45 protein-coding genes, 2 tRNA genes and 3 rRNA genes (2 of these 50 cut by a window edge) are annotated in these 57671 nt (G+C 37.0%); 23 read left to right on the forward strand and 27 right to left on the reverse strand.

Translation table 11 applies throughout. From position 1 onward, the window contains the following. The 8 genes from xylA to parE all read right to left on the reverse strand — a co-directional run. Window positions 1–122, reverse strand: partial view of a xylose isomerase gene (xylA, locus tag AC5LXI_RS02555; RefSeq protein ID WP_493443389.1) — the 5' portion only. The gene continues 1198 nt to the left of window position 1, outside the view; 122 of the gene's 1320 nt are visible here — the first part of the coding sequence; the start codon lies at window positions 120–122; its stop codon lies off the left edge, out of view. Between the two features lie 39 nt (window positions 123–161). Beyond that, on the reverse strand, window positions 162–1604 hold the full coding sequence (gene xylE, locus AC5LXI_RS02560) for a D-xylose transporter XylE (protein WP_493443390.1): 1443 nt from the start codon (window positions 1602–1604) through the stop codon (window positions 162–164). Between the two features lie 270 nt (window positions 1605–1874). Next, window positions 1875–3185, reverse strand: coding sequence for an NCS2 family permease (locus AC5LXI_RS02565; RefSeq protein ID WP_493443391.1), 1311 nt, complete (start codon window positions 3183–3185; stop codon window positions 1875–1877). Between the two features lie 205 nt (window positions 3186–3390). Beyond that, window positions 3391–4965: a TerC family protein gene (locus tag AC5LXI_RS02570; RefSeq protein WP_493443392.1), complete on the reverse strand. Its 1575-nt coding sequence runs from the start codon at window positions 4963–4965 to the stop codon at window positions 3391–3393. A 144-nt stretch (window positions 4966–5109) separates the two neighbouring features. Next, window positions 5110–6555, reverse strand: coding sequence for a TrkH family potassium uptake protein (locus AC5LXI_RS02575; protein ID WP_493444237.1), 1446 nt, complete (start codon window positions 6553–6555; stop codon window positions 5110–5112). Between the two features lie 15 nt (window positions 6556–6570). Next, entirely contained in the window at window positions 6571–7422 is an 852-nt protein-coding gene (djlA, locus tag AC5LXI_RS02580; protein ID WP_493443393.1) for a co-chaperone DjlA, read from the reverse strand. A gap of 1 nt (window position 7423) precedes the next feature. Continuing rightward, window positions 7424–9652 carry a DNA topoisomerase IV subunit A gene (gene parC, locus AC5LXI_RS02585; protein ID WP_493443394.1) on the reverse strand — a complete coding sequence of 743 codons (2229 nt, stop codon included), beginning with the start codon at window positions 9650–9652 and terminating at the stop codon, window positions 7424–7426. Window positions 9653–9679: 27 nt separating this feature from the next. Beyond that, entirely contained in the window at window positions 9680–11569 is a 1890-nt protein-coding gene (parE, locus tag AC5LXI_RS02590; protein WP_493443395.1) for a DNA topoisomerase IV subunit B, read from the reverse strand. 222 nt (window positions 11570–11791) lie between these two features. On the opposite strand from parE, the gene AC5LXI_RS02595 reads away from it, so the two are divergent. The 5 genes from AC5LXI_RS02595 to ubiA all read left to right on the forward strand — a co-directional run bounded on the left by AC5LXI_RS02595 (window position 11792) and on the right by ubiA (window position 17285). Then, window positions 11792–14242: a DMSO/selenate family reductase complex A subunit gene (locus AC5LXI_RS02595; protein ID WP_493443396.1), complete on the forward strand. Its 2451-nt coding sequence runs from the start codon at window positions 11792–11794 to the stop codon at window positions 14240–14242. Between the two features lie 14 nt (window positions 14243–14256). After that, entirely contained in the window at window positions 14257–14871 is a 615-nt protein-coding gene (locus AC5LXI_RS02600) for a DMSO/selenate family reductase complex B subunit (RefSeq protein ID WP_493443397.1), read from the forward strand. Between the two features lies 1 nt (window position 14872). Next, a complete protein-coding gene (locus tag AC5LXI_RS02605) occupies window positions 14873–15712 on the forward strand; it encodes a dimethyl sulfoxide reductase anchor subunit family protein (RefSeq protein ID WP_493443398.1) in 840 nt (279 codons plus the stop codon). Window positions 15713–15742: 30 nt separating this feature from the next. Then, the gene (locus tag AC5LXI_RS02610; RefSeq protein WP_493443399.1) at window positions 15743–16324 is read left to right on the forward strand and encodes a TorD/DmsD family molecular chaperone; all 582 of its coding nucleotides are present in this window, start codon (window positions 15743–15745) and stop codon (window positions 16322–16324) included. Window positions 16325–16454: 130 nt separating this feature from the next. Then, entirely contained in the window at window positions 16455–17285 is an 831-nt protein-coding gene (gene ubiA / locus AC5LXI_RS02615) for a 4-hydroxybenzoate octaprenyltransferase (protein ID WP_493443400.1), read from the forward strand. Between the two features lie 730 nt (window positions 17286–18015). Here the strand turns inward: ubiA and AC5LXI_RS02620 are convergent. Continuing rightward, the gene (locus AC5LXI_RS02620; protein WP_493443401.1) at window positions 18016–18909 is read right to left on the reverse strand and encodes an SIS domain-containing protein; all 894 of its coding nucleotides are present in this window, start codon (window positions 18907–18909) and stop codon (window positions 18016–18018) included. Window positions 18910–19078: 169 nt separating this feature from the next. Here AC5LXI_RS02620 and rpiB point away from each other — a divergent pair, with 169 nt between their 5' ends. The 3 genes from rpiB to AC5LXI_RS02635 all read left to right on the forward strand — a co-directional run bounded on the left by rpiB (window position 19079) and on the right by AC5LXI_RS02635 (window position 21992). Next, entirely contained in the window at window positions 19079–19531 is a 453-nt protein-coding gene (gene rpiB, locus AC5LXI_RS02625) for a ribose 5-phosphate isomerase B (RefSeq protein ID WP_493443402.1), read from the forward strand. Then, window positions 19524–20177: a ribulose-phosphate 3-epimerase gene (gene rpe / locus AC5LXI_RS02630; protein ID WP_493443403.1), complete on the forward strand. Its 654-nt coding sequence runs from the start codon at window positions 19524–19526 to the stop codon at window positions 20175–20177. The genes rpiB and rpe overlap by 8 nt, the downstream gene beginning before the upstream one ends. A 231-nt stretch (window positions 20178–20408) precedes the next feature. Beyond that, window positions 20409–21992: a PTS transporter subunit EIIC gene (locus AC5LXI_RS02635; protein ID WP_493443404.1), complete on the forward strand. Its 1584-nt coding sequence runs from the start codon at window positions 20409–20411 to the stop codon at window positions 21990–21992. A gap of 134 nt (window positions 21993–22126) precedes the next feature. Here the strand turns inward: AC5LXI_RS02635 and folP are convergent, their stop codons facing one another. The 3 genes from folP to rlmE form a co-directional block, all read right to left on the reverse strand. Then, window positions 22127–22963 (reverse strand): dihydropteroate synthase, encoded by an 837-nt coding sequence (folP, locus tag AC5LXI_RS02640; protein WP_493443405.1) that lies wholly within the window; start codon window positions 22961–22963, stop codon window positions 22127–22129. Window positions 22964–23107: 144 nt separating this feature from the next. Then, a complete protein-coding gene (gene ftsH, locus AC5LXI_RS02645; protein ID WP_493443406.1) occupies window positions 23108–24988 on the reverse strand; it encodes an ATP-dependent zinc metalloprotease FtsH in 1881 nt (626 codons plus the stop codon). A 75-nt stretch (window positions 24989–25063) separates the two neighbouring features. Beyond that, window positions 25064–25690, reverse strand: a complete 627-nt coding sequence (gene rlmE / locus AC5LXI_RS02650; RefSeq protein WP_110424375.1) for a 23S rRNA (uridine(2552)-2'-O)-methyltransferase RlmE — start codon at window positions 25688–25690, stop codon at window positions 25064–25066. Between the two features lie 98 nt (window positions 25691–25788). Between rlmE and yhbY the strand changes: the two genes are divergently transcribed. Then, entirely contained in the window at window positions 25789–26082 is a 294-nt protein-coding gene (gene yhbY, locus AC5LXI_RS02655) for a ribosome assembly RNA-binding protein YhbY (RefSeq protein ID WP_493443407.1), read from the forward strand. Between the two features lie 42 nt (window positions 26083–26124). On the opposite strand, the gene greA is transcribed toward yhbY, so the two are convergent. Next, complete coding sequence (gene greA / locus AC5LXI_RS02660; protein WP_493443408.1) at window positions 26125–26601, reverse strand: transcription elongation factor GreA; 477 nt, start codon at window positions 26599–26601, stop codon at window positions 26125–26127. Window positions 26602–26840: 239 nt separating this feature from the next. Here greA and AC5LXI_RS02665 point away from each other — a divergent pair, with 239 nt between their 5' ends. Genes AC5LXI_RS02665 through hslO form a run of 3 tightly spaced genes read left to right on the forward strand, consistent with a single transcriptional unit; the run spans window position 26841 to window position 29763 of the window. After that, a complete protein-coding gene (locus tag AC5LXI_RS02665; RefSeq protein WP_493443409.1) occupies window positions 26841–28445 on the forward strand; it encodes a hypothetical protein in 1605 nt (534 codons plus the stop codon). A 60-nt stretch (window positions 28446–28505) separates the two neighbouring features. Further along, entirely contained in the window at window positions 28506–28898 is a 393-nt protein-coding gene (gene hslR / locus AC5LXI_RS02670) for a ribosome-associated heat shock protein Hsp15 (RefSeq protein WP_493443410.1), read from the forward strand. Continuing rightward, entirely contained in the window at window positions 28876–29763 is an 888-nt protein-coding gene (hslO, locus tag AC5LXI_RS02675; RefSeq protein WP_493443411.1) for an Hsp33 family molecular chaperone HslO, read from the forward strand. The genes hslR and hslO overlap by 23 nt, the downstream gene beginning before the upstream one ends. Before the next feature lie 206 nt (window positions 29764–29969). Here hslO and tsaA read toward each other — a convergent pair whose 3' ends face one another. The 4 genes from tsaA to metN all read right to left on the reverse strand — a co-directional run bounded on the left by tsaA (window position 29970) and on the right by metN (window position 33467). Next, window positions 29970–30680 carry a tRNA (N6-threonylcarbamoyladenosine(37)-N6)-methyltransferase TrmO gene (gene tsaA / locus AC5LXI_RS02680; RefSeq protein ID WP_493444238.1) on the reverse strand — a complete coding sequence of 237 codons (711 nt, stop codon included), beginning with the start codon at window positions 30678–30680 and terminating at the stop codon, window positions 29970–29972. Window positions 30681–30749: 69 nt separating this feature from the next. Continuing rightward, window positions 30750–31649: a MetQ/NlpA family lipoprotein gene (locus AC5LXI_RS02685; RefSeq protein WP_493443412.1), complete on the reverse strand. Its 900-nt coding sequence runs from the start codon at window positions 31647–31649 to the stop codon at window positions 30750–30752. 14 nt (window positions 31650–31663) lie between these two features. Continuing rightward, window positions 31664–32323, reverse strand: a complete 660-nt coding sequence (locus AC5LXI_RS02690; protein ID WP_493444239.1) for a methionine ABC transporter permease — start codon at window positions 32321–32323, stop codon at window positions 31664–31666. 112 nt (window positions 32324–32435) lie between these two features. Then, the gene (gene metN, locus AC5LXI_RS02695; RefSeq protein ID WP_493443413.1) at window positions 32436–33467 is read right to left on the reverse strand and encodes a methionine ABC transporter ATP-binding protein MetN; all 1032 of its coding nucleotides are present in this window, start codon (window positions 33465–33467) and stop codon (window positions 32436–32438) included. 117 nt (window positions 33468–33584) lie between these two features. On the opposite strand from metN, the gene gmhB reads away from it, so the two are divergent. The 7 genes from gmhB (at window position 33585) to ybiA (ending at window position 40626) form a co-directional block, all read left to right on the forward strand. Then, window positions 33585–34121: a D-glycero-beta-D-manno-heptose 1,7-bisphosphate 7-phosphatase gene (gene gmhB, locus AC5LXI_RS02700; protein WP_493443414.1), complete on the forward strand. Its 537-nt coding sequence runs from the start codon at window positions 33585–33587 to the stop codon at window positions 34119–34121. A 508-nt stretch (window positions 34122–34629) separates the two neighbouring features. Next, a 16S ribosomal RNA gene (locus AC5LXI_RS02705) occupies window positions 34630–36167 on the forward strand. Between the two features lie 55 nt (window positions 36168–36222). Further along, a tRNA-Ile gene (locus AC5LXI_RS02710) sits at window positions 36223–36299 on the forward strand. 53 nt (window positions 36300–36352) lie between these two features. Next, a tRNA-Ala gene (locus AC5LXI_RS02715) sits at window positions 36353–36428 on the forward strand. Window positions 36429–36636: 208 nt separating this feature from the next. Beyond that, a 23S ribosomal RNA gene (locus tag AC5LXI_RS02720) occupies window positions 36637–39534 on the forward strand. Window positions 39535–39668: 134 nt separating this feature from the next. After that, window positions 39669–39784: ribosomal RNA gene (rrf, locus tag AC5LXI_RS02725) — 5S ribosomal RNA — on the forward strand. The 16S, 23S and 5S rRNA genes sit together here with 2 tRNA genes alongside, the layout of an rRNA operon. Window positions 39785–40134: 350 nt before the next feature. Then, the gene (gene ybiA, locus AC5LXI_RS02730) at window positions 40135–40626 is read left to right on the forward strand and encodes a riboflavin biosynthesis intermediates N-glycosidase (RefSeq protein ID WP_493444240.1); all 492 of its coding nucleotides are present in this window, start codon (window positions 40135–40137) and stop codon (window positions 40624–40626) included. A 75-nt stretch (window positions 40627–40701) separates the two neighbouring features. Here the strand turns inward: ybiA and AC5LXI_RS02735 are convergent, their stop codons facing one another. The 9 genes from AC5LXI_RS02735 to plsB all read right to left on the reverse strand — a co-directional run bounded on the left by AC5LXI_RS02735 (window position 40702) and on the right by plsB (window position 53298). Continuing rightward, the gene (locus AC5LXI_RS02735; protein WP_065578412.1) at window positions 40702–41496 is read right to left on the reverse strand and encodes an ABC transporter ATP-binding protein; all 795 of its coding nucleotides are present in this window, start codon (window positions 41494–41496) and stop codon (window positions 40702–40704) included. 2 nt (window positions 41497–41498) lie between these two features. Further along, window positions 41499–42443, reverse strand: coding sequence for an ABC transporter permease (locus AC5LXI_RS02740; RefSeq protein WP_065578411.1), 945 nt, complete (start codon window positions 42441–42443; stop codon window positions 41499–41501). Window positions 42444–42505: 62 nt separating this feature from the next. Next, window positions 42506–43483, reverse strand: a complete 978-nt coding sequence (locus AC5LXI_RS02745; protein WP_065578410.1) for an ABC transporter substrate-binding protein — start codon at window positions 43481–43483, stop codon at window positions 42506–42508. Window positions 43484–43732: 249 nt separating this feature from the next. Further along, window positions 43733–44695 carry an ABC transporter substrate-binding protein gene (locus AC5LXI_RS02750; protein WP_065578409.1) on the reverse strand — a complete coding sequence of 321 codons (963 nt, stop codon included), beginning with the start codon at window positions 44693–44695 and terminating at the stop codon, window positions 43733–43735. Between the two features lie 119 nt (window positions 44696–44814). Then, window positions 44815–45723, reverse strand: a complete 909-nt coding sequence (gene fdhE, locus AC5LXI_RS02755) for a formate dehydrogenase accessory protein FdhE (protein WP_493443415.1) — start codon at window positions 45721–45723, stop codon at window positions 44815–44817. Between the two features lie 89 nt (window positions 45724–45812). After that, window positions 45813–46511, reverse strand: a complete 699-nt coding sequence (locus tag AC5LXI_RS02760; RefSeq protein WP_065614648.1) for a formate dehydrogenase subunit gamma — start codon at window positions 46509–46511, stop codon at window positions 45813–45815. After that, on the reverse strand, window positions 46504–47478 hold the full coding sequence (gene fdxH, locus AC5LXI_RS02765) for a formate dehydrogenase subunit beta (RefSeq protein WP_081298845.1): 975 nt from the start codon (window positions 47476–47478) through the stop codon (window positions 46504–46506). The genes AC5LXI_RS02760 and fdxH overlap by 8 nt, the downstream gene beginning before the upstream one ends. Window positions 47479–47493: 15 nt before the next feature. Next, the gene (gene fdnG / locus AC5LXI_RS02770) at window positions 47494–50562 is read right to left on the reverse strand and encodes a formate dehydrogenase-N subunit alpha (RefSeq protein ID WP_493443416.1); all 3069 of its coding nucleotides are present in this window, start codon (window positions 50560–50562) and stop codon (window positions 47494–47496) included. 300 nt (window positions 50563–50862) lie between these two features. Continuing rightward, the gene (plsB, locus tag AC5LXI_RS02775) at window positions 50863–53298 is read right to left on the reverse strand and encodes a glycerol-3-phosphate 1-O-acyltransferase PlsB (protein ID WP_493443417.1); all 2436 of its coding nucleotides are present in this window, start codon (window positions 53296–53298) and stop codon (window positions 50863–50865) included. Between the two features lie 446 nt (window positions 53299–53744). Between plsB and AC5LXI_RS02780 the strand changes: the two genes are divergently transcribed. Together AC5LXI_RS02780 and rsmB are read left to right on the forward strand one after the other, a co-directional pair. Beyond that, window positions 53745–55088, forward strand: coding sequence for a Na+/H+ antiporter family protein (locus tag AC5LXI_RS02780; protein WP_493443418.1), 1344 nt, complete (start codon window positions 53745–53747; stop codon window positions 55086–55088). Window positions 55089–55119: 31 nt separating this feature from the next. Continuing rightward, the gene (gene rsmB, locus AC5LXI_RS02785; RefSeq protein ID WP_493443419.1) at window positions 55120–56409 is read left to right on the forward strand and encodes a 16S rRNA (cytosine(967)-C(5))-methyltransferase RsmB; all 1290 of its coding nucleotides are present in this window, start codon (window positions 55120–55122) and stop codon (window positions 56407–56409) included. Between the two features lie 56 nt (window positions 56410–56465). On the opposite strand, the gene AC5LXI_RS02790 is transcribed toward rsmB, so the two are convergent. Beyond that, entirely contained in the window at window positions 56466–57005 is a 540-nt protein-coding gene (locus AC5LXI_RS02790) for an NAD(P)H-dependent oxidoreductase (RefSeq protein WP_493443420.1), read from the reverse strand. A 111-nt stretch (window positions 57006–57116) separates the two neighbouring features. Here AC5LXI_RS02790 and AC5LXI_RS02795 point away from each other — a divergent pair, with 111 nt between their 5' ends. Both AC5LXI_RS02795 and serB read left to right on the forward strand, forming a co-directional pair. Next, window positions 57117–57458, forward strand: coding sequence for a winged helix-turn-helix transcriptional regulator (locus AC5LXI_RS02795; RefSeq protein WP_493443421.1), 342 nt, complete (start codon window positions 57117–57119; stop codon window positions 57456–57458). Window positions 57459–57657: 199 nt separating this feature from the next. Continuing rightward, window positions 57658–57671, forward strand: the start of a protein-coding gene (gene serB / locus AC5LXI_RS02800; protein WP_493443422.1) for a phosphoserine phosphatase. 961 nt of this gene lie beyond the right edge of the window; the window shows 14 of its 975 coding nt (coding positions 1–14); the start codon lies at window positions 57658–57660; its stop codon lies beyond the right edge, outside the window.

Raw genomic sequence — 57671 nt, forward strand, 5'->3', positions numbered from 1 at the left:
TGTTCAGCCATTGTTTTTCCCAAAATTATCTGCTCTGGATTGTAATGCCTGAACGCGAAAGGATTATTAGTTTGTGTTCCTTCGTAATTAATGCGTTCTATTTTGTCATAGTAATGTTTCATAATGTTCTCCTTAATATTGTTTTTAAATTAGATTTTGATTTATTTATTCCAGAAATTTTCAAGTTCTTCTAAAGATTTTCCTTTTGTTTCAGGAAGCCATTTCCAGATAAAAATAGCTGCCATTATGCTAATTGCACCGTATAGCCAATAGGCAAAACCATTATTAAAATGAGATATAAGATAAGTATTTTTATCCATAATTGGAAAAGTCCATGATACTAGGTAATTTGTAATCCATTGTGCTGCAACCGCAATGGATAACGCTTTACTGCGGATAGAGTTAGGGAATATTTCTGCTAATAATACCCAGCATACAGGCCCCCAAGAGATAGCAAAAGAAGCGATATAGAACAACATTGCAGTAAGAGCAATACTTGCTGATAACTGTAAATAAAATGTCGTGCCTAATGTGATCATGCCGATTGCCATGCCAATGGCACCGATTATTTGTAATGGCTTTCGACCAAATTTATCAACGGTAAAAATGGCAATGGTAGTAAAAGCTAGATTGATAATACCAACTACAATGGTTTGTAATAATGCTGAATCAGTACTAGCACCTAATGTTTTAAATACTTCTGGTGCATAATAAAGAACAACATTAATTCCCATTAATTGTTGAAATGCAGATAATAAAATTCCAATAATAATAACGCCTATACCATATTTTAATAATGAGCTACTTTTTTTATCACAATTGGATGAGAGGGAATCGATAATGCTTTTTAATGCTTGATCGGCTGTTTGCTTTCCCAAAATGTTAGCAAGAATATGTTGAGCTTTGTTTATTTTATTTTGTGCGGTTAACCAACGAGGGCTTTCTGGTACTGTGAATAATAAGGCAAAAAATAGTAATGCTGGAATGGCTAAAGACAAAAACATATATCTCCAACCAACTATATTCAACCAAACTTGATCGCCTGAACTAGCTATGCAGTAATTAACACAATAAACTAAGAGTTGTCCGAAAATAATAGCAAATTGGTTAAACGATACTAGCTTACCTCGAATCTCTGCTGGTGCTACTTCTGCAATGTACATAGGTGATAACATAGAAGCTAAGCCAACACCAATACCACCGATGATGCGATAAAACACAAAGTGAGGTACATATTGAGCTAAATAATAGGGTATTTTTTGCGATTCTACTGTATGAAAGCCTACTTCCGGCCAAGCGGAGCCAATTGCAGCGATAAAGAATAAAAATGCGGCAATTAGTAATGAATTTCGACGACCAAAACGATTACTTAAATAACCACCCATTAAACCGCCAATAATACAACCGATTAAAGCACTTGCCACACAGAAGCCTAATAAGGAATTGGCACTTGTCTCACTTAAATGTTGCGGTTCAACAAAAACTTTAAATATAGATTCAACTGTTCCAGAGATAACGGCTGTATCATAACCAAATAATAGACCACCTAAAGTTGCAACTAAGGTAATTCGGAAAACATATAGAGAATTGTAATGCGTACTCATATTCATACCTCCCTGTTTATCAAATTAAGTTTTAATTAAATCTAAAACTAAAACTGTTCAATCAATATGCATGAATATTAAGTACAGCAACAATTACTAAATTTTGTAACGATTTTATGTTTTTTGTTTTTTGTGACGCAGATCAAATTCTATAAAGGGTTTAACGAAGGTGAAATGATGGTTGTAATCTGTTTTTAATTTGAGAGCGAATAATTTTATGGAAGAAGAAGCTATTTCTACCATGTTAATGGTAGAAATAGTTTGATGAAATTAGTGATGATCAATAAAGATAAATTTCAAAGCAAACAGTAATGCAAAAATGATAACACAGAGGTTTAGCTCTTTAAATTTACCTGTAAATGTTTTCAAAATTACATAAGAGATAAAACCAAGTGCGACCCCTTCAGTAATAGCAAAAGCAAATGGCATCATTAATGCGGTAATAAATGCTGGTGTTGCATCAGTTAAATCAGACCAGTTAACTTTCATTAAACTCGATACCATTAAGATACCAACAAAAATTAGTGCACCCGATGTCGCATAAGGTGGTACTAAATGCGCTAGAGGTGATAAGAAAGTCATCATTAAAAATAATAATCCAACCACAATGGCTGTTAGGCCCGTACGTCCACCAACTGAAATTCCTGCAGAACTCTCAATGTAAGTTAATACCGATGAAGTGCCAAATAATCCGCCTAATGAAGAACTAAAACTGTCAATTAATAAAGCTTGGCGCATTTTAGGAAAACGTCCTTTTTCGTCACTAAGCCCTGCTTTGTCGGTTAAGGCCAAAATAGTACCGGATGAATCAAATAAGCTGACAATCATAACTGAAAAGATAACCCCAAGTATGCCAATGTTCAGTGAGCCAACAAGGTCAACATGACCAACAACACTACTAACGCTCGGTGGAACAGAAGCAATACCTTGATAACTAATATTAGGATCAAGCCATAGCGCAAGTAAGGTAACGACAAGAATAGAAACTAGCACGGCAGCATGAAAATTGCGGGTGGCAAGAATAACGATAATGAAAAATCCAAGCGAACCTAATAAGACTTTGAGTGACAAAATATTGCCTAAGGTTAGTAATGTGGCTGGTGATGCGACCACAATCCCCATATTTTGGAATCCCATAAAAGCAATAAATAAACCAATACCAGCACTAATACCTGCGCGCAAACATTGTGGAATATGTTCAATTAACCAATGACGGACTTTAAATAATGACAATGCAAAAAAGACTAATGACCCCCAAAATATCGCTCCCATACCAACTTGCCAAGAGTAGCCCATAGCTCCGCATATTCCATAAGCAAAAAAGACATTTAGCCCCATGGCTGGTGCTAAGGCTATTGGTAGATTAGCAAATAATCCCATCAAAATTGTCGCAAAAGCGGTGACGACACAAGTTAGAACAAACACCGCTGATTTGTCCATCCCTGTTGAAGATAAAATTGAAGGATTGACAAAGATGATATAGACCATGGTTAAAAAGGTTGTGCAACCAGCGATAAACTCAGTACCGGGAGTAGTTTTTTTCTCTTTTAATTGAAAAATTTTTTCGAATAGTGAATTCATAAATTAAAGCCCAATTTAGGTTGATTTGCGGTAGAAATAAAAAAGATACGAAGTTATCACTTCATATCTCAAAAAACGAAAAAACACAGCGCTATTATTGCCAGTAATTTATTTTGGTCAAGCGTTATTGATATTAAGAATATCGTTGAATGATAGATAGATAATTTTTATCATTTACCTCTAAAAGAGGTGAAATATTACTAACCTAGTTATTCAATATCTCTAATTTATTTTTAGTGATTTTTACTTTTAAAATACGATGGCTTTCAATTTCGGCAACTTCAAATAAATAATCACCAATTTGTATGGTTTCACCAACATTAAGTAAATGTTGAGCTTTTTCCATTAATAGTCCAGCAAGAGTATGATATTCTCGCTTATCATCTATTGGAATGGGAACAAATCTAACTAACTCCTCTACTGGAATATAGCCATTAGCCACCCAACTGTTATCATCAATACATTGGATGTCATGTTTGGCATCAATTTCCTCTTCTTCTGTTGGGAAGTCACCAGCAATGGTTTCAATAATATCGGTTACTGACACAACCCCTTGCATTGAACCAAATTCATCCACCACAAAAGCAAAGTGGGTTTTTGCTTTTTTGAATTGTTCCAGAGCAACAAGTAAAGAGACGGTTTCTGGAAAAATTAATGGCTGTTTTATTAACGCGTTGATATCAATAGGTTGTTTATTTTGTAGAACATCTTTTAAAAGATCATTAACTTGAATAATACCTAAAGGCTCATCAATTGAGGCATTATCAGTCACAACTAAACGTGAGTGAGGATTATCAAATATCTCTTTTAATATTACTTCTCGATCATCATTGATATTGACCATATCAACATCTAATCGAGATGTCATAATACTACTAACTGAACGCTTAGCTAAACCTAATACCCGTTCTACCATGTTTAATTCTTGATGATTAAATACAGGCGTTTTCTTATTATTGTCAGATACAATATCAATATTGTGAGTATCAGGGTCTTCTTCTGCATCGCCCTTAAGTAGATGTAAAATCGCTTCAGCAGTACGTTCACGTAAAGGTTTTTTGTTTAGTGCCTTTCGGCGGTTAAATATGGCTAATTGGTTAAAGAATTCAATCATAATCGAGAAGCCAATAGCGGCATAGAGATAGCCTTTTGGAATAATAAAACCAAAACCTTCGGCAACCAAACTAAAGCCAATCATTAATAAGAAGCTTAAACATAAAATAACTATAGTTGGATGGGAGTTAACAAAATAGGCTAATGGTTTACTAGCAACCATCATGATACCAATAGCAATACAAACAGCGATAATCATGACGGGAATATGCTCAACCATCCCTACTGCGGTAATTACTGAATCAAGTGAAAATACGGCATCAAGCACCACGATTTGAGCGACAACCGTCCAAAAATGAGAAGTCTTTTTGGGTTTGCCATCTTCATGTGCAGCACCTTCTAGGCGCTCATTGAGCTCCATAGTGGCTTTAAATAGCAAAAATACACCCCCAAGCAACATAATCAATTGCCTAGCATTAAAGCTGATTCCTGATATAGAAAATAGTGGAGTGGTGAGAGTGACTAACCAACCAGTAAACATTAATAATAATATTCGTGTAATTAATGCAAAAGCGAGGCCTGTAATGCGCGCTTTATCTCGCTCTTGTGGAGGAAGTTTCTCGGCAAGAATGGCAATAAAAACAATGTTATCAATGCCAAGGACGATTTCAAGTACAACCAGAGTGGATAAACCAATCCAAATTGTAGGATCCATGATCCATTCCATATGTCAGGTGATTACCTCTAATGAATACAGCACATGCTGCTTAGTAATTCTGGCGGTAATTGACTAAATAATCAATAAAATATTTATATTTTTAGCTATTTTGTCAAAAATTATCAGGTTTAACCGTCGATTTGAGTTTAAAAGTTAACTTCGCCAGAATGTTGGCGTAAACAAAACCAATAATGTAAATATTTCAAGTCGCCCAAATAACATGTCAACAACCATCACCCATTTCACCATATCATTTACGTGAGCAAAATTATCACTGACACTGCCCAAACCAACTCCTAAATTGTTGAGTGATGAAGCAACAATATAAAAGGGGTCAGTTGCATCAACTCCTGACGCCATAATGATAAATAAACTAACTAAAAAAACTAATGCATAAGCTGAAAAGAATCCCCAAACCGCTTCAATAATGCGCTCCGGTACGACCCGATTATTGAGTTTTAAGGTATAAATTGCATTAGGGTGAATAAGCCGTTTTAATTCCCGTGAGCCTTGCATAAATAGTAGTAGTACCCGAACAACTTTTAGCCCACCACCGGTAGAACCAGCACAGCCACCAATAAACGAAGCACATAATAAAAAAATCGGTAGTGATGATGGCCAATTATTAATATCATCAACCGTAAAGCCGACGGTTGCACAAAACGACACGACTTGTAATACAATTTTATCAATACCAAGGTTTCGCTGCGGTTGATAAAAATAGATAACAAAAGCACAGATAGCAATTAAAGTAAGAAGAATAAAGATAAACGTTCTAAACTCTTGATCGTGCCAATACACTTTGAGTGAAATGCCATTTAATGCAGCAAAATGTAAGGCAAAATTACAACCAGACAAAATAAGGAAAAGGGTAACAATATAGTTGATTGCTGGACTATTAAAATACGCTAAGTTGTTGTCATGAGTTGAAAATCCACCCATTGATATCGTTGAAAAGCTATGCGAAATTGCATCAAAGATATTCATTCCTGCAAACCACAAACTTATCGCACATAAGGTGGTAAGTAAAATATAAATTGACCACAGTGTTTTTGCTGTTTCAGCAATACGGGGGCGCATTTTGCTATCTTTTTGTGGACCAGGAATTTCGGCACGATAAAGCTGCATTCCTCCAACCCCTAATAATGGTAAAATAGCAACGGCAAGTACGATAATCCCCATCCCACCAAGCCATTGTAACAATTGACGATAAAATAGTAGCGCTTTAGGTAAATGATCTAAATTAACAATTGTTGTTGCGCCAGTTGTAGTCAACCCAGAAAAAGACTCAAAAAATGCAGTGGTTAAATTAAGATTAATGTGATTATCAAACAGGAATGGAAATGCGCCAATAGTACCTAATACCACCCAAAATAATACCACGATGAAAAAGCCTTCTCGAGTACTTAATTCATGGCGTTGATGACGATTAGGAAACCACAATAACACACCTAAAATTAATGCTGCAAAGAAAGAACGGACAAAAATAGCGCCTGCGCCGTCACGATATATTAACGCCACTAGTGCAGGTATTAACATAAATACTGACAATAGTGATATTAATAAACCGATAATTCTTATAATTGAGCGCCAATGCATCATATATAGTAATCTCTATTTAAATCCACGTGATGCTTTTATAAGATCGTAAGCCGATTGAATTTCTTGTGCCTGTTTTTTGGCAGCCTCTAACATCTCTTTTGGTAAGCCTTTTGATACTAGCTTATCAGGATGATGTTCATTCATTAATTTACGATAAGCTCTTTTAACTTCAGTTATTTCAGCAGATGAATCTATTCCTAATATTCTATAAGCATTTTGTAAATCTGATTGTCGAGAACGGCTCTGATAACCGCTTTGATAACCGCCATAATTATTGCTTTGTTGATGTTGACTATTTTGTTTATTATCATAATATTCTTGGCGAAAATGAAAGCTTCCCATCATCATCTGAATATATATAACCATTTGTTGGCGAGGAATATGGAATTCATCAGCAACAATAAACAAAATTTGTGACTCTTTTTCATCTAAATTACCATCAACTAATGCCGCTTGGATTAATTGTTCACAAAAAATATTTAGAACATTGCGCCTAAAACGATATTGGAAGTAGAGTTCTCGTAAACGGGATCGAAGTGGGTAATCACTCGCTTTACCACGATTGAATGACTGTTGGGCTAATTGGCGACTTGCGGCATCAAGTTGTAGCCGATCCATAAATTGCCGAGCAAGATTAATATCATCTTGCGTAACAACGCCTTTTGCTTTACTCAAATGCCCCAATACTTCAAAAGCAATAGTTAAGTACAGCGTTGGATTTGATTGTGTCCTTTTTTCAGTCAATTTATTGCCAAATGCTTGATACAGCATTGGACCAATAAATAGTCCAAGTATAAATCCCCATCCCGATTTTAATACTGAACTCAGTATTAACCCGAAAATAATGGACCAGATCAAAGACATATTATTCGTTCACCTCAATTCGTTCGATTTTTTGTAATCCTCGTGGTAGTGACGTTCCTTTACGAGCACGTTCAGCTCTAAATTTTTGTAAATCAGTAGAGGAAAGAGTTAGTTTGCGTTTACCAACATATAACGTTAGCGATGTATCTGGTGTTATCAGCATCATATAAGCGAGGCTATCATCATTGCCAGATAGTGAGATAATTTTATTTCCCTTACCTTTAGATAATTCTGGTAAATCTTTTACTGGGAATATCAGCATTCTGCCTGCTTTAGTAATTGATAACAGCAAGTTCTCTTCTGATACGATTTCTATCGGAGTAAGTACATTGGCATTTTTAGATAAATTAATTACTGCTTTACCGTTACGGTTACGTGCGATTAAATCACTAAATTGACAAATAAAGCCGTAACCAGCACTCGAGGCAAGTAACAATTTTTGGTCTTCATTGGTTGACATCAATACATGTTCAACGGTTGCTCCAGCTGGTAATGCCAGTTTACCGGTAAGCGGTTCACCTTGTCCTCTAGCTGATGGTAATGTACTTGGCTCAATCGCGTAACTGCGACCAGTTGAATCGATAAATACTACTGGTTGATTACTTTTACCTTTTGCTGCGGCTTTAAAACTATCACCTGCTTTATAACTTAATCCGACAGGATCGATATCATGGCCTTTAGCTGCTCTGACCCAACCCATTTCCGATAATACAATTGTAACTGGTTCAGAAGGGATTAACTCTTGTTCAGTAATTGCTTTGGCTTCACTGCGCTCGACAATTGGTGAACGACGTTCATCACCATATTTTTCAGCATCAGCTTGTAGCTCTTTTTTGATTAAATTACTTAACTTTCTTGGTGAAGCCAATAATGCTTGCAGTTGATCTCGCTCTTTAGCCAGTTCGGCTTGTTCACCTTTGATACGAATTTCTTCTAGCTTAGCTAAATGGCGGAGTTTTAATTCTAAGATAGCTTCAGCTTGTGTTTCGCTTAAGGCAAATCTTTGAATTAATTCTGCTTTTGGGTCATCTTCATGACGAATGATTTCAATCACTTCATCAATATTTAGAAAGGCAATTAATAAACCATCTAAAATATGTAGTCTTTTTAGTATTTTATCTAAGCGATAATTTAAGCGACGGGTTACGGTAATACGTCGATATTCTAACCATTCAGTTAGGATTTCAACCAATCCTTTAACAGATGGACGATTATCTAGTCCAATCATGTTCATATTAACACGATAACTTTTTTCTAGATCAGTAGTGGCAAATAGATGGTTCATTACTTGCTCTAGATCTACACGATTAGAACGTGGCACAATAACCAGACGAGTCGGATTTTCGTGATCGGATTCGTCACGTAAGTCTTCAATTAACGGTAGTTTTTTAGCGCGCATTTGGCTAGCAATTTGCTCTAAAATTTTAGCACCAGAAACTTGGTGTGGCAGATCAGTAATAACAATGTCGCCATCTTCTTTTTTCCAAACTGCTCGCATACGTATTGAGCCACGGCCAGTTTTATAAATTTTGGCGATATCTTCCGGAGAGGTAATAATCTCAGCTTCTGTTGGGAAGTCAGGGCCTTTTATGTGTTCCATCACTTCGCTAAGTGTTGCTTTTGGATTATCAGCTAACATAATAGCTGCATTCGCTACTTCACGAATGTTATGTGGTGGAATATCGGTTGCCATACCTACCGCAATACCGGTAGTACCGTTTAATAAGATATTCGGCAATCGAGCTGGCAACATTTTTGGCTCTTGTAATGTACCATCAAAATTGGGCGTATAGTCAACAGTGCCTTGTCCTAACTCACCTAACAATAATTCGGCATATTTTGATAAACGTGATTCGGTATAACGCATTGCAGCAAATGATTTTGGATCATCGGGTGCCCCCCAGTTTCCTTGCCCATCAACTAATGGATATCGATAAGAAAACGGTTGCGCCATTAATACCATTGCTTCATAACAGGCACTATCACCATGAGGATGGTATTTACCTAAAACGTCACCGACAGTACGGGCTGATTTTTTGAATTTAGCTTGCGCATTTAGCCCTAATTCTGACATTGCATAAACAATGCGACGTTGTACTGGTTTTAAGCCATCGCCAATAAACGGCAATGCGCGATCCATAATGACATACATTGAGTAGTTTAAATAGGCGCTTTCGGTAAATGTTCGTAGCGACTGAACTTCTACTCCGTCATGAGTTATTTCACTCATTATTGTTCCTCTAAATTATTCTGTATATTAGACATCAAGTTCAACTTGGTCACCTTTTTCTTGTAACCATTCTCGGCGATCTTCGGCACGTTTTTTCGCCAGTAACATATCCATTAATGCCATTGTTTCTTCGGCATTATCTAGTGATAACTGAACTAATCTACGGGTGTTAGGATCCATTGTGGTTTCGCGAAGTTGTAATGGATTCATTTCACCCAATCCTTTGAAACGTTGAACATTTGGCTTACCTTTTTTACGTTTAAGCTGATCTAAAATCCCTTCTTTTTCTTCTTCATCAAGGGCGTAATGAACTTCTTTGCCTAAATCGATACGATACAGTGGTGGCATGGCGACAAAAATATGTCCATGCTCAACCATGGCTCGAAAGTGACGTACAAATAGTGCGCATAGTAACGTGGCAATATGCAATCCATCTGAGTCAGCATCGGCTAAAATACAGATTTTACCGTAGCGTAATTGACTTAAATCATCACTATCAGGATCAATACCAATAGCTACTGAAATATCATGAATTTCTTGCGATCCTAATACTTCATCAGATGAGACTTCCCAAGTATTTAATATTTTACCTTTCAACGGCATAATTGCTTGATATTCACGATCTCGGGCTTGTTTAGCTGACCCGCCAGCAGAATCACCTTCGACTAAAAATAGTTCGGTACGACTTAAATCTTGTGATGCACAGTCAGCCAGTTTACCCGGTAAAGCTGGACCACTGGTTAATTTTTTACGGATGACTTTTTTGGATGCTCTTAAGCGTTTTTGAGCACTGGAAATTACCATCTCAGCAAGTAATTCGGCAATTTGTACATTTTGATTCAACCACAGGCTAAATGCATCTTTAACAATAGCTGAAACAAAAGCTGCACTTTGTCTTGATGATAAACGTTCTTTGGTCTGACCGGCAAATTGCGGTTCTTGCATTTTTACTGATAACACATAGGCACAGCGTTCCCAAATATCATCGGCGGTTAATTTTAAACCACGTGGTAATAAATTACGAAACTCACAAAATTCACGCATGGCATCAAGTAAGCCTTGGCGTAAACCATTGACATGAGTTCCACCTTGCACCGTTGGAATTAAGTTAACGTAACTTTCAGTTAACAATTCCCCACCTTCTGGTAACCAAAGTAATGCCCATTCAACCGCTTCTGTTTCACCTGTATGGCTACCAGTAAATGGTTGTTCCGGTAATAGTGTGTAACCACTAACTGACTCTATCAGATAATCTTTTAAACCGTCTTGATAACACCAGCGTTGCTCTGAACTGTTAATTTTGTCTTTAAAAATGATTTCCAGTCCCGGGCAAAGTACAGCTTTCGCTTTAAGCAAATGAGTTAGGCGAGGTACTGAGAAGCGAGGTGAATCAAAATATTTTTCATCCGGCCAAAAACGGACTTTGGTACCAGTATTACGACGTCCACATGTACCTATTACATGTAAATCTTCAACTTTATCGCCATTTTCGAAAGCGATTTGATACACTTGACCATCACGGTTAACGGTAACTTCCACTCGTTTAGATAATGCATTAACCACGGAAATACCAACACCATGCAAACCGCCTGAAAATTGGTAGTTTTTATTGGAAAATTTACCACCTGCATGTAAACGACAAAGTAAAAGCTCAATAGCAGGTACACCCTCTTCAGGATGAATATCAACTGGCATACCACGCCCATCGTCGATAACCTCGAGCGAATTATCTTCATAAAGGGTAACTTTCACTTGGCGAGCATGTCCTGCAATAGCCTCATCGACACTATTATCAATCACCTCTTGCCCTAAATGATTGGGACGAGCAGTGTCAGTATACATTCCAGGACGATGACGAACAGGATCGAGCCCTTTTAAGACCTCAATATCAACTGCATTATAAGTGGATTGTGACATAACTTTTCTGTTTATTCGATTAAATGGGCTTATTATACCAATCTTTCCTTAAGATGCATGAAATTAAATTTATAATAAAAAGCAAATTGATTTTTTTATTGATAATAATTCTTATTACATTAATTTATTTTAAGTTAATTTCGATTTTAGCCTTTTTTCTGTTTTATAATCTTAACTATAGTATTATGATAAATACATCCCAAATAAAAATAAGGGAACAGGATGAGCAAGTCAGAAAATAAGATAACTCGGCGTGATTTTTTGCAAAAATCGCTAGCAATTGGTAGTGTGGCAGCATTAGCCAATAATTTACCACTGCCATTTGCTTATGCTGCGCCGGAGACAGATCGTGATAAAGCGTCGATACCTAACCCTACTTATGAAGAAAAGATTTTTTATAGCGCTTGCCTAGTCAATTGTGGTAGTCGATGTCCATTAAAAGTACATGTTAAAAACGATATTATCACCAAAATATCTTCTGAGGATGGCATTAATGATCCTATCTTTGGACAGCATCAAATTCGTCCTTGTCTTCGTGGCCGTGCCGTTCGTTGGCGTACTTATGATCCTGAACGATTAAAATATCCAATGCTGAGAATTGGTAAACGCGGTGAAGGCAAATTTAAGCGCATCTCGTGGGACGAAGCTATCGATCTATTAGCAGAAAAACTCAAATACACTATTAATCGCTATGGCAATGAAGCTATTTATTACCAATATGGTACGGGTACGACAGGGGCAAATATCTCAGGTCGTAATGCCTGTAAGCGATTTTTAAGTTGTATCGGTGGTCACCTTAATTATCATGGTGATTATTCAAGTGGACAGATAACGGCTATTCAACCTTTTATATATGGTAATGCTAAAGAGTCGTTGCTAGACCAAATCAAACATTCTGATCTAGTTGTGATGTTTGGACATAATGTTGCTGAAACTAGAATGTCGGGTGGTGGGCAGGTTGCTGAGTTATATACTGCATTAGCACAAAGTAAAGCAAGGGTAATTATTATTGATCCACGCCGTAGTGAAAGTGTCGTTGGTTTTAATGCTGAGTGGCTGCCGATTATTCCTGGTACTGACGCTGCGTTAGTCGCTGCAATCATTTATGCTTTGCTTGAAGAAGATCGTGTTGATGAGGCGATGCTTAACCAATATTGTGTGGGTTGGAATGCTGATACATTACCTGATAGTGCTCCACCTTTTAGCGACTATAAATCATATATTTTAGGATTGGGTGATGATAGAACGCCTAAAACTCCAGAATGGGCAGCTAAAAAAACCGGCATTGCGGCAAAACAGATTCGTAAGTTGGCGTTAGATATTGTCAATGCGAAAGCGGCATGGATTTCACAAGGTTGGGGGCCACAGCGCTGGCAAAATGGTGAGCACACCACAAGAGCGATTATGATTTTACCGGTTATTACCGGTCAATTTGGTAAGCGTGGTACCAATATTGGAACTTGGGGTGGGAGTGTTACCTATCCTGTTCCTGGTTTAAATATGGTTAATCCCATTAAAACCAGTATTCCTTTCTTTTTATGGACTAAAGCTATTGAAGAACCGTTAAGCATGACAGCTAAAAATGCGTATATAAAAGGTAAAGCTAAATTAGATGTTGGCATTAAATTTATTTGGAGTTATGCCAGTAATGTTATAGGTAATCAACATTCCGATCTCAATCGAACGCATCAAATTTTACAGGATGAATCAAAGTGTGAATTCATTTTAGTTTGGGATACCCATATGACTGCTTCGGCAAAATATGCCGATTTATTGTTACCAGATGTCTCGTCAGTTGAAAGCAACGATTTAATCAATAACTCTTATGCATCGGGTGCTTATTATTATGTTATTCGCTTGCAGCGTGCAATCAAACCATTGTGGGAAAATCGCCCTGCTTATGACGTATTGACCGAACTATCAGCAAAAATGGGAGTTAAGGACAAATTTACTGAAGGGCGAACTCAAGATGATTGGATCGCCTATAGTTATGAAAGAATGCGTAAACTCGATCCAAATCTACCTACTTTTGCCGAAACTGATGGCATGGGCGTTATTGATCGCAAATTAGCTGATAGTGATGCTCAAATCGGATTAAAAGCGTTTCGGGATGATCCAGCAAACAATCCACTAAATACGCCGTCCGGTAAAATTGAAATCTATTCAGAAGCCTTAGCTAAAATTGCCAATGAGTGGGAATTTGATGAAGATGATAAGCTCTACCCGATACCGGCTTATTTGCCAGCGATAGAAGGTAGTGAAGATATCGAAAAACAGGAGAAATACCCACTACAATTGATTGGCTTTCACATCAAAGGGCATTGCCACTCAAGTTATAGTAATCTTCCGCAACTTAAAGAAGCGGTGGCAAGTAGTATTTGGATTAATCCATTAGATGCAGAACAAAGACGGATAAAGCATGGTCAACTGGTTGAGGTTTATAACGATCGTGGTCGACTTTATATTTCAGCTAAAGTCACGCCGCGAATATTACCCGGTATTATTGCCATTCCACAAGGATTATGGGCAAAAACCAATGAGGCTGGAATTGATATTGGAGGTTGTATTAATCGTTTAACCTCATTGCGACCGTCTGTACTAGCCAAATCTAATCCTCAGCATACCAACTTGGTTGAAATCAAGCCATTAGCTGCTATGCCGTCGGCATCATAAGGGAGGTGATTAAAATGCAATATGGATTCTATATTAACTCTTCCAAATGCACGGGTTGCAAAACTTGCCAAGTAAGCTGTAAGGATGAAAAAGATAATGCGCTAGGGATTCATTTTCGGCGTGTTTACGAATATGGTGGTGGCACATGGAAACAAGTTGATGGGTGTTGGCAAAATGATATCTTCACTTACTATTTGTCGATCTCCTGCAATCATTGCCAAGAACCAACCTGTGTACAAGGCTGCCCAACCGGTGCCATGCATAAGCGCAAGCAAGATGGTTTAGTCGTTGTTAATCAAGATGTCTGTATCGGTTGCCGCTATTGTGAAATGCGCTGTCCTTATGGTGCGCCACAATATGATCATCAAAAACGCGTCATGTCTAAATGTGATGGTTGTTACGAACGTGTAGCGCAAGGTTTAAAACCAGTCTGTGTTGAGTCTTGTCCTCAGCGCGCTTTAGATTTTGATGAAATTGGCAAATTGCGTCAGCGTTATGGATATGAGTGCGATATTGCACCACTACCAAGCTCAGACTTAACCAAACCAAGTATTGTGATAAAACCGCATGTACAAGCAAAAGCAACAGGTGACTCGCTTGGTAAAGTGCTTAATCCAGAGGAGGTCTAAAATGCAGGAACTACCACTGGTATTTTTTACGGTATTTGGGCAATTATCAGCAGGAATGATCCTACTTAGTGGTTTGTTTTATATTGTTTATCGTTCAAAAAACAAATTGGCTATCACTCAAAAAATTAATGCAGTAGCGTTAATTTTCATGGCGATTGGTATGGCGATTGCTTCATTTCATTTAGGTCAACCATTACGAGCATTCAATGTGATTTTTGGTATCGGCCGTTCACCAATGAGTAATGAAATTTTTACCTTTGGCTTATTATTTGCTATGACATTTGCTTTTGTATTGCTTAATTATTTTGTCTTGTATCCAAATAGTACCAAATTACAAATCATCAAACCGCTGTGCCAAAAAATTAACCATATACCGCATTTAAACTATTTATTGGCGATGATCTTGGTTATTTTAAGCCTATTTTTTGTTTGGACCATCGTATTAACCTATATGTTAGCAACAATAAAAACGTGGGATAGTTGTTATACCGCGATACAAATGTATACTGCGATGTTGGTATTGGGGGGAATTGCCGTTACTTGGTTAGGACTATATCGAATAGGTTATTGTGCTTTTTTTATTGGTAGTTTACTGATTCTGCTATTAAAAATGCCTTACTTAAAGCTAATGAGTGAAATTGCTCCAGACTTAACCTCTAATCAATATTGCTGGATAATAGTCCAGTGCGCATTATTAATTATTTCTATCACATTGGTTTTATTTGCTATTTTAAGAAAGCAACATCAGACAATGATTTATCTATTGGCTTTTATTGGCGTATTTATTGCCGAAATTTGTGGGCGCATAACCTTTTATAATTTATGGATGATAACTGTTTAATTATGTAATAATTTAGGCAATGTTAATTCAATGATTAATAATGGATCGAATATTTTGGATAACCTGACATCTATCACTTTGGCGAAACTATTAGGCGCTTTTTTTTATTATCACCCTAAAAATCGACAGATAAATTCACTGATTGAAGGGTTATTACAGGTTAACCAGTTAGCTAATTGGCCTAATCAGTCCTTAATGGATGAACAATGCCAAGTATTGAAAGATCAGATAAATCACCCTGAAATAGAATATCAATTCTCACTACTATTTGAAGGTCAAGGTAGCATGATTGCTCCACCATGGGGATCAGTTTATTTGGATCAAGACAAATTACTCATGGGCGAATCGCAAGAGCGTTACCGAGCATTCTTACAGCATCAAGGTTTAACTCTAAACACAGGTATGAATGAGCCAGAAGATCAGTTCGGATTGATGTTAATGGCTTATGCGATACTGCTTGAAAAACATCAATTTCAAGCCGCCAAACAATTACTGACCGAACACTTATTAAGTTGGGCACCAGCTTATTTAAATAGCCTAAAACAAAACCAAATCAGCCTGTTCTACCAAGCATTGGCGATTATTGCTGAACAATATTTGCAAATGCTGTAAATTCCTATTGTATAGCAAATTAATATCTTACTTATTTGATTAATACAATATGTTCAGTGATCACCACTGATTGCAGCTTTTAAAGGAACAGGTATAATCCGCCTATTATGATTCAGAATAATGACCACCTATGCTAGCTTATTTACAACTGATGCGATTAGACAAGCCAATTGGTTCCTTACTACTACTTTGGCCGACACTATGGGCCATTTGGCTTGCCAGCATCACCCCATCGGTGCATATTGTTGTTGTATTTGCACTTGGTGTGATTGTTATGCGCTCTGCGGGTTGTGTGATTAATGATTATGCCGATCGTCATTTTGATGGAAGGGTTGAACGAACAAAAAATCGCCCTTTAGCTCGCGGCGCATTAAGCGAAAAAAATGCCTTATATACCTTATTTGTATTATTGCTAATTGCACTTGGTTTATTGCTTACTTTAGATAAATTAACGTGGTTAATTGCTGGATTTGCCTTAATTACCGCAATGGTTTATCCATTTATGAAACGTTATACCCATTTACCGCAAGTGACGTTAGGTATAGCTTTCAGTTGGAGTATACCAATGGTGTATGCGGCAACAATCGCCCAATTTCCTTTAACTTGTTGGTTGCTGTGTTTAGCTAATATTTGTTGGACAGTCGCTTACGACACCGAATATGCCATGGTTGATCGGGATGATGATTTGAAAATTGGTATAAAATCAACAGCCATCCTATTTGGTCATTATGACAAGTTTATTATTGGATTGTTGCAACTCATCACCTTAATTTGCCTAGCACTTATCGGCATAAATAATCATTTCCATCAATTTTACTATATTGGTTTAATCATTGTTTTATTACTGTTTATTTATCAACAATGGTTAATCAAAGACCGAGATAGAACTAATTGTTTCAAAGCTTTTATGAATAATAACTATATCGGCTTATTTATATTTATAGCGATGTTTATTGGTTGAAACCAATCTACCCTCTTTATTCAATGCTTATCGCAAACTTTATATGGCTTATACTTAATATCTTTAGTTACAAAAGTGTTACTATTAAAAAAGCGAGATGGTATACACTCCTCAATTTTTTTTACAGAAAAGTATTTATAATTGCTTAAATGACATAATTTGTCTGACGACTATTTTAGTTCTTATAAATAGTAGCACCGTGGTATGTATTAGCTTATTTTGTTTTTTTAGAGTTAGTTACTTATAGCAAAGAGCCGATAATTAAAAGTCAAGATGGTATACACTCCTTAATATTTTTTACAGAAAAGTATTCATAATTGCTTAAATGACATAATTTGGCTGACGACTATTTTAGTTCTTATAAATAGTAGCACCGTGGTAGGTGTTAGCTTATTTTGTTTTTTTAGAGTTAGTTACTTATAGCAAAGAGCCGATAATTAAAAGTCAAGATGGTATACACTCCTCAATATTTTTTACAGAAAAGTATTCATAATTGCTTAAATGACATAATTTAGCTGACGACTATTTTAGTTCTTATAAATAGTAGCACCGTGGTAGGTGTTAGCTTATTTTGTTGTTTAGAGTTAGTTATTTATAGCAAAGAGCCGATAATTAAAAGTCGAGACGGTATAGACTCCTCAATATTTTTTACATTTTTAATAACAACTAAAATATTGAGGAAAGGGTATTTGCTAACGAAATTCCCATATTTAATTATTTAAAAAATATCTCATTGATTAGATAAGGTTTTTTTATGTAACGGTTTGACGACATCAATACTACGCTCCAAATGAACTTTTGATTTTTCATGATCCAGTACCACAATTGCGATAAATAGTGTATCTAACAGGGTGAGTTGGATAATTCGAGCAGCCGCATTTTGACCAAGTAATGGTCCATTTTTAGCAGGACTAAAGATAGATAAGTCTGAAATTTCAGCCAATTCTGATTGATGATTATTAGTAATACAAATAATCTTCGCCTGGTTTTTTTTGGCAACCAATATTGCATTACATATTTCCGCAGTATTTCCTGATTGAGAGATAGCAATAACCACATCGTTTTCTTTTAATTGACTCGCTACCATCACCATCAAATGATTATCACTATAAGTATGACTGTGAATTCCTATTCTCAATAATTTATGCTCAAAATCCTCACCAACAATCGCTGAACCACCTACACCAAGAATAACAATACGATTAGCATGAAAAATCCATTCTGCGGCTTTGGAAATAATTTTAGCGTCAACAATAGATTGGGCTTCTTTTAATGCTTGTACAGAGTTATTAAAGACTTTTTCAATAATATTTTCGACGTTATCCTTTTCAGATAATTCTTGTTCCTTCTCAAAAGGTAAGGCATCAAAATAGGAAAGTAATGCGCTTCGAATTTCTCTAAAACCAGAATAACCTAACTTTTTTGATACTTTTACCAACAGAGGTTCTGAAACGGATAACGCTTCGGCTACTTCTTTAATACTAGTTCTTGGTTTCAAGTTGCCTTTAGTCATCATCCATTCAATAATTCGTTGCTCAGTATTACTTAAACTTGAAAGTGAGATTCGAATCATCGCTCCAATTGCCAGTGCATTAGAATTTTCTGAATCATTTAGTTGTTTCACATTTTCTCTCCATAACATTTTTGAGGTAATTTTAACCCAATTTTAAGTTAAGCACATTGTAAAAAGAGGATTTTTTATTCCTCCAATAACTTTACAAAAAAATAAATTAACGTTAATATCATAAAAAGTGAAGTAAATTGCCTTATTTTTAATCAATGGAGAGTGACAAATGAAAATTGCAATTGGTTATGATCATGTTGGATATATTTTAAAGAAAGATATCGTTGAATATTTGGAAAATAAAAATATTACGGTGATTGACCTTGGGGCGCCATCAACAGAAAGAACAGATTATCCGATTTATGCTAATAGAGTGGCAATAGCCGTCAATTCAAAAGAAGCTGATTTAGGTATATTAATATGTGGAACCGGTATTGGTATTTCTATTGCGGCAAATAAATACCAAGGAATAAGAGCCGTTGTTTGTAGTGATCCTTATTCGGCAAAACTATCTCGGGAACATAATAATACCAATATTCTTGCTTTTGGCTCCCGTGTTGTAGGTAGTGAACTTGCTAAAATGATTGTTGATCAATGGTTAATGGCAAAATTTCAAGGCGGGCGACATCAAACCAGAATAGATCAAATCAATGCTATCGAAAAAGGAGATTTTCATGAGTAAATTTTGTCCTTCGCTTATGTGCGTCGATTTTTCTAAATTAGCGGTCGAACTAAAGTCACTAGAAGAAGCGGGTGTCGATATGTTTCATATTGATGTGATGGACGGTAATTTTGTGCCTAATTTTGCATTAGGTATAGAAGATATTAAAGCGGTGAGCAAAATATCAAAGATTCCTTTTGATGTTCATTTAATGGTGACTAATCCATCACCATATATTGAAAAATTTGCACAACTTGGATGTGATATTATTTATGTTCATGTCGAAACATTAATGCATATTCATAGAACATTAAATCAAATTAAATCAACGGGTAAAAAAGTTGGTGTTGCGATTAATCCCGGTACGCCATTATGTGTATTAGAAGATGTTTTAGAACTCATTGATGTTGTTTTGATAATGTCAGTAAATCCGGGGTTTGCAGGACAACCTTTTATCGCTAATTCTATCGATAGAATTAAGCGATTAAATTCTATTATCAACGATAAAAATCTAAATACGACCATTGCTATTGATGGTGCGATAAGCCCCAGTATCATTGAACAATTATCTCCTTACGTTGAATATTTCATTCTTGGAACTGCTGGATTGTTCAATAAAGATAAACCTTATAAGCAAACAATGAATGAGTTACGAAATCTATCCTAGTTTATGAGGCCTTTATTGCGATAAAGGTCTTAATTCACAAAATATCTTAAAATATATAATTTATTTTCCATTTTTTACCATTTCACTTAATAGAAAAGCCTAAAAAATTCATTTTTTATTAAAATTATGTGAACTAGATCTCTTTAAATTAAATTTATTTACAGATAGAATTAATTTTGTGAACTATCTGTGGTTCACTTTGTCTTTTAATAAAATATAGGGTTAACTACAATGAAAAGTACTTTTTTTAGTGTATTGCAACGGGTTGGTCGATCTTTTATGTTACCCATCGCACTTCTTCCTGTAGCTGGATTAATGTTAGGTATAGGGGCTTCATTTACAAATGAAACGACAATTGCGTCCTATGGGTTACAGAGCTTTTTAGGTGAAGGGACTTTACTACATGCATTTTTAACCATAATGAAAAATGCTGGTAGCGTTATATTTTCTAATCTTCCTATTTTATTTGCTATTGGCGTTGCGATGGGAATGGCAAAACAAGAAAAGGAAGTTGCCGCAATATCCGGCGCGGTTGGCTTCTTTATCATGCATTCAACTATTCATGCTTTATTAGAATTAAGAGGACTATTAAAAGAAGGTGCGTTGCCAGATGGATCTTTAGGTGATGCGGTTGGCATTGAAACTCTTCAAATGGGGGTTTTTGGGGGAGTTATAGTTGGATTAGGTGTTGCTGCTTTACATAACCGTTATTATCGAATTGAATTACCCGCTATTTTATCATTCTTTGGTGGCTCTCGTTTTGTACCTATTATTACCGCATTTGTTTATTTATTCGTTGGTATTTTAATGTTCTATATTTGGCCTTCAATTCAATATGGAATTTTGTTATTAGGTCGATTGGTCAACGAATCGGGTTATGCAGGCACCTTTATTTATGGATTTATTGAACGTGCTTTAATTCCATTTGGTTTGCATCATGTATTTTATATGCCGTTCTGGCAAACTGGTGTTGGTGGCACTGCAATGATTGATGGTACCCTTGTTGCTGGCGCACAAAATATTTTCTTTGCTCAACTCGCTAGTCCAAATACAACCGAATTTTCAGTTGAAGCAACCCGCTTTATGGCCGGTAAGTTTCCATTTTATTTATTTGGTATTCCTGGTGCAGCATTAGCTATTTATCGTACAGCTAAACCACAAAATCGTAAAATGGTATTAGGTCTTTTAGTTTCAGCAACGTTAACCGCTATTTTGACAGGAATTACTGAACCAATTGAGTTTTCTTTCTTATTTGCTGGTCCTTTACTTTATGTTATCCATTGTATTTATGCTGGTCTATCTTTCATGCTTTGTCATATTTTTGATGTTGGTGTGGGGCAAACATTCTCAGGTAGTTTAATTGATTTTGTATTATTTGGTGTTTTACAAGGGAACAGTAAAACGCATTGGATTAATGTCATTCTTATTGGTCTTCCGTTATTCCCAATTTATTATTTTACATTTAGTTACTTGATCAAAAAATTCAATTTTAAAACCCCAGGTCGGGAAGATGATAATGAAGAAACTAAATTATATACCAGAAAAGATGTTGAAAATGCTAAAAAAAATAACAGTGATCTATCCAGTATTATATTAGATGGGTTAGGTGGTAAAGACAACATTACGTATGTTGATTGTTGTGCAACAAGGTTGAGAATTTCTGTACATGATAATCAATTAGTTGATAAAGAAACCTTAAAATCAACTGGTGCAAAAGGCGTGATTATTAATGGGCAAGGCGTCCAAGTTATTTATGGTCCTCATGTAACAGTAATTAAATCACATTTAGAGGAATATATCGCAACACTAGAATAATAATAAAACTATTTTACTATTAGTTCATTTCAAAGTAGTTAAATCAATCAAGGAATTTAGCCGTTTTGGATAATCATCAACGGCTAAATTTTTTATTCAATAGTAATAAGTAACAAAACTCATGAAGCGTAAAATTAGACTTGCTCTGCTAATGTCGCTTGAACTATTCGCATCGCATCAAAGGTTTCTTTGACATCATGAACTCGTATGATTTGTGCACCTTTCATTGCTGCAATAACTGCACAAGAAACGCTACCAAGTACGCGCTCTTTGGGTGGTACATTTAGGACTTGGCCAACCATGGATTTTCTCGACATACCAACCAAAATAGGTAAGTTAAAATGATGGAATCTTTCGAGGGTTGCTAATAAACGATAGTTGTGGGTTAAGGTTTTGCCAAATCCAAAACCTGGATCTAGGATGATTTTTTCACGAGCAATTCCTGCTGCCACACATTGTTTGATATGTTCTTCAAAAAATGAATCGACTTCTTGATAGATATCTTGTTGGTAATGCGGGGCGTTTTGCATGGTTTTCGGATCACCTTGCATGTGCATGATACATACCGGTAACTCAGTTTTTTGCGCGGCTTGTAGTGCACCCGGTAAAGTTAATGCGCGGATATCATTAATCAAATGAGCGCCCGCTTTAGCCGATTCAGTGATAACTTCGGGTTTTGATGTGTCAACTGAAATCCAGACATCAAAGTAGCGGGCAATTTTTTCAACCAATGGGATAACCCGGTCAAGCTCTTCGCTGGTTGACACTTGAGCAGCACCTGGGCGAGTTGATTCTCCACCTACATCAATAAAGGTTGCTCCTGCTTGAATCATATTATCAACACGGCGCATTGCATCATCAAGATTGTTGTAATTACCACCGTCTGAAAAAGAATCAGGGGTCATATTAACAATTCCCATTACTTGTGGAAATGAGAGATCCATTACCTGATTTTGAAAACGAATTTCCATGGTTTTAAGCCTTATTTTATCTATATTTTTTGCTAAGTACTCTATTGAGATGATGGAGTAATGCTGTTTGGTTTCTATTTTTGAAAATTAATTGATTTTTAATGATAAAAAACGCGCCGGAGCGCGTTTTAGGTTTAATCATCATCAATCTTCTGACTGAGTTGGTATATCACTACCCTCATTTGGAATCTCTTTTGCTGCTTGTTCATCACTTTCTGTCCAATCATCAGGTGCACTAATTGGTCTACGAGCAATTAAATCAGCAACTTGTTTTGCGCCAATGGTTTCGTATTTCATTAATGCATCTTTCATTGCATGAAGTACGTCCATATTTTCAGTTAAAATTTTACGTGCTCGTTCAAAATTACGATCGATAATTTTTTTAACTTCTTCATCAATAATTCGCGCAGTTTCATCAGAGATATCTTTTGGTCGGCCATAAGATGAATTATCATCCATTTCATAAAATAACGGACCTAAACGATCAGAAAAGCCCCATTGGGTAACCATTGCTCTGGCATATTGAGTGGCAACTTTAATATCGTTTGATGCACCAGTTGAAACTTTATCAACACCATAAATCAGTTCTTCGGCAAGACGTCCACCATATAGCGTGGCGATATCACCTTCTAATTTTTCTCGGCTTTCACTAACTCGATCGCCTTCAGGTAAGAAGAACGTTACCCCTAATGCTCGGCCACGAGGGATGATAGTTACTTTATGGATTGGATCATGATCAGGCATTAAATAACCGATAATAGCATGTCCAGCTTCATGATAAGCAGTTGAAATAAGTTGTTCTTGAGTCATGGTTAAAGAACGTCGTTCTGTGCCCATGTTGATCTTATCTTTGGCTTCCTCAAATTCGTCCATTGTGACAACACGTTTATTACGACGTGCGGCAAATAGTGCGGCTTCATTGACTAAGTTTGCCAGCTCAGCGCCAGAATAACCTGGTGTACCACGAGCGAGAACGGATAAATTGACATCAGTACCAAGTGGCACTTTGCGCACGTGAACGGCTAAAATTTGTTCACGGCCTTTCATATCAGGTAAGCCAATTTGAACTTGGCGGTCAAAACGACCAGGTCGAAGTAATGCTGGATCTAAAATATCAACACGGTTGGTTGCTGCAATAATGATGATACCACTATTTGCTTCGAAACCATCCATTTCAACTAACATTTGGTTAAGAGTTTGTTCACGTTCGTCATGACCACCCATTGAACCTGCACCACGTTTACGGCCAACAGCATCAATCTCATCGATAAAGATGATACAAGGTGAATGTTTGCGAGCTTGTTCAAATAGGTCACGGACACGAGAAGCTCCCACACCAACAAACATTTCAACAAAATCAGAACCTGAAATGCTAAAGAAAGGCACATTGGCTTCACCAGCGATGGCTTTAGCAAGTAATGTTTTACCAGTACCCGGAGGTCCTACCATTAAAATACCTTTTGGAATGCGACCACCTAATTTTTGGTATTTACCTGGATCACGTAAAAAATCGACAACTTCGGTAACTTCTTGTTTGGCTTCTTCACTGCCGGCTACATCGGTAAATTTAGTCTTAACTTGATCTGGCGTTAACATTTTGGCTTTACTTTTGCCAACTGACATTGGACCACCTTTACCTCCACCTTGCATTTGGCGCATAACAAAAAACCAAAAACCAAGTAGTAGGATAATTGGGAACCAAGAAATCAAAATGTTAACCAATAAGCTTGGTTTTTCATCTGGGCTACCATAAACAGCAATATCATTTAATACCAAATTATCAACTAGCTTTTCATCCAGATAAGGGATATAAGTAACATAATTACCACTACTTTTAGTTGTAGCAACAATTTCGCGGCCGTTAATATGCACTTCTTTAAGTTTACCGCTCGTTACATCCGAATTAAATTTGGTATAATCGACTTGAGGACCGCTATTGGATAGCGTGCTGAATTGGTTGAATACAGCAATTAATACTACCGCGATAACCCCCCAGATCAGTAAATTCTTTACCATGTCGTTCAAAAGAAAAACCTCTCATAAAATTAATAGTTACGACTAAAATTAACCAAGTATAGTACTACAAAATTGTCCGGCTGGCTACTTCATCCCCATCGCGACAATATATACTTCTCGAGACCGTGCACGCGAGGCTTCTGGTTTGCGAATTTTGACTGTTTTAAACAGTGATCTTACCGTTTTTAGATACTCTTCGAATCCTTCACCTTGGAATACTTTAACGATGAAACTCCCATTTGGAGCAAGAACGTCTTTACACATATCTAATGCAAGTTCAACTAAATACATGGCTCTAGGTATGTCAACGGCAGGTTGTCCGCTCATATTTGGTGCCATGTCAGACATGACAACTTGTACTTTTTCTTCGCCAACGCGTTCAAGCAAGGCATTTAATACGGCTTCATCCCGAAAATCACCTTGTAAAAAATCAACGCCAACGATGGGATCCATTGGTAATAGGTCACAAGCAATAATTCTTCCTTTATTGCCAATGAGTGATGCAACATATTGTGACCATCCTCCCGGCGCTGCCCCTAGATCTACGACAGTTATTCCCGGTTTGAATAGTTTGTCACTTTTTTGTATTTCTTCTAATTTAAACCATGCTCTGGAGCGTAGCCCTTTTTTTTGTGCTTGTTGCACAAAACGATCTTTAAAATGTTCATTAAGCCAACGAGTAGAGCTTGCTGAGCGTTTTTTGTTACTCACAGCGAATAAATCCTTAATGTATAGAGATCACTTCAATTGATTACAAATATATATAAGGGTAGAATAGCAAAATTACAACTTAATGTGATAAAAAATTAATGAATTTATCGAATAAACAAAAACAGTACTTAAAAAGTGAAGCTCATCACTTAAAACCGATAGTGATGATTGGTGCTAATGGATTTACCGAAGGTGTTCTTGCTGAAATTGAAAATGCCTTAAATTTCCATGAGTTAATTAAAATTAAAATCGCGGCTGAAGATCGTGAGACAAAAAAGCTGATTTGTGAAGCCATTATCCGCGAAACAAAAGCGCTAGCCGTTCAGCAAATCGGCTCTATTTTTACCATATTCAGACCAAGCGAAGAGCAGAAAATTTCTTTACCAAAATAAAAAACAGGGCAATTGCCCTGTTTTTTTATTGCAGCCGTTTTATTAAATATATTCAACTTTAATAATATCAAATTCAACATCGCCGCCCGGTGTTTTAATTTGTACGGTATCACCATCTTCTTTGCCAATAAGTCCACGAGCAATTGGAGAGTTAACTGAAATTAAATTCTGTTTGTAATCCGCCTCATCGTCACCAACAATTCGGTAGGTTGTTTCTTCATCGGTGTCAGTATTCACTACCGTGACGGTTGCACCAAATATAATACGACCGGTATTTTTAACTTTAGTGATATCGATAACTTGTGCTTGAGACAATTTACCTTCGATTTCTTGAATACGGCCTTCACAAAATCCTTGTTGCTCCCTTGCTGCATGATATTCAGCGTTTTCTTTCAAATCTCCGTGTGCTCTAGCTTCAGCAATGGCGGCAGTAATTTGAGGTCTTTTTACATTTTTTAGTTCTTCAAGTTCTGCACGTAATAATTCGGCTCCCTTTACTGTCATTGGGATCTGTTTCATCTCGGTTTTTTCCTATTTATATAGTAAATAAAAAGAATAACAAATGTTCATCTTAATTAGAAGAAAGATAAATTATTAATTTAGTTTGTTATTCTGATGTTACAATTGGCATTAGTTATATATTAACTTCAAAACAAGTTTAACAACAAATCATTTATAGCAAAATCAAGTGCTATTTTAGCTAAAATCAGGTATCGTAATACAAATTCAACCCTTCATCTTAACTATTTAGCTTATTTATGAGACGATTACGATTTAGTTTAATCATCCTCTTTTCGATTTTCTGGTTGTTAATTGTAGTTGGCTATTTTTTGTTGCAGACCAATTTTGGTGCCAAAATAGTAAGCCAACAATTATCAAGGCTGAGCGCCTATTCTATTACAATTGGCAAAATAAATCATTCCTTTGCTAATTTTTATGAGTTAAGCGTAGATAATTTATTGGTAAAAAAAGATGAGCAAGAAGTCGCTAATATTGGTAAATTAATCATTGGCTTTGATAAGCAAAATTTATGGCAATTCCATCATTTTAATTATATCAATATCATTGATGGGACGCTAAATGGTTCTCAAATCAGTCAATCGAATTTTACGGCAAATGTGTTACAGTTTTATAATACAACCTTAAATTTTTCATTGAATAATGCTCAAGATTCTCTGTTGTTACAACAAATTAATGGGGGTATAAAACCGTTTAATCTAACGAGTAAACAACCATATCAATTCGATTTTACTGCCCAGCAAGTATTGTTTAAGCAAAAGGTGGTTAATAGCGTGTTACTGCAAGGATATTACCGTGATGGTATAACTTCAATTACTAATTTAGGCGGTAATATTGATAATGGTTTTTTTGTTAGTAAATTAAAAATGCTAGCAGATGGTAGTTTGGATATAGCACAATTAAAATTAAACAATATACATTTTCAAGCTAATAATGAGACTGATTTAAACAGATACTTGTCTGAGCTACCAACATTCAAACTACAAGAATTTTCGATATTTGATAGTAATATTCAATTACCTAATTTAGTGATAGAAAAGGGTAATATGGAGATAACTAACATTGGTTATGATCATCAGTGGCAGTTACAGCAAAGTAATTTCATTATTAGTGCTGATAATGTTGTGTGGTTTGATGAAATATTTTCATCATTATTACTGCAACTATCTTGCAAAGATGATGAAGTAGACATTTTAAAAGCGGTCGCAGGGTGGAGTGATGGTAATGTCCATTTAACTGGCAACTGGAAAAACAATGTATTACATTTAAAAACATTATTACTAGCCAGTATTAATTATCAGTTACCTGATGACTTAAAACAACGGTTATTACCTAATATATTCAATCAAGTCGATATTGATCAACTAACTGTATTGCCAAGTACGTTAATTAGCACTAAGTCTGACTATCCATTTAATCTCACCGATTTTAATGTTTCTGGAACCAACATTAGGTTAGTGGAAGATAAAAAGTTTGGCATATATTCAGGCTCGTTATTTTTTAAAGCTAATGATGCAACAATTAATAAAATTGCGGTTAAATATCCTAATTTGTCGGTGAGTTTTGATAGTCAGCATCGAGCGTTATTGAGTTTTAGCGCATTAATTAATAGTGGTACGCTTGATGCAACCGCAACGATAAATCCTTTGCAAACCGAGTTTGAATCATTACATATTATTGCTAAAGGGATTACTAGTGAACTGTTAAATCAATGGAAGTTAGTTGAAACTCCGCCTGAATCATTAAATTATCGTGCTGATTTACATGGTGAAATTTCGCCATTTAGCCTTTCAGGAACATTTTTTACTAACGATAATGAGTATTCAATTTATTCACCACATTGATTTTAATATAATTATCCTTATATTCGTTTTCAGATGTATTAAGTTATAAATGAGGAAACAATGTATCTAGTAAGATTAGATAAATGGTTATGGGCGGCTCGGTTTTATAAAACTCGCTCCATCGCTCGTGATATGATTGATGGTGGCAAAGTCCACTATAATGGTCAACGAGCAAAACCAAGTAAAATTGTTGAAGTTGGTGCTATATTAACCCTTAGACAGGGCAATGAACAAAAAACAATTCGTGTTTTAGCCATTAGTGATCAACGTAGGCCAGCTAGAGAAGCTGAATATCTTTACCAAGAAACCTTGGAGAGCATTACCAAACGGGAAAATATTGCTGAGGCTCGAAAACTTAACGCATTAACTATGCCGCATCCTGATCGACGACCAGATAAAAAAGAGCGGCGGACATTAATTAAATTTAAATATGATAGACAACAAGGCAATTAATATGGATACCTTAAATCGGTTTTTATTTGATAATCATCCTATTCGTGGAGAAATTACTCGACTTGAAAACACATACCAATCTATTTTAGAAAACCATAATTATCCTATTGCGGTACAGAATTTATTAGGTGAATTATTAGTAGCAACCAGTTTATTAACTGCAACGTTGAAATTTGACGGCGATATCGCAGTGCAGTTACAAGGGGATGGACCATTGACGTTAGCGGTAGTCAATGGCAACAATCAACAAGAATTACGTGGTGTTGCGCGCGTAAATGGTGAAATTGCCGATAATGCAACTCTCAAAGAAATGGTTGGTAACGGTTATATTGTAATTACCATAACACCTAAAGGAGGCGAGCGTTATCAAGGTATTGTTGGATTAGAAAAAGAGACGCTAATTGGTTGTATTGAAAATTACTTTATGCAGTCTGAACAACTGCCAACGCGTTTATTTGTTAAAACTGGCGTATATAATAACCAGCCAATGGCGGCCGGGATTTTATTGCAAGTGTTGCCTGCAAATGAAAATACTCAAGCGTCGTTTGAGCATTTAAGTGCCTTAACTGAAACAATTACCCGTGATGAGTTATTTCAGCTTCCTACCGATGAGATTTTGTATCGTCTTTATAATCAAGAGGAAGTGCGTCTGTTTGAAACACACCATATTGTATTTAAATGTGGTTGTTCACGACAACGTTGCGAAGATAGTTTAATGACATTACCGGCTAACGAAGTTGATGATATTTTAAATGAAGATGGTGGTAAGATTGATATTCATTGCGATTATTGCGGTAAACATTATCTGTTTGATGCTATCGACATAGCGGAGTTAAGAAACAAGAAAAATAATAATTATCATTGATTTATAAAAGTGCCACTAAGATTGTAAAATTTTAGTGGCAAAGTGAAATATAGGGAATTAAACCCGCATCTAATTTAACAGAATCGAATTTATTTACCAACCAATATTATCTGTTTTGCATAATTTTTTTGTAAACGATCTTTACAAAATAAACCTTTAATTACAAAAAGATCATTAGGTGAATTTATTGTTTGAATAAATTAAATTTACCGACCAACAATTTGAATATCTTCAACGATTGCTAGTTTACCTGTTACCTTCCATTTAATATTGAAATGATATAATGAGATGGCATAGGTTTGTTCATGACAGTTTTTTCGTTTATAAGCAGGTCTAGGATCTTGTGATATTACTTGTTCAATTAGTATGGTAAGTTGAGGATAATTTTGCTGGGATTCTAGAAATAATTTAGCTTGTACTGAAAACGAAACTTCAAGCTGCTGTTCCGGGATGATTTGCGCGTAACCCGCGTTTGCCTCAGGATGACTGTCACAGTAAGGTAAGTAGGGTTTTATATCAATTACTGGTGTACCATCTACGAGATCTAATCCCTCAAGCTTTAAAATGACTTGATTTTGTTCAACAATAATATCAAGCAATTTTACAACTGAAAGACCAATATTATTAGGTCTAAATGGGGATCTAGTCGCAAATACGCCTAAGCTTTTGTTTCCACCTAAACGTGGAGGACGCACCATTAATCGCTTTTTGGTCGGATCAACTTGGTGAAAATGAAATAAAATCCATATGTGAGAAAATTGTTCTAATCCTTTAACACTGATAGGATCGTTATATGGTGCAATTAAATGCAATTCACCTTGAGCAGCTTTAACCAAATTGGGTTGACGTGGTACAGCAAATTTTTCTCTGTAAGGTGAGCGGATGACACCAATTGGTTCAAATTGATATGTCATTATTGATTACTTAATTATTTTAAAGGGTTCCGTCGACAATGCCGACGGAATTGAATAAGTCATAATTCAACATTACCAACCACGAATTGCGCCACCATTAAATATTTGGTCGGCTTTTTGTGCTACGGCATCAGTTTGGTAAGCTTTAACAAAGTTTTTCACGTTTTCATTATCTTTATCAGCTTCACGCGATACGATGATGTTAACATATGGAGACTCTTTATCTTCAACAAAAATACCATTTTTGCTTGGTGTTAAATTTGCTTGCCCAGCAAATGCGTTGTTAATAATAGCGAGATCGACTTGTGAATCATCTAATGAACGAGGAAGCATTGGTGCTTCAAGTTCGATAATTTTATATTCATATGGATTACCAGTAATATCAAGTACCGTCGGTAATAAGCCTTTTGCTTTATCAACAGTAATTAAACCTTCATGTTGTAATAAAAGCAATGCACGACCTAAATTCGTTGGATCATTAGGGATGGCAATTGTTGATTTAGCTGGAATAAAGAATGTTTCGCCACGAGGTGACGTTACTTTTACTCCTTCACCTGTTTCACTGTTATTATCAATCGGTTTTAATTTATTTGAGTAACTTGCAATAGGATAAACAAATGAGTTACCAACAACGGTTAATTTATAACCTCTTTCTTTGATTTGCTCATCTAAATATGGTTTATGTTGAAAAGCGTTAACATCGATTAATCCATCATTTAATGCTTGATTAGGGGTAACGTAATCATTGAAAATGACAAGTTCAACATCTAGGTTATAAAGGTTTTTAGCTTGTTGTTTTGCTACTTCAGCTACTTCTTGTTCAGGACCTGAAATTACACCAACTTTAATAGAACTTACTTTTGTTGGTTCTGCAGGTTTGTTATCAGTTGCAGTTGATTGTTTATTGTCACAGCCAGTTAAGAAAAATGCACTTACCAATGTGGTAATTAGCGCTAATTTTTTTATAGACATAAATTTCTCCAAAATTAATGATGGGTAACGCGTTTAACAATAGTATTGCCAATAAATTGAATTAGGAATACAAATATAACTAATAATACAACAACTGTATTCATTATAGCAGGCTTATAACTATTATAACCATATTGAAGAGCTAGTTGACCAAGACCCCCAGCACCTACTGCTCCACCTAATGCTATGTAGCCAGTTAATGTTATTAAAGTTATTGTCATACTATTAATAATTATTGGTAATGATTCAGGAAGTAAAACCTTATACACAATTTGTAATTGTGTCGCGCCCATTGAACGAGCTGCTTCTATCAATCCTTTTGGAATATCCAGTAATGCATTTTCAATCATTTTTGCAATTAAAGGAGCAACACCAATACTTAATGGAACTAAAGCGCCTTGTCTTCCTAAAAAAGTGCTTTGTCCAGTGGTGAATTCCATTACGTCCACTGTAAATGGTTTTATCCACACGATTAATATAATGAAAGGAATGGCACGGAATATATTTGTTACAAATGAAACGATATTATGAACAATATAGTTCTCTAGAATGTTTCCTTTTCGGGTTACATATAAAATTATGCCTAGCGGTAATCCAATCAGTGTTCCATATAAGCCTGATAAAAAAACCATATAAATAGTATCATCTGTAGCTTGCGCAATTTTAAATAGCATTGCCTCATTAAAGCCATTAAATGAAGAACAAAAAGCAACAAAATCTGCCCAGAAACCATGCTGAGCTAAATAGCGAAATAGTGATTCAAATGGTTTAAATGGAGGGATAAAATCAAACATAGCCTAAAACCTCAACTTTGGTGTTGTTATTTTCTAAAAACGCAATTGCAGAAGCTGTGCTTTTCTGTTTTCCTTTCATTTCTGCTAACATTAAACCAAATTTAACACCACCAGCATAATCCATCTGAGCACTAATAATATTACTATCAATTTCGAATTCTTTAGCTATTTGAGACAGTAAAGGTAAATCAACCGACACACCAGAAAATTCTAAACGAACAAGTGGATTAAGTCCCTCTTTATGTTCTGGTTTAAGTCTTGCCAAATAATCATCTGGAATAGTGAGGTGTAAGGTCGATTGAATAAATTGTCTTGCGATATCAGTTTTTGCATGTGAAAACATTTCTCCGACTGAAGATTGTTCAACTAATTCACCGTCACTAATTACCGCTACTTGGTCGCAAATCTGTTTAACAACATCCATTTCATGGGTGATTAATAAAATGGTTAACCCCAGTTTTTGGTTAATATCTTTTAATAATGCCAAAATTGAGCGTGTTGTTTCAGGGTCAAGTGCGCTGGTTGCTTCATCACATAATAATACTTTAGGATCGCTTGCTAACGCTCTAGCAATAGCAACGCGTTGCTTTTGTCCACCAGATAAATTAGCTGGGTAAACATCCGCTTTTTCACTTAAACCAACCAGTTCAATAAGTTCATTTACCTTTTGTTTAATTACCGCTTTAGGGGTTTTATTTAATTCAAGTGGAAAAGCGATGTTATCAAATACTGTTCTAGATGATAGTAAATTGAAATGCTGAAAAATCATACTGATTTTTCGACGTACTTCAATTAATTTTCGATTAGGTAAATGGGTGATATCGTGACTATCAAAAAATATTTTTCCGCTAGTTGGTTTTTCTAATAGGTTTACACAACGTATTAATGTACTTTTACCAGCACCAGACTTGCCAATAACACCATAAATTTTACCTTTTGGAACATATAATGAAATGTCCTTTAAAGCATGAATAGTGGTTTTATTGTGCTTAAATGTTTTTGAGATGTGTTCAAGTTTTATCATAATATATACTAAGAAATATGAATAGATAAATATTAAGACGTCTAGACATCTAAGTCAATCAATAATATCCTATATAAAAATTAGATAGATACGCCTCTAAAAGGAAGATGATTAAATATGAAACCAGCTATATTTTTAGATCGAGATGGTACAATTAATATAGATTACAATTACGTCCACACTATTGATAAATTTCACTTTATTGATGGTGTTATTGACGCAATGCAAGAGCTCAAAAAGATGGGTTTTTTGCTTGTTATCACGACCAATCAATCTGGTATTGCTAGAAATATATTTACAGACGAACAATTCAACACCTTAACCGAATGGATGGATTGGTCACTACAAGACCGAGGTGTTGACATCGATGGTGTGTATTATTGTCCTCATGATCCTCTTGTTGATGATTGTGAATGTCGAAAGCCAAGTCCTGGTATGATTCAAACTGCTGCTAAAGAACTCAATATTGATATTGCAAATTCCTATATGGTTGGTGATAGAATTTCAGATTTATTATCCGGTAAACGAGCGGGTGTTAAAAAAACAGTATTGGTTAAAACAGGTGATGTAATAACGGAAGAAGCTGTAGCTCAAGCTGATTGGTTAATTGATAGTTTAGCTGATTTGCCGAAAAAAATTAAGGCAGAATCATAAATGTCAGCCTTAAAAATAATATACTTTATATAATAGGTAATTTAACCAATACATTAAGGGACGAAAGGTCAATTTATTACAAAATGTATAGTTTTAGTTTATTTTTAATGCCTTTTGTGTAAAAAAAAGACAAACAGCAATAAATATTGCAATAATCACTTGCACGTTTTTTTATACTCCCTATAATGCGCATCCACTGACACGGCGTCAGCGATAAGCAGACAAAAACAGTGTAAGTGAACAAGATCAAAAATTTTAAAAAAAGATCTTGACGAATAAAAAGGTGTAGCGTAGTATACGCAGCCCTTGAGACAGCAAACTGAAACAAGAAATTGTGAAGTAAATTAAAACGCTGTCAGCTCTTTAAAAAGAAGAAACAGACAATCTGTGTGGGCACTTGCGAGACGAAAAATTAAAAGTCTACGGACTGAAAAAAATTAAGTCTTGATAAGTGACACTGAAGATTCATTTGAATTATGTCAGAGACAGTTATTGAGCATCAAACTTTAAATTGAAGAGTTTGATCATGGCTCAGATTGAACGCTGGCGGCAGGCTTAACACATGCAAGTCGAACGGTAACATGAGTGCTTGCACTTGATGACGAGTGGCGGACGGGTGAGTAAGGTATGGGGATCTGCCGAATGGAGGGGGACAACAGTTGGAAACGACTGCTAATACCGCATAAAGTTGAGAGACCAAAGCATGGGACCTTCGGGCCATGCGCCATTTGATGAACCCATATGGGATTAGCTAGTTGGTAGGGTAAAGGCTTACCAAGGCGACGATCTCTAGCTGGTCTGAGAGGATGACCAGCCACACTGGAACTGAGACACGGTCCAGACTCCTACGGGAGGCAGCAGTGGGGAATATTGCACAATGGGGGAAACCCTGATGCAGCCATGCCGCGTGTATGAAGAAGGCCTTCGGGTTGTAAAGTACTTTCGGTAATGAGGAAGGTGATGTATCTAATAGGTGCATCAATTGACGTTAATTACAGAAGAAGCACCGGCTAACTCCGTGCCAGCAGCCGCGGTAATACGGAGGGTGCGAGCGTTAATCGGAATGACTGGGCGTAAAGGGCATGTAGGCGGATAATTAAGTTAGGTGTGAAAGCCCTGGGCTCAACCTAGGAATTGCACTTAAAACTGGTTAACTAGAGTATTGTAGAGGAAGGTAGAATTCCACGTGTAGCGGTGAAATGCGTAGAGATGTGGAGGAATACCGGTGGCGAAGGCGGCCTTCTGGACAGATACTGACGCTGAGATGCGAAAGCGTGGGGAGCAAACAGGATTAGATACCCTGGTAGTCCACGCTGTAAACGATGTCGATTTGGAGTTTGTTGCCCTGAGTGATGGGCTCCGAAGCTAACGCGATAAATCGACCGCCTGGGGAGTACGGCCGCAAGGTTAAAACTCAAATGAATTGACGGGGGCCCGCACAAGCGGTGGAGCATGTGGTTTAATTCGATGCAACGCGAAGAACCTTACCTGGTCTTGACATCCACAGAATCTAGCAGAGATGCGAGAGTGCCTTCGGGAACTGTGAGACAGGTGCTGCATGGCTGTCGTCAGCTCGTGTTGTGAAATGTTGGGTTAAGTCCCGCAACGAGCGCAACCCTTATCCTTTGTTGCCAGCGATTCGGTCGGGAACTCAAAGGAGACTGCCGTTGATAAAGCGGAGGAAGGTGGGGACGACGTCAAGTCATCATGGCCCTTACGACCAGGGCTACACACGTGCTACAATGGCGTATACAAAGGGAGGCGACCTCGCGAGAGCAAGCGGACCTCACAAAGTACGTCTAAGTCCGGATTGGAGTCTGCAACTCGACTCCATGAAGTCGGAATCGCTAGTAATCGTGAATCAGAATGTCACGGTGAATACGTTCCCGGGCCTTGTACACACCGCCCGTCACACCATGGGAGTGGGTTGCACCAGAAGTAGATAGCTTAACCTTCGGGAGGGCGTTTACCACGGTGTGATTCGTGACTGGGGTGAAGTCGTAACAAGGTAACCGTAGGGGAACCTGCGGTTGGATCACCTCCTTACGAAGTGCTCGTAAGTGTTCACACAGATTGTTTGTTTAGAAAGAGTCACTTTATTGGGTCTGTAGCTCAGGTGGTTAGAGCGCACCCCTGATAAGGGTGAGGTCGGTGGTTCAAGTCCACTCAGACCCACCAATTCGACTGCTTAAGCTGATTGTTGGCTTGATTGGTTGATGAAGTGAGACAATGGGGCTATAGCTCAGCTGGGAGAGCGCCTGCCTTGCACGCAGGAGGCCAGCGGTTCGATCCCGCTTAGCTCCACCATTAAAGAAATCTCTTTTATCTATAAAAAATTATGTTTGTATTTATTTGATATTCGAATGAATAGAAAGATAAAGCTCTTTAACAATTAGGAACAAGCTGAAAGAAACGAGTTCTCGTTTTTATAGCAAATTGATGTATGAAAATATATTAGTGTGAGATAAGAAAGAGAAAAAAGCGTAATGAAAACCAAGACAACTGTGAGTTGTAAGGTTAAGAAATTAAGCGTACACGGTGGATGCCTAGGCAATCAGAGGCGATGAAGGACGTGTTAATCTGCGAAAAGCGACGGTAAGCCGATAAAAGGCGCTATAACCGTTGATGTCCGAATGGGGAAACCCAGTGTAGGCGACTACACTATCATCTGATGAATACATAGTCAGATGAGGCGAACCGGGAGAACTGAAACATCTAAGTACCCCGAGGAAAAGAAATCAACCGAGATTCCCTAAGTAGCGGCGAGCGAAAGGGGAGTAGCCCAAGCGGGTAGCATAATGTATTAGTGGAAGCGTCTGGAAAGTCGCACGATAGAGGGTGAAAGTCCCGTACACGAAGATGCGTTATGTGGAAGCTTATAGAGTAGGGCGGGACACGTGATATCCTGTCTGAAGATGGGGGGACCATCCTCCAAGGCTAAATACTCCTGATTGACCGATAGTGAACCAGTACCGTGAGGGAAAGGCGAAAAGAACCCCGGGAGGGGAGTGAAATAGACCCTGAAACCGTGTACGTACAATCAGTGGGAGCTGTTACCGTTGGGTAATAGTGACTGCGTACCTTTTGTATAATGGGTCAGCGACTTATATTCTGTAGCAAGGTTAACCGAATAGGGGAGCCGAAGGGAAACCGAGTATTAACTGTGCGTAAAGTTGCAGGGTATAGACCCGAAACCCGGTGATCTAGCCATGGGCAGGTTGAAGGTTGGTTAACACTAACTGGAGGACCGAACCGACTAATGTTGAAAAATTAGCGGATGACCTGTGGCTGGGGGTGAAAGGCCAATCAAACCGGGAGATAGCTGGTTCTCCCCGAAAGCTATTTAGGTAGCGCCTCATGAGTAACTGTTGGGGGTAGAGCACTGTTTCGGCTAGGGGGCCATCCCGGCTTACCAACCCGATGCAAACTCCGAATACTGACAAGTTTAATCATGGGAGACACACGGCGGGTGCTAACGTTCGTCGTGAAGAGGGAAACAACCCAGACCGCCAGCTAAGGTCCCCAAGTCATAGTTAAGTGGGAAACGAAGTGGGAAGGCTTAGACAGCTAGGATGTTGGCTTAGAAGCAGCCATCATTTAAAGAAAGCGTAATAGCTCACTAGTCGAGTCGGCCTGCGCGGAAGATGTAACGGGGCTAAAACTATGCACCGAAGCTGCGGCAGCACACTAAGTGTGTTGGGTAGGGGAGCGTTCTGTAAGCCGTTGAAGGTGCATTGTGAGGTGTGCTGGAGGTATCAGAAGTGCGAATGCTGACATAAGTAACGATAAAGCGGGTGAAAAGCCCGCTCGCCGGAAGACCAAGGGTTCCTGTCCAACGTTAATCGGGGCAGGGTGAGTCGACCCCTAAGGAGAGGCCGAAGGGCGTATCTGATGGGAAACGGGTTAATATTCCCGTACTGGCTATAACTGCGATGGGGGGACGAAGAAGGCTAGGTTTACCACCTATTGGATGGTGGGTTAAGCGTGTAGGGGTGTGATTAGGCAAATCCGGTCACTAAGACCCTGAGGCGTGATGACGAGGCACTAAGGTGCTGAAGTAATTGATGCCCTGCTTCCAGGAAAATCCTCTAAGCTTCAGGTTATAGTTAATCGTACCCGAAACCGACACAGGTGGTCAGGTAGAGAATACTAAGGCGCTTGAGAGAACTCGGGTGAAGGAACTAGGCAAAATGGTGCCGTAACTTCGGGAGAAGGCACGCTGATGTTAATTGAAGTCCCATGCGGATGGAGGTGAAATCAGTCGAAGATACCAGCTGGCTGCAACTGTTTAATAAAAACACAGCACTGTGCAAACACGAAAGTGGACGTATACGGTGTGACGCCTGCCCGGTGCTGGAAGGTTAATTGATGGGGTTATGCGTAAGCAGAAGCTCTTGATCGAAGCCCCAGTAAACGGCGGCCGTAACTATAACGGTCCTAAGGTAGCGAAATTCCTTGTCGGGTAAGTTCCGACCTGCACGAATGGCGTAATGATGGCCAGGCTGTCTCCACCCGAGACTCAGTGAAATTGAACTTGCCGTGAAGATGCGGTGTACCCGTGGCAAGACGGAAAGACCCCGTGAACCTTTACTATAGCTTGACAGTGAACATTGAGCCTTAATGTGTAGGATAGGTGGGAGACTAAGAAGTGTGTACGCCAGTATGCATGGAGTCGCCCTTGAAATACCACCCTTTAATGTTTGATGTTCTAACCTATGCTTCTGAATCGAGGCAAGGGACACTGTCTGGTGGGTAGTTTGACTGGGGCGGTCTCCTCCCAAAGAGTAACGGAGGAGCACGAAGGTTAGCTAATCCTGGTCGGACATCAGGAGGTTAGTGCAATGGCAAAAGCTAGCTTGACTGCGAGAGTGACGGCTCGAGCAGGTACGAAAGTAGGTCATAGTGATCCGGTGGTTCTGAATGGAAGGGCCATCGCTCAACGGATAAAAGGTACTCCGGGGATAACAGGCTGATACCGCCCAAGAGTTCATATCGACGGCGGTGTTTGGCACCTCGATGTCGGCTCATCACATCCTGGGGCTGAAGTAGGTCCCAAGGGTACGGCTGTTCGCCGTTTAAAGTGGTACGCGAGCTGGGTTTAGAACGTCGTGAGACAGTTCGGTCCCTATCTGCCATGGGCGTAGGAAAATTGAGAGGGTTTGCTTCTAGTACGAGAGGACCGAAGTGAACGCACCGCTGGTGTACGGGTTGTGATGCCAATTGCATTGCCCGGTAGCTACGTGCGGAATAGATAAGTGCTGAAAGCATCTAAGTACGAAACTAGCCTCGAGATGAGTTTTCCCTGATGAGAATCAGTAAGGTCCGTTTGAGACTAAGACGTAGATAGGTCAGGTGTGTAAGTGTAGTGATACATTGAGCTAACTGATACTAATGAACCGAGAGTCTTAACCTTACAACTCGGAGTTGTTTTGGATACGCGAAGGTAGAGATAGATTAATAGATACTCGAACAGTTTGTTCCGGATTGAGCGATTGTTGTGGATATGAGATAATGCACATCAATTGAGATAAGAGAAGACAGAATATGTCTGGCGGTAATAGCGCGGTGGTCCCACCTGACCCCATGCCGAACTCAGAAGTGAAACGCCGTAGTGCCGATGGTAGTGTGGGTATTACCCATGTGAGAGTAGGGTGCCGCCAGACTTTTAAATATACGAGCCCAGCAGCAATGCTGGGCTTTTTTGCTTTCTAGGATTAATAATACTATTGTAGATAGCCAAATAATTTCTATACAACGCCTTATCACAAAAATATAACGTTATATTTCTTTTACATATCATACCTAATCTTAAATACTTTTTATCGGCATCATTATTTTCGTTATATGAATGGTATACAGTTCTTTTCTATTAAAAACCAAAATATTTTTTTACTAATACAATATTGGTATTTGATGAAAATACATATGACATATTCGTTAGTGATGATAAGGAATTTCTATGGATTTATTGCAAATACACTAACAATATAGAAGCGGTAAACGGTATAAATATATATACTTTTGGGGACATGTAGAAAAGCAACCTTCTATCATAACAAAGAGTTGTTTTAGCCAATGGTATCCAAGTCGTTTTGAGATTGATAATATTTACTATCCAACATCAGAACATTATATGATGGCTGAGAAAGCAAGATTATTCGGTGATGAGCAAATATTATCAAAAATACTTACTGCTAATTCTCCTGGATTAGCAAAGGCATTAGGGCGTCAAGTAAAAGGATTCATACCGAAGATTTGGGATGAACACTGCTTTAATATTGTCATAAATGGTAATTATGCTAAGTTTTCACAGAATCCAAAGTTGACGGATTTTATATTATCAACCAAACAAAGAATATTAGTAGAAGCAAGTCCGGTTGATAAAATATGGGGGATAGGATTGTCTCAGGATGATCCTAATATTGATAATCCGTTAATGTGGCGTGGAAAAAATTTGCTTGGATTTGCTTTAATGAATGTTCGCCAACAATTACAAGAAAAATAGTGAATTATTTATACGAATCTTGTTGGATAAGAATAAGAAGCAATATTCAGCTATTAAATATTGCTTGCTGATTTATTAACCTAATAATAAGGCATCGTCAGTTACTTTTTCACCACGAGTTTTTTCAAACATATCTAATAAATCTGTGACTGTTAGCTTATCTCGTTGTTCTCCTGACACATCAAGTACTACTTGTCCTTGATGTAGCATCACTGTTCTTGTGCCATATTCTAATGCTTGTTTCATTGAATGAGTCACCATCATAGTGGTTAGTTGGTTTTTCTGAACAATTTCATTAGTAAGATCCAAAACAAATTGTGCAGTTTTGGGGTCGAGAGCTGCGGTATGTTCATCAAGTAATAATATCTTGGATGGTTGTAATGTTGACATGAGTAGGCTAACGGCTTGTCTTTGTCCGCCAGAAAGCAAGCCCATCATATCTGATAGTCTATTTTCTAAACCTAAATTTAGCGTTGCTAGTTTTTCTTTAAATAGAACACGCAGTCTACGATTTAAAGCTGGTCGTAAAGTAAAATTATTGCCACGGTTGTAAGCGATAGCTAAATTTTCTTCTATGGTCAGGTTTTCACAAGTTCCGACCATTGGATCTTGAAATACTCGTGCCACCATTCCAGCTCTTTTCCAAGCGGGCCATCGTGTAACATCTTTATTATTAATGGTAATATGACCAGAATCAGCAATCAGATCACCACTAATGACATTAAGTAATGAACTTTTTCCTGCGCCATTACTACCAATAATAGTAACAAATTCCCCTTTTTTGATATTGAGATTCAAACCACGTAATACATGATTTTCAATTGGCGTTCCTTGATTAAACGTCAATTGTAATTGTCCTACTTTAATCATGCTTACTTACCTCTTTTTTTAGAATATTTTTTTAGTTGTTTTGGTAATACTAATGCCAAAACAACCAATATTGCTGTAATAAGATTTAGGTCTTCAGTACCTACACCAATTTCTTGTAAGAATTCATTACTGAGTGCGAAAGCGATAAATAATCGATATAAGATTGCACCAAAAATAACTGCAATCATAACTGCCCAGATGCGTTTTGTTGGGAATATACTTTCACCAATAATAATTGAAGCAAGACCGATAACAATGGTACCAACCCCAATAGTGATATCGGCCCCACCTTGTGTTTGCACAAATAATGAACCACCTAGAGCAATTAATCCGTTTGATATTGCCATCCCTAAAATAGTGATCGCACCCGTTGGAATGCCTTGAGATTTTGCCATTCGTTGATTAGTACCTGTTGCTCTTAGTGCTAATCCAACTTGAGTATTTAGAAATAGATTGAGTAGTAGCCAAAAAACTACAACAAACGCTAAAATCATCATAGGTTGTACTAGATATTGATTGCTATAATCTTCAGCCATAAATGGTGAAAAAATAGTTTTTGCATCTAGTAATGATAGATTAGGGGATCCTGCCATTCTTGGGGTTTCGCCCATAATATATGGCCCTATCCCTAAAATTCTTAAATTAATAGAATACAGACCTATCATTACAATAATACTGGATAGTAATTGCAATATATTAAGTTTAACATAGAGTAGTCCAGTCATTGCACCAGCAATACAACCAGCAAACATACCTAAAAATGTTGCTATCCATGGATCAATACCAACGTACATACATAATCCACATACTGCACCACCAAGTGGAAAACTTGCATCAGCTGTTAGATCGGGGAAATCAAGTAATCTAAATGAGATAAACACACCCAAACTAACTAATGCGTAAATAAGTCCTATTCCAATTGAGCCTAATAAAAATTCAAATGACATGAAAAAATCCACTAAAAAAGTAACCGCCAAATTTGGCGGTTTAGTTATTAAAACGGTTTAAATTATTTTTCGACAACTTTTGCCGCTGATTTTAATACTTCTTCCGATAGCGTTACACCTTGACGTTCAGCCGCTTTCTTATTAATTGTTAATTGTGTGATATTACCAACTTGTGGTGCAATATCACCTGGTTTTTCACCATTAAGAATTCGAATAACAATTTTACCAGCTTGGCGGCCAAGATCATAATAACTCATTCCTAAAGCGGCAATCGCTCCTCGTTCAGCTGAATCAGGATCTGAAGCTACTAGTGGAATTTTGTTTTCATTGGCAACTTTAGCTAAAGCTTCATAGGCCGAAACGACGTTATTATCGGTTGTTGTATAGATCAGATCAACTTTTCCTTTTAAACTTCTTGCTGCAGTTGAAATGTCGGAGGTTCGTTGTGCTGGTGCAGCGATGATTTTCATGCCACGTTTTTCAAGTGCAACTTGTAATTCTTTAAGTACAATTGTTGAATTAACTTCACTAGGACTGTAAACATAACCGATATTTTTTGCATCTGGTTTGATTTTTAACATCATATCGATTTGTGATTCTAATGATAAAGCATCGGAAACCCCGGTTACATTTGTTTTAGATGCATCCCAACTTGGTGTCAATTTAGCTGCAACCGGATCTGTTACTGCAGTAAAAACGATAGGGATTAATTTAGTGGTAGCAACTAACGCTTGGGTACTTGGTGTTGCAATCCCTACGATAGCATCTGGTTTATTGGCAACAAATTGTTTAGCGATTTGGGCTGCATTAGCGCTACTACCTTGGGCACTAGCAAATTGTAATTTTAGGTTTTCACCAGCAATATAGCCATTATCTTTTAACTCATCTTCAACACCTTTACGAACATTATCTAAGGCAGGATGTTCAACAATAGCGGTGATAGCAACAAATTTTTGTTCGGTTTTATTATCAGCAGATGAAAAAAATGTTACTGCGGATAAACTGAGTAACATAAAAAGTTTGATTATTGAATTTCGCATTTGCTACTCCTGTAATATTTATTTTACATTCAATCTAAATATTTGCTTACTATAAAGCAAAATCGGACAATTTTCTATAGTTAAAAGAAAGTATATGTGTAAATTATTTGTTACAGTTTGTGTTGTTTTTGTCGAAATAAATGGGTTATTTAGCAATAAACGATAGTAATAATTTTTGAGGAGAGGGGTTTTTTAAAACCTTGCTCATTTCAATGAGCAAGGGATTTGATGATTATTTAAGATAAGGATTTATTTTTGACCGATAACTTTATAGGCTGATTCGATAACATCTGCTGATAAATCAATTCCTTGCTTCTTAGCTGCATCAATATTGACCACCAAACGTAATGCTTGACCTATTTCTGGCGTAATATTTCCTGGTGCTTCACCATTTAAAACTCTTACCACAAGTTTGCCTGATTGGCGGCCAACATCGTAATAACTCATACCATAAGCGGCAACTGCACCACGTTCAATTGCATCGGGGAATGATGCTAACAGAGGTATTTTATTTTCGTTGGCAAATTTAACTAGTGATTCATAAGCCGAAACAACATTGTTATCTGTTGTCGTATAAATAAGATCAACTTTTCCTTTAAGTGTATTGGCAGCAGTTGAGATATCTGCGGTACGTTGAGCCGGTACCGCGATTAATGATATATTTTGTTGACTAAGTTGCTGTTGTAGATTTTTTAGCACTACAGTTGAGTTAATTTCACTTGGACTATAAATATAACCAACCGCTTTTACATTAGGTACAATTTTCTTCATAAACTCAATTTGAGGGCCTATTTCTTGATAATCTGAAACACCAGTAACATTGTTATGTGTTGGTTCCCAGTTTTTGATTAATTTAGCTGCAATTGGATCGGTAATTCCAGCAAAGACGACCGGGATTTGTTTGGTCGCGGCAACCGTTGCTTGGGCACTTGGTGTAGCGATAGCGACGATAACATCAGGTTTAGCTGCGACAAATTGGCGTGCAATTTGTGCGGCTGTAGCACTACTACCTTGGGCACTTCGATATTGTACCTGCAAGTTTTCATTCAATTTAAAACCACTTGCGATTAACTCATCTTTTACCCCATCACGGATTTGATCTAATGAAGGATGTTCAACAATTGCGGTTATCGCAACATTTTTTATGGTATCAGCTAAACAGGAAAATGATGTAATTACTAACATCACTATCAATAATAAATAACGTTTCATTATCAAGAACTCATAAACTAGTACAGTGATATTATTCTAGTCCTAATAATTTAAAATGTTAAGTAATATTTTTATAATTAATTATTATAAAAAGATAAAATGTTCCTGATTGAAAAATTCTATTTTTGTGCAAAAACAAATGGGTTTATTCCACTTTTTGCGAATCCTTCTTCTTCTGTTTTTATATCTAAGATTAATGATGCTACATCATCGGCAATAACTTCTATGTGAGGATCTTTATCTTGATCTAAAATTTTCAAATAGCTATGACAGGCATCACAACATTCAGTTTTTATTGCTGCCATTTCGTTATCTAATGAGAAATATTGGATATCTTGCATATTATCGCAACAAGTACATTTTACTCGCGGTACATACCATTCGCTTTCACACAAACTACAATGAAGATATCTTAAACCATTATTACCGCCAAGTTGAATCACACTAGCAACCGGTAGGCTATTACAAACAGGGCATAGCCAACTTTGATCAGTATTTTCAGCAACTGCTTTTCCTTTAATTTGATTAGCCAGTTGACTGTAATAAACCGATAATGCAGACCAAATAAATATAGATTCGTTGCCTTCGACCAGATCAAATTTACCCTGTAATAAACTAATCGCTTTTTCTTGAAGTTGTTCGGGATTATTTTGTTTTAATCGTTGAATTACGGCTTCAATTTGTTCACTGGTATCGGAAAAAGAATTTAATAGTTCAGATAAATAATCTTGCCAAATATCATTTAATGGTAAATTCTCTAAACTTAATGGCGCTAAGCCATTATTGAGTAAATTTGGTGCTTCAATAGCGTTTTGTTGGTTAATTAATTTGGCTTGTTGCTCTGCTATTTTTGCACAAAATAGTAAATAATCATTTAATGGGTTATTTTCGGCTAAAGTTTTTAAACGTGCCGCACGGTGAATATAAAGTGTTTTCGTTGATGGATAAAATAGCAATGGGATCTGCCTAATTACTGAGCTTGTATTTTGTTGTTCAAGTTGTTCTTGTGAAATGATTTTTATACTCATTATTGATTACCACTTTGAGGTTTTATCCAGAATTGATTTAGCCATTTAGTAGATCTGCTGATTAATATCAGCAGATCTACTATTAGACTTTATAAAGCAGGTTTTTGCTCAGTTTGCGGTGATTGCTCAACCTTGGTTTCACTCTCGGCATTAAGTTCTTGCTGATAAACTTTTTTCATTTCTTCTTCGTACCAGGATGAATGATTTTTAAACGCCCAAGCTCGAGAAACATAGCCAGTTATCATACCTTTTATGGAACCTTTTACCCAAAGTGCCATATAAGCATGGCCAATGGCTAATAAAATAAGACATATAGCGGCAAAAGAATGTAAAAATATGGCAATACGAACTATTTGAATTGGGAAGTAATCGGAAACATAGCGACGCCACATGATTAAACCTGTGACAAATAATACAAAGATCAGACTCATAATGCACCAGAATAGAAATTTCTGACCAACATTATACTTACCGATCGGAATACCTTCTTCTTTACCCATAATGACGTGTTTAAAGTTTTTAATCCATAACAGGTCATTTTTATTTGGAATATTATGATGTGCTAGTTTTATAAACATAAACATTAATAAAACGAATACTACACAACCAATGATTGGATGCAACGCTCTAACTAGTTGTGGTGTACCAAGAAATAATCCAAATAGCTTAATGGATGGAAAAAACAGCGACAAACCAGATAGTGCCGTTAGAATAAACAAACAGACCATACACCAATGACAGAAACGTACAATAAGTGGTGTTCTTAATATCATTCCTTTTTTATTCATGATGAGCCTCCGATTGCGACGAATTAGGCGTATTTTTCCGGCCAAAAATAGGCAATCCTAAACGTTTCCTTGCTTGTTTATCTGCTTCTTTTTCGTGTTCTATATCTTCTTCATCGACTTCAATCGCACCGACACCCATATAGTGGAACAGCAATCCACCAAAAGTAGCGACAAAAGCAGCTGCTGATAGTGGCTTCCAAGCACCTTTCCAGAATTTAACAATTTCACTAACTTGCGGGTCTTTTGGTAAGCCATGATAAAGTTCAGGTTGATCGGCATGATGTAAAACATACATAACATGTGTGCCACCCACACCTTCAGGATTATAGAGACCAGCGTGTTCAAATCCACGTTTTTTCAAATCAGTAATTCGATGCTCGGCATGACGAATCATATCTTGTTTGGTGCCAAAATGAATCGCTCCTGTTGGGCAAGTTTTTACACAAGCTGGCTCTTGGCCAACTGCGACGCGATCAACACATAATGTGCATTTATACGAATGATTATCTTCTTTGCTGACACGCGGAATATTAAATGGACAACCAGCAACACAATAACCGCACCCTATGCAATGTTCCGATTGAAAATCAACAATACCATTTGCATATTGGATGATTGCTCCTTCTGATGGACACGCTTTTAAACAACCGGGATCTGCGCAGTGCATACAACCGTCTTTACGGATAAGCCATTCAAATTTGCCATTAATTTCAACTTCTGAATAGCGCATAACGGTCCACGCTTTTGGTTGTAAGTCGGCTGGATTATCATAAACGCCGACGGTATTGCCTACTTCTGCTCGTAGGTCATTCCATTCGCTACAAGCGACTTGGCAAGCTTTACAACCGATACAGGTAGTTACATCAATTAACTTGGCAACTTCCTGCTGATAATCTCGTACACGAGGTGCAGGAGTTAAAGCGTTAGTTGCTGAGCGGCGAATAATATCTTGAGTTTGTAATGACATAATTTATCCTCCCTCTTATGCCGCTGTAGTAACTTTTTCGATGTTAACTAAAAAAGATTTATATTCCGGTGTTTGTGAATTAGCGTCACCTAAATGAGGTGTTAATTCATTAACCAAAAAGCCTTTTTTAGTTTGCCCCGTGAATCCCCAAACAATTGGAATTCCGATGGTTTCGATCTCTTTACCATCAACTGTCAAAGTTGGTAAACGTTTTGTCACAACTGCTTTGGCTTTGATGTAACCTCGATATGAGGTAACTTTAACCGTATCACCTAGTTTTATGCCTTTTTTATTAGCAAGATTTTCACTCAGTTCAATAAATTGTTCTGGTTGTGTGATGGATGCTAATCTTGCATGTTGCGTCCAGAAGTGGAAGTGTTCAGTAATACTGTATGTGGTGCCAACATACGGAAACTCATCTGCTTTACCTAAGCGAGCTAAATCCTCTTTAAATGCTCTAGCAACTGGGCTATTAACTTGTTTAGGATGCATAGGATTATTGGAAATTGGTGTTTCAAATGGCTCATAATGTTCAGGGAATGGACCATCAACCAAACGATTTAAGCAGAATAATCCACCTAAACCGTCATTATTCATGATAAATGCACCGGCACCAGAGCTTGGTGATAATGTACCGGTAAAGTCAGCGACATCATTACCATCCCAATTTGTACCATTCCATTTGATTAACACTCGATTTGGATCCCATGGTTTACCATTTTCGTCGGCCGAGGCTCGGTTATACAATACTCGTCGATTCATTGGCCATGCCCATGCCCAGCCAGCATGGATACCTTTACCGGATGGATCGCTAGGATCGCGGCGAGCCATTAGATTACCTTGCTCAGTCCAAGAGCCACAGAATATCCAGATCCCTGATGAGGTAGAGCCGTCAGCTTTTAATTGTGAAAAACCGCTTAATAGTTGACCTTTTTTCAGGATGACATTGCCACTGTTATCCGTTAAGTCAGCTAATGCTCGACCATTACACTCTTTAGCGAGTTCTTCAGCCGATGGACCTTCTGGATCTAGATAATCCCAGCTTAAATTGTTAATTGGTTCGTGATAAGCACCACCTTCTTCTTCATAAAGCTCTTTAATTCTTAGGTAAATGCGGGCAATAATCTCTGGATCATAAAGTGATTCATAAGGAGGTCTTGCTGCTGCCCAGTGCCATTGTAATAAACGTGATGAGTTAACAATTGTGCCGTTTTCTTCAGCAAAGCAGTTAGCAGGAAGCCTAAATACTTCGGTTTGAATTTTGCTTGGATCAACATCATTGGATTCGCCATGATTTTTCCAAAACTCAGCGGTTTCGGTTGGCATTGGATCAATGCTAACTAAAAATTTAAGCTTAGATAATCCATCACGAATACTATTTTTATCAGGCAGTGCTGCTAATGGGTTGAAACCTTGGCAAATAAAACCATTAGCTTGACCATCACGCATCATTTTGCTGAATCTTAAAACATCATAGGTTTTATCCCATTTTGGTAACCAATCAAATCCCCAATTGTTATCTTGAGTGGCATTCTCACCGTACATTGCTTTCATAAAGCTAACAAAGAATTTCGGGTAATTACCCCAAAAATTGACCTCATTTGGACCGAGTGGTTTAGGGGTTTTTTCTGTCAGATATTGCTCTAGTGAAGTTTGCGATTCTTTGGGTAAGTCAAGATAAGCAGGTAATCGATTAGATAGTAATCCTACATCAGTTAAACCTTGAATGTTTGAGTGTCCACGTAAAGCATTGATACCACCGCCCATAACACCAATGTTGCCAAGAATAAGTTGGATCATCGCTGCAGTGCGAATGATTTGAGTTCCATAGGTGTGCTGAGTCCACCCTAAGGCATATAAGAAAGTTGCAGCACGATCGTTGGTTTTGGTACTAGCAAGAGATCGACAAACATGTAAAAAACCGTCTATTGGACTACCGGTAACTTTGTTTACCATTTCTGGTGTATAACGACTCACATGTTGTTTTAATAAATTCCATACACAACGTGGATGACTTAGGGTTTTATCTCTTAATGCATAACCATTCTCATCTTTTTGATATGCCCAACTAGTTTGATCGTATTGACGGTTAGCAGCATCATAACCACTAAATAAACCACTATTTGTATCAAAGTTAAAATCATCACGGACAATTAAACTGGCATTAGCGTGGGTAACCAGATATTCAAAATTTACTTCGTTATGTGAGATAAGGTAGTTAATAATGCCAAGTAAAAAAGCAATGTCAGAACCGGCACGAATTGGTACATAATGATCAGCGACGGAGGCAGTTCGATGAAAACGTGGATCAATTGCAATCAGTTCCGCACCGTTAGTAATTTTAGCTTCAATAGCCCATTTAAATCCAACCGGGTGGGCTTCCGCTGCATTACCCCCCATAACGATAACCACATTAGCATTTTTGATATCATTCCAATTATTGGTCATAGCGCCTCGACCAAATGTCGCTGCCAAACTAGAGACAGAAGGACCATGACAAACCCTAGCTTGGGTTTCGAGGCTTAACATTCCTAATGAACGAGCAACTTTAAAGGCTAACCAACCCGTTTCATTACTCGCTGCTGAGGTAACCAACCAGCCGGTTGTTGTCCAGCGATTAACGGTTGTACCTTGTGCATTTTTTTCTTGAAAATTTTTATCTCGGTCAGCTTTCATCAACCGGGCAATACGATCAATTGCTTCATCCCAACTAATCCGTTGCCATTTATCAGAACCTGGAGCACGATATTCAGGATATTTAACCCGTTGTTCGCTTTTTATATAATCAAGTACTCCAGCCCCTTTTGGACAAAGAGAGCCTCGGCTAACTGGATGATCAGGGTCACCTTCGATATGAAAAATAGATGATTCGGCATTTTTTGCTCCATCGCCTCGGCTATAGAGGAGCATTCCACATCCTACTGAACAGTAAGTACAATTATTTCGCGTCTCTTTTGATTTTAATAATTTATATTGGCGAGTTTGTGCAAGAGCTATGCTCGGGGCAAGTCCCAGCGTAGCTACTGTGGTTCCAGCCATGCCACCAGCACAGATCTTAAAGAACTGTCTACGGTTAAATAGCATATGAACTCCTTAAAAAGCTGACATTACATTATTTAGATTATTATGTAGGAATTTATAAACATCCTTATTAATTGTAATGATAATATTTAATTGAATGGAAATAAAGGGATAAATATCGAAAAGTTTGATATATGTCAAAAAAAATTGTGCTATTTACTTAATTGTTTAATGACGTTTATAAAGAATAAGATTATTTTAAAAAACAGCGATAGAGACAGAAAAATAGATATTTATTTAATGGTTGAGTTTCTAGTTTATTAGGCTTACTTAGAATAATCAAGTAAGCCTTAGTTAATTTAATTATGACGGATTAATTTCGTCAATGGTCTGCATTACACGGTTAGTAATTAGTGGTTTAAGTATTTTATTCATGGTTTCGATTTTTGGTAAATTGGCATCGTCTTTATCATCTAAATAACCTTGTTCACGAAGTGAAGCAACTAACGTTGAAAAAACACCTTTATCGAAAAATTCAGGAGCATTTATACCGTGTAATATTGATAGCCGTTCAGCAATTAAACGCCCTTCCTTTTCTAATGTCGCGCGACTAATCGTTGGATCTTTTTGCAACAATGAAAATGCGATGACATAGCGTTGCAATGTATCTCTTGAAGATGACGCTAATAGCTGTAAACCTGACATTTTTAAGTAATTCAATGTTAATTTGTTAGGCAAATAACTAATTAGATTTAATTCGGCATAAGTGGCTATAATTTTATTCACATATTCAGTTAATTGCTCTTCATTATGATATAAAAACAGTTCTGATTTTATTAAAGGGAAAAGTAACTTAACTTGCATAAGCACTTCATCAGTTGAAATGCGATTATGCTTAAGTAAGATTCTAGCCACAATTGCCGGTATAATAAGTAAATGTTGAATATTATTGCGATAATAGGTCATCAATACGGCTTGTTCAGTAGTTAACCCAACCATTTCCCCAACTTCATCAGTCGTAATGACAAATTTACCCATCTCTTTGGCATGTGCAAACATCTCTTCAGCAGTTTGATCGGGAATAGTAATCAAATCAGAATATGGAATGTTTTTTAATAATTTTAAGAGATAATCAATATGCTCTAATAGTTTTGCTTTGGTTAAGGTGCATTGATCGGCAGCTAATAATATGGAGCAACATAAATTCATAGCATTAATAGCTGCTGAAGAGTTAATATGTTCCATTATTTGTTTAGCAAGTAAGTTAGTTGTGGGTGTTAACCAGTTAGGACGCTGCATTCCTGTTGGATCGATGGCATCACGCCATTTTGGTATTTGCTGATTTAGAAAGTGATTTAAAGGTATTGGTTTACCAAAGTTAACATAGCCAAAGCCTAATTTCTTTAATTTTAAAAAGGCTTTAATGGTGCGCCATAAACTCTCTTTTTCTTTTTTAGCACCGCGAAGCTCATTAGCATAAGTTGCAACTTCTAAAACGTGTTCGTAACCAATATAAACAGGAACAATCGTGATTGGGCGTGCATCACCACGCAATAAGGTTTGGACTGTCATCATTAACATTCCGGTTTTAGGATCAAGTAGTCTTCCTGTACGTGAACGCCCACCTTCAATGAAATATTCGACGGCGTAACCTCGGATAAATAATTCCGCTAAATACTCTCTAAAAACTGCGGTATAAAGTTTGTTGCCTTTAAATGAGCGGCGGATAAAAAATGCGCCTAAATGTCTAAAGATAGGACCAGCTGGCCAGAAATTTAAATTGATACCAGCTGCAATATGTGGTGGGACCAATCCTTGTCGATAAAGCACATAAGATAATAGCAAATAATCCATATGGCTTCGATGACATGGTGCGTAAACTATTTCGTGACCATTTTCAGCTAATTCTCGGACTGGATCGGCATTAGTTACTTTTAAACCTTGATAAAGCCTATTCCAAGCCCATGTTAGAACAAAATCAGTCACTCTTAACATACGATAAGAAAAATTAGCCGCAATTTCATTTAAGAGTGATAAAGCATTCTTTTTGGCTTTATCAAGGCTAATATCTTTACTTTTGGCTTCCTCTTGTATTGCTTCCGCAAGAGCGGGATTAGCTAATAATTTATTGAGCATTTCTTGTCGAACAGGTAATTTAGGTCCAACGGAAGCGGCTCTTTGTTTTGCAAAATGGATGCGTGCCACCCGTGCTAGTTTATGTGCTAGAACAGAAATATCTTGTTTATCATCAACTTTGATATTTTTAAAAGATACTGTTCGAGAAAATCGAGTATAACAATCACGACCAGAAACTAAGATTTTATAAAGTTTGTAAGTTGCACCTAATACTTGTAATGAAGGCATTTTTTTGTCTTCTTTATCTGGTTTACGCCCAAACATGACAGATACAGGCAACATTTGCACATCAAGTTCATCATTTTGTTGATGCGCCGAAATGTATTCTCTTAGAATTTCAATAGACTTACTTTTTTGTTTATTCGAAGCAAAAATTCCTGGTCCTTTATCGATATAAACATAAGCAGGTACCGCTTTACCATTTATGTCAATGCCAACTAAGGGATCAGGTAAATTATATTTAAGGCAAAGCGATCTAACTACCATTAAGTCAATCTGAGAGTTATAAGGTAGTACATATAAAATTGGGCGATGAATATCGAGATCCAATTCTGTAATGGGATCGGTAGGAATAGGTTTACTTTTAACAAAAAGCTTAACTGGAATTTGAATTAGTGAAAAATAAACTTTTGTCCACCAAGAAAACATAAAAATAAACCTCATACTTTGTTGCTAATTATCTACTTAAATCATTTTAAGTTATTAATTTACCAACCTAATAATGAATGTTTAAGCTGTAAATTGATGTCTTGTTTTAGAATAACAAACACAAATTCAAGTATATATGTGTCATTGTATGACCGTTAGCAAATTTGCATAATCTTGTTGTTATTGCAACAATATTATGATAATGACAGCGTATTATAAAGGTTTATTTATATCAACACCACATTGGACATTAATTACCTGTTTTCAATAATTAAAGACGGCTTTTTGTACAATCTTTTATAAAGGCATAAAAATTAGTTGTTTCTAATTGATAGGATTAAGGTAAGTGTTCTTTGTTCCTCCTAAAAATAATTTACGATAGTAAGTGTATACTAACAATTGCACTTTAAATAGCTATCGCCTAGAATAACCCCCTTTATCTCGCTACGAAGAATCTATTTATGAATACTATTCTTGAGCTGTTTTCCTCAGTAAATGCAGTTGTTGTTGCTGTTATTTTAATGTTAGTGCTTTCGCTTTGCCGAGTTCATGTGGTAATTAGCTTAATTATTGGTGCATTTGCAGGTGGTTTGTCTAGTCATTTAACACTAAAAGAAACCATAGACGCTTTTAATACAGGTATTAGTAACGGGGCTAATATTGCCTTATCTTATGCTATGTTAGGTGCGTTTGCCGTGGCTATTTCTAAATCAGGATTACCAGAATTATTAGCTGATAAAGCCATTAAACAATTAACTACTAATGATGCCAAAACACGAATTAAATGGTTGTTAATTATTATTATCGGGTTAGTTAGTATTTCCTCACAGAATATTATTCCAATTCATATCGCCTTTATTCCGCTATTAATTCCACCACTTTTATATGTGATGTCGAGATTACAATTAGATAGACGAATGATTGCGTGTATTATGACATTTGGTTTGATTACGCCATATATGTTTTTACCGGTCGGATTCGGTAATATCTTTTTAAACCAAATTTTGCTAAAAAATATTATTTCGTCAGGAATGGATGTTAGTCATGTTAATGTCATGCATGCTATGGCTATTCCTGCTTTCGGCATGTTTGTTGGTTTACTATGGGCTATTTTTGTCAGTTATCGTAAGCCGAGACAGTATGAACTTATCCGTGAAGAGAGTCATGCCGAACAGTTTAGTAATGTAAGTGCTCGTTCACTTATTATCTCATTATTAGCGATTATTCTTTCTTTCACTGTGCAACTTTATACTGGATCGATGATATTAGGTGCGTTAATTGGTTTTATTTGCTTTATTGTTTCAGGTTCAATCAAATGGGGCGAAGCAGACGGAATCTTCACCGATGGTATCAAAATGATGGCAATGATTGGTTTTGTGATGATTTCTGCGCAAGGGTTTGCCGAAGTATTAAAACAGACGCATGAAATAGAACCTTTAGTTGTTAATAGTGCAGCGTTATTTGCTGGTAACAAAGTCGTGGCCTCTTTCATGATGATGTTAGTTGGTTTGGTCATTACGCTGGGAATTGGCTCGTCATTTTCTACTGTTCCAATTATTGCGGCAATTTATGTTCCGTTATGTGTTCAATTAGGATTTTCACCAATTGCGACAGTTTGTTTAATTGGTGCATCAGGAGCTATCGGTGATGCCGGTTCACCACCTTCAGATACTATTTTAGCCACATCTGCTGGTTTAAATAGTGATGGACAGCATGACCATATCAGAGACAGTGTTATTCCAACCTTTACCCATTTCAATATTCCGTTATTTATTGCTGGATGGGTTGGATCATTGATTCTTTAAACAATCAAAAGAATTAAGGTTATTATTAGTTATGAATAAAAAGCCATACCAAAATATTCGTGCGCTTTGTGCAAAAGCTATTTTTGCGGTACTTGAAGAAGGACAATCGCTTAGTACGGCTTTAGCCTCTTTGAATCATCAACTTGCTGATAAAGACAAAGCACTAGTGCAAGAGATCTGTTTTGGTGTAATGCGAGTGCTACCAGAACTGGATTTCTATATTCATAACTTAATGAGCAAGGTCTTAACTGGGAAAAATAGAATTTTACATTACTTATTGTTAACTGGATTGTACCAAATTCTTTATACCCGAATTCCTGAACATGCCGCTGTAGGTGAAACAGTAGGTGCGGTTAATGATTTAAAAAAACCGCAATTAAAAGGTGTGATTAATGGCGTTTTACGTGAATTTTTACGCCAACAGTTGTCATTAAAACAAAAATTTCAGCAAGATAGTAAACAACAAATTAGTCAGACCTTACATCCTAGTTGGTTATTAAATCGTTTAAAATCAGCTTATCCAGAGCAGTGGCAAACAATTGTTAATGCGAATAATCAAAAACCACCTATGTGGTTACGAGTTAATCTTAACCATTATTCGGTTAGTGAATACCAACAATTACTTGAAAAACAACAGATTGCTTGCGAGTCTTTTACTGATATCCCTTGTGCTATTCGCTTAACTACGGCGGTAAATGTGACTAAGTTACCGTTTTTTGCTGAAGGAGCGGTAACAGTACAAGATTTATCAGCACAATATGCGGCTTATCTATTAGCACCTAAAAATGGTGAGCAAATTTTAGATATGTGTGCCGCTCCTGGCGGTAAAACCACCCATATTTTAGAACTTGCGCCAACCGCTAATGTATTAGCTGTAGATGTTGATGCCAACCGAGTTAAACGAATTGATGAAAATTTAACACGCCTAAAACAACATGCACAAGTCAAAGTTGGTGATGGTTTAACCCCTGAGAAGTGGTGTGATGGGCGTCAGTTTGATCGCATCTTGCTTGATGCTCCGTGTTCGGCTACCGGGGTTATTCGTCGTCATCCTGATATAAAATGGTTACGACGTGATAGCGATATCGCTCAGCTCACCGAACTACAATATGCTATTTTGACACGTATCTGGCCTTATTTAAAAACAGGTGGCACTTTAGTTTATGCCACTTGCTCCGTATTACCAGAGGAGAATAAGTTACAAATTGCCCGTTTTTTACAACAAACCCCCAACGCTAAACAGCAGGGAGAACTTAAGCAGTTTTTACCGACTGAATTGGCTGGTGATGGTTTTTTCTATGCTGTATTAAGGAAAGAATAGTTATTAGTAATAATGTTTGATGATTTATTATGCAAATATAAATCATCACCATTATTCTATTGCTTATATTTTTCAATCATTGCAACTAATTTTTCACTATGTTGTATTGCTTTGGCCTTTATTTCATTTGGCTCAGCGGTTACTGGTGATACCCCATATAAAACAACGGGTGTTAGGTATTGCATTTGGCTATAAAGTGCGGATAGTTTTACTGGTTGATGTAGATGATCGATTATATTAGCGTCATAATCACTATAATTTTTCTCAACTTGTCCGATAGTTAAACTGGTTAGTAATTTTTTATCTTTCAATTTATCGCCTTTTGAACCATAGGCAAATTGATAGGTAAATACATCATCAAACCATAATTTTAGGATCGCTGGCATATTAAACCAATACATCGGGTATTGTAAAATGATTAGCTCGTGTCTTAGCAATGCGGCTTGTTCTTCTTGCACATTAATTTGATAGTTTGGATAAAGCTGATGAATATTGCGAACTTCAAGATCTTTAACTTTATTTTGTAAGGTTTCAACAATAGTTTTATTGGCTGTTGATTGTTCAATATTAGGATGACCTAAAATAATTAATGGCATAATATTTCCTTTGTTTTTATACTATAAAAAATTGAGTTACTCTATTTAGTTTATTGACAAATATTTTTTAAGCAATATCTATCAAACTTGATAGTATAGTTAGGAATATGTATGCAAAGTGGTGAAGAACGGCCGTCAAAACGCTATAACAATAAAACTTATTATTGCCCAATAAGTTTAGCAATGGATTTAATTGGTGGAAAATGGAAAGGTGTAATCCTTTATTATTTACTTTCAGGGGAAAAACGATTTAGTGAGTTAAAGATATTGGTTCCAGAAGTTACCGATATGACATTAAGCATTCAACTTAAAAAATTGGAACAAGATGGGCTTATTATTCGCCGTGTTTATGGCCAAAAACCACCACTTAAAGTGTTATATAAACTAACTCCACTTGGTGAAAAAGTTGGTCCCGCGCTTGAACAACTCTGTTTATGGGGTGAGGGAATTTAGTTGTCATTTTTGCCTTTTTAATTGTTAGTTTATTTGCAATGATTAATGATGAATTAAATTCTTACTCATAAATTTTTGAGGAACGGGGTTTTTTAAGCCATAAAATTTAATCAATAACATCTTATCATCGTTACTTGGACAATCTTTGGCAGATATGGTAAATTCCGAATCTGTTTTGCACTTTTAAGACTCTCGAAATATGGCTTACACATT

The sequence above is a fragment of the Gilliamella sp. LMG 34361 genome (genome assembly GCF_984569075.1).

Bases quoted from the DNA above. Each gene is read 5' to 3' on its own strand.
- AC5LXI_RS02635 (WP_493443404.1), top strand. From the start codon at position 20,409: ATGAAAAGTACTTTTTTTAGTGTATTGCAACGGGTTGGTCGATCTTTT.
- yhbY (WP_493443407.1), top strand. From the start codon at position 25,789: ATGAATTTATCGAATAAACAAAAACAGTACTTAAAAAGTGAAGCTCAT.
- folP (WP_493443405.1), bottom strand. From the start codon at position 22,963: ATGGAAATTCGTTTTCAAAATCAGGTAATGGATCTCTCATTTCCACAA.
- AC5LXI_RS02760 (WP_065614648.1), bottom strand. From the start codon at position 46,511: ATGAATAAAAAAGGAATGATATTAAGAACACCACTTATTGTACGTTTC.
- xylE (WP_493443390.1), bottom strand. From the start codon at position 1,604: ATGAGTACGCATTACAATTCTCTATATGTTTTCCGAATTACCTTAGTT.
- AC5LXI_RS02795 (WP_493443421.1), top strand. From the start codon at position 57,117: ATGCAAAGTGGTGAAGAACGGCCGTCAAAACGCTATAACAATAAAACT.
- parC (WP_493443394.1), bottom strand. From the start codon at position 9,652: ATGAGTGAAATAACTCATGACGGAGTAGAAGTTCAGTCGCTACGAACA.
- AC5LXI_RS02605 (WP_493443398.1), top strand. From the start codon at position 14,873: ATGCAGGAACTACCACTGGTATTTTTTACGGTATTTGGGCAATTATCA.
- gmhB (WP_493443414.1), top strand. From the start codon at position 33,585: ATGAAACCAGCTATATTTTTAGATCGAGATGGTACAATTAATATAGAT.
- plsB (WP_493443417.1), bottom strand. From the start codon at position 53,298: ATGAGGTTTATTTTTATGTTTTCTTGGTGGACAAAAGTTTATTTTTCA.
- parE (WP_493443395.1), bottom strand. From the start codon at position 11,569: ATGTCACAATCCACTTATAATGCAGTTGATATTGAGGTCTTAAAAGGG.
- AC5LXI_RS02685 (WP_493443412.1), bottom strand. From the start codon at position 31,649: ATGTCTATAAAAAAATTAGCGCTAATTACCACATTGGTAAGTGCATTT.
- AC5LXI_RS02565 (WP_493443391.1), bottom strand. From the start codon at position 3,185: ATGAATTCACTATTCGAAAAAATTTTTCAATTAAAAGAGAAAAAAACT.
- fdnG (WP_493443416.1), bottom strand. From the start codon at position 50,562: ATGCTATTTAACCGTAGACAGTTCTTTAAGATCTGTGCTGGTGGCATG.
- AC5LXI_RS02595 (WP_493443396.1), top strand. From the start codon at position 11,792: ATGAGCAAGTCAGAAAATAAGATAACTCGGCGTGATTTTTTGCAAAAA.
- AC5LXI_RS02740 (WP_065578411.1), bottom strand. From the start codon at position 42,443: ATGTCATTTGAATTTTTATTAGGCTCAATTGGAATAGGACTTATTTAC.
- AC5LXI_RS02735 (WP_065578412.1), bottom strand. From the start codon at position 41,496: ATGATTAAAGTAGGACAATTACAATTGACGTTTAATCAAGGAACGCCA.
- rsmB (WP_493443419.1), top strand. From the start codon at position 55,120: ATGAATAAAAAGCCATACCAAAATATTCGTGCGCTTTGTGCAAAAGCT.
- AC5LXI_RS02570 (WP_493443392.1), bottom strand. From the start codon at position 4,965: ATGGAATGGATCATGGATCCTACAATTTGGATTGGTTTATCCACTCTG.
- AC5LXI_RS02745 (WP_065578410.1), bottom strand. From the start codon at position 43,483: ATGCGAAATTCAATAATCAAACTTTTTATGTTACTCAGTTTATCCGCA.
- metN (WP_493443413.1), bottom strand. From the start codon at position 33,467: ATGATAAAACTTGAACACATCTCAAAAACATTTAAGCACAATAAAACC.
- hslR (WP_493443410.1), top strand. From the start codon at position 28,506: ATGTATCTAGTAAGATTAGATAAATGGTTATGGGCGGCTCGGTTTTAT.
- rpe (WP_493443403.1), top strand. From the start codon at position 19,524: ATGAGTAAATTTTGTCCTTCGCTTATGTGCGTCGATTTTTCTAAATTA.
- AC5LXI_RS02610 (WP_493443399.1), top strand. From the start codon at position 15,743: ATGATTAATAATGGATCGAATATTTTGGATAACCTGACATCTATCACT.
- fdhE (WP_493443415.1), bottom strand. From the start codon at position 45,723: ATGAGTATAAAAATCATTTCACAAGAACAACTTGAACAACAAAATACA.
- AC5LXI_RS02600 (WP_493443397.1), top strand. From the start codon at position 14,257: ATGCAATATGGATTCTATATTAACTCTTCCAAATGCACGGGTTGCAAA.
- AC5LXI_RS02690 (WP_493444239.1), bottom strand. From the start codon at position 32,323: ATGCTATTTAAAATTGCGCAAGCTACAGATGATACTATTTATATGGTT.
- AC5LXI_RS02575 (WP_493444237.1), bottom strand. From the start codon at position 6,555: ATGCATTGGCGCTCAATTATAAGAATTATCGGTTTATTAATATCACTA.
- rpiB (WP_493443402.1), top strand. From the start codon at position 19,079: ATGAAAATTGCAATTGGTTATGATCATGTTGGATATATTTTAAAGAAA.
- AC5LXI_RS02780 (WP_493443418.1), top strand. From the start codon at position 53,745: ATGAATACTATTCTTGAGCTGTTTTCCTCAGTAAATGCAGTTGTTGTT.
- AC5LXI_RS02665 (WP_493443409.1), top strand. From the start codon at position 26,841: ATGAGACGATTACGATTTAGTTTAATCATCCTCTTTTCGATTTTCTGG.
- djlA (WP_493443393.1), bottom strand. From the start codon at position 7,422: ATGTCTTTGATCTGGTCCATTATTTTCGGGTTAATACTGAGTTCAGTA.
- ubiA (WP_493443400.1), top strand. From the start codon at position 16,455: ATGCTAGCTTATTTACAACTGATGCGATTAGACAAGCCAATTGGTTCC.
- AC5LXI_RS02750 (WP_065578409.1), bottom strand. From the start codon at position 44,695: ATGAAACGTTATTTATTATTGATAGTGATGTTAGTAATTACATCATTT.
- fdxH (WP_081298845.1), bottom strand. From the start codon at position 47,478: ATGTCATTACAAACTCAAGATATTATTCGCCGCTCAGCAACTAACGCT.
- AC5LXI_RS02790 (WP_493443420.1), bottom strand. From the start codon at position 57,005: ATGCCATTAATTATTTTAGGTCATCCTAATATTGAACAATCAACAGCC.
- hslO (WP_493443411.1), top strand. From the start codon at position 28,876: ATGATAGACAACAAGGCAATTAATATGGATACCTTAAATCGGTTTTTA.
- greA (WP_493443408.1), bottom strand. From the start codon at position 26,601: ATGAAACAGATCCCAATGACAGTAAAGGGAGCCGAATTATTACGTGCA.